The 54,836-nt window shown below is 68.8% G+C and carries 56 protein-coding genes (2 of these 56 cut by a window edge); 25 read left to right on the plus strand and 31 right to left on the minus strand.

Annotated elements, in window-relative coordinates; genetic code table 11:
* From SY91_RS28750 to SY91_RS28760, 3 genes are all read right to left on the minus strand, one after another.
* Positions 1-570, minus strand: partial view of a DSD1 family PLP-dependent enzyme gene (locus SY91_RS28750; protein ID WP_043887484.1) — the 5' portion only. The gene continues 561 nt to the left of window position 1, outside the view; only the first 570 of its 1,131 coding nucleotides appear in the window; it begins with the start codon at positions 568-570; the stop codon falls past the left edge of the window.
* Between the two features lie 101 nt (positions 571-671).
* Positions 672-1,631, minus strand: a complete 960-nt coding sequence (locus SY91_RS28755; RefSeq protein ID WP_043887483.1) for a LysR substrate-binding domain-containing protein — start codon at positions 1,629-1,631, stop codon at positions 672-674.
* A 124-nt stretch (positions 1,632-1,755) separates the two neighbouring features.
* Positions 1,756-2,670, minus strand: a complete 915-nt coding sequence (locus tag SY91_RS28760) for an NAD(P)/FAD-dependent oxidoreductase (protein ID WP_023476123.1) — start codon at positions 2,668-2,670, stop codon at positions 1,756-1,758.
* Positions 2,671-2,810: 140 nt separating this feature from the next.
* Between SY91_RS28760 and SY91_RS28765 the strand changes: the two genes are divergently transcribed.
* The 4 genes from SY91_RS28765 to SY91_RS28780 all read left to right on the plus strand — a co-directional run bounded on the left by SY91_RS28765 (position 2,811) and on the right by SY91_RS28780 (position 8,707).
* A complete protein-coding gene (locus SY91_RS28765) occupies positions 2,811-3,251 on the plus strand; it encodes an RrF2 family transcriptional regulator (RefSeq protein WP_006479723.1) in 441 nt (146 codons plus the stop codon).
* Positions 3,252-3,513: 262 nt separating this feature from the next.
* Complete coding sequence (locus SY91_RS28770; protein ID WP_023476122.1) at positions 3,514-4,110, plus strand: DUF2760 domain-containing protein; 597 nt, start codon at positions 3,514-3,516, stop codon at positions 4,108-4,110.
* Positions 4,107-5,948, plus strand: coding sequence for an Hsp70 family protein (locus tag SY91_RS28775; RefSeq protein WP_023476121.1), 1,842 nt, complete (start codon positions 4,107-4,109; stop codon positions 5,946-5,948). Before SY91_RS28770 ends, SY91_RS28775 begins: the two co-directional genes overlap by 4 nt.
* A gap of 5 nt (positions 5,949-5,953) precedes the next feature.
* Entirely contained in the window at positions 5,954-8,707 is a 2,754-nt protein-coding gene (locus SY91_RS28780) for an Hsp70 family protein (protein ID WP_023476120.1), read from the plus strand.
* A gap of 91 nt (positions 8,708-8,798) precedes the next feature.
* On the opposite strand, the gene ctlX is transcribed toward SY91_RS28780, so the two are convergent.
* From ctlX to SY91_RS28795, 3 genes are all read right to left on the minus strand, one after another.
* Complete coding sequence (ctlX, locus tag SY91_RS28785) at positions 8,799-9,809, minus strand: citrulline utilization hydrolase CtlX (RefSeq protein ID WP_023476119.1); 1,011 nt, start codon at positions 9,807-9,809, stop codon at positions 8,799-8,801.
* A 59-nt stretch (positions 9,810-9,868) separates the two neighbouring features.
* Entirely contained in the window at positions 9,869-10,948 is a 1,080-nt protein-coding gene (locus SY91_RS28790; protein ID WP_043887482.1) for an ornithine cyclodeaminase, read from the minus strand.
* 126 nt (positions 10,949-11,074) lie between these two features.
* On the minus strand, positions 11,075-11,242 hold the full coding sequence (locus SY91_RS28795) for a hypothetical protein (RefSeq protein WP_155123361.1): 168 nt from the start codon (positions 11,240-11,242) through the stop codon (positions 11,075-11,077).
* Here SY91_RS28795 and SY91_RS28800 point away from each other — a divergent pair.
* Positions 11,241-11,672: an Lrp/AsnC family transcriptional regulator gene (locus SY91_RS28800; protein WP_006479718.1), complete on the plus strand. Its 432-nt coding sequence runs from the start codon at positions 11,241-11,243 to the stop codon at positions 11,670-11,672. The two genes, SY91_RS28795 and SY91_RS28800, sit on opposite strands and share 2 nt — an antisense overlap.
* A 34-nt stretch (positions 11,673-11,706) precedes the next feature.
* Here the strand turns inward: SY91_RS28800 and SY91_RS28805 are convergent, their stop codons facing one another.
* The 4 genes from SY91_RS28805 to SY91_RS28820 are packed head-to-tail and all read right to left on the minus strand — an operon-like array spanning position 11,707 to position 15,294.
* Positions 11,707-12,300, minus strand: coding sequence for a peroxidase-related enzyme (locus tag SY91_RS28805; RefSeq protein WP_023476118.1), 594 nt, complete (start codon positions 12,298-12,300; stop codon positions 11,707-11,709).
* On the minus strand, positions 12,297-12,827 hold the full coding sequence (locus tag SY91_RS28810; protein ID WP_023476117.1) for a CMD domain-containing protein: 531 nt from the start codon (positions 12,825-12,827) through the stop codon (positions 12,297-12,299). Before SY91_RS28810 ends, SY91_RS28805 begins: the two co-directional genes overlap by 4 nt.
* Positions 12,824-14,284 carry an NAD(P)-binding domain-containing protein gene (locus tag SY91_RS28815; protein WP_023476116.1) on the minus strand — a complete coding sequence of 487 codons (1,461 nt, stop codon included), beginning with the start codon at positions 14,282-14,284 and terminating at the stop codon, positions 12,824-12,826. Before SY91_RS28815 ends, SY91_RS28810 begins: the two co-directional genes overlap by 4 nt.
* Positions 14,281-15,294 (minus strand): LysR family transcriptional regulator, encoded by a 1,014-nt coding sequence (locus SY91_RS28820; protein ID WP_023476115.1) that lies wholly within the window; start codon positions 15,292-15,294, stop codon positions 14,281-14,283. Before SY91_RS28820 ends, SY91_RS28815 begins: the two co-directional genes overlap by 4 nt.
* A 44-nt stretch (positions 15,295-15,338) precedes the next feature.
* Between SY91_RS28820 and SY91_RS28825 the strand changes: the two genes are divergently transcribed.
* The 5 genes from SY91_RS28825 to SY91_RS28845 are packed head-to-tail and all read left to right on the plus strand — an operon-like array spanning position 15,339 to position 20,323.
* Positions 15,339-15,635, plus strand: coding sequence for a hypothetical protein (locus SY91_RS28825; protein ID WP_175769398.1), 297 nt, complete (start codon positions 15,339-15,341; stop codon positions 15,633-15,635).
* A gap of 13 nt (positions 15,636-15,648) precedes the next feature.
* Positions 15,649-16,842, plus strand: a complete 1,194-nt coding sequence (locus SY91_RS28830) for an ABC transporter substrate-binding protein (protein WP_023476113.1) — start codon at positions 15,649-15,651, stop codon at positions 16,840-16,842.
* 39 nt (positions 16,843-16,881) lie between these two features.
* Positions 16,882-18,693 (plus strand): ABC transporter permease, encoded by a 1,812-nt coding sequence (locus SY91_RS28835; RefSeq protein ID WP_023476112.1) that lies wholly within the window; start codon positions 16,882-16,884, stop codon positions 18,691-18,693.
* An 11-nt stretch (positions 18,694-18,704) separates the two neighbouring features.
* Positions 18,705-19,562, plus strand: a complete 858-nt coding sequence (locus SY91_RS28840; RefSeq protein WP_023476111.1) for an ABC transporter ATP-binding protein — start codon at positions 18,705-18,707, stop codon at positions 19,560-19,562.
* On the plus strand, positions 19,559-20,323 hold the full coding sequence (locus SY91_RS28845) for an ABC transporter ATP-binding protein (protein WP_006479711.1): 765 nt from the start codon (positions 19,559-19,561) through the stop codon (positions 20,321-20,323). The genes SY91_RS28840 and SY91_RS28845 overlap by 4 nt, the downstream gene beginning before the upstream one ends.
* Positions 20,324-20,338: 15 nt before the next feature.
* Here the strand turns inward: SY91_RS28845 and SY91_RS28850 are convergent, their stop codons facing one another.
* Positions 20,339-20,902 (minus strand): DinB family protein, encoded by a 564-nt coding sequence (locus tag SY91_RS28850; RefSeq protein WP_023476110.1) that lies wholly within the window; start codon positions 20,900-20,902, stop codon positions 20,339-20,341.
* A gap of 67 nt (positions 20,903-20,969) precedes the next feature.
* Between SY91_RS28850 and SY91_RS28855 the strand changes: the two genes are divergently transcribed.
* Both SY91_RS28855 and SY91_RS28860 read left to right on the plus strand, forming a co-directional pair.
* Positions 20,970-21,614, plus strand: a complete 645-nt coding sequence (locus SY91_RS28855; protein ID WP_023476109.1) for a TetR/AcrR family transcriptional regulator — start codon at positions 20,970-20,972, stop codon at positions 21,612-21,614.
* 85 nt (positions 21,615-21,699) lie between these two features.
* Entirely contained in the window at positions 21,700-22,149 is a 450-nt protein-coding gene (locus SY91_RS28860) for a hypothetical protein (RefSeq protein ID WP_023476108.1), read from the plus strand.
* A 57-nt stretch (positions 22,150-22,206) separates the two neighbouring features.
* Here the strand turns inward: SY91_RS28860 and SY91_RS28865 are convergent, their stop codons facing one another.
* Both SY91_RS28865 and SY91_RS28870 read right to left on the minus strand, forming a co-directional pair.
* On the minus strand, positions 22,207-23,631 hold the full coding sequence (locus SY91_RS28865) for a sensor histidine kinase (RefSeq protein ID WP_023476107.1): 1,425 nt from the start codon (positions 23,629-23,631) through the stop codon (positions 22,207-22,209).
* Positions 23,618-24,283 carry a response regulator transcription factor gene (locus SY91_RS28870; RefSeq protein WP_006479706.1) on the minus strand — a complete coding sequence of 222 codons (666 nt, stop codon included), beginning with the start codon at positions 24,281-24,283 and terminating at the stop codon, positions 23,618-23,620. The genes SY91_RS28865 and SY91_RS28870 overlap by 14 nt, the downstream gene beginning before the upstream one ends.
* 237 nt (positions 24,284-24,520) lie before the next feature.
* Here SY91_RS28870 and SY91_RS28875 point away from each other — a divergent pair, with 237 nt between their 5' ends.
* The 4 genes from SY91_RS28875 to SY91_RS28890 all read left to right on the plus strand — a co-directional run bounded on the left by SY91_RS28875 (position 24,521) and on the right by SY91_RS28890 (position 27,673).
* Positions 24,521-25,555, plus strand: coding sequence for an ABC transporter substrate-binding protein (locus SY91_RS28875; protein ID WP_023476106.1), 1,035 nt, complete (start codon positions 24,521-24,523; stop codon positions 25,553-25,555).
* Between the two features lie 129 nt (positions 25,556-25,684).
* Positions 25,685-26,995 carry an MFS transporter gene (locus tag SY91_RS28880; RefSeq protein ID WP_043887479.1) on the plus strand — a complete coding sequence of 437 codons (1,311 nt, stop codon included), beginning with the start codon at positions 25,685-25,687 and terminating at the stop codon, positions 26,993-26,995.
* Between the two features lie 106 nt (positions 26,996-27,101).
* On the plus strand, positions 27,102-27,377 hold the full coding sequence (locus SY91_RS28885) for a YlcI/YnfO family protein (protein ID WP_006482105.1): 276 nt from the start codon (positions 27,102-27,104) through the stop codon (positions 27,375-27,377).
* Positions 27,374-27,673: a type II toxin-antitoxin system RelE/ParE family toxin gene (locus tag SY91_RS28890; protein ID WP_006479703.1), complete on the plus strand. Its 300-nt coding sequence runs from the start codon at positions 27,374-27,376 to the stop codon at positions 27,671-27,673. Before SY91_RS28885 ends, SY91_RS28890 begins: the two co-directional genes overlap by 4 nt.
* A gap of 36 nt (positions 27,674-27,709) precedes the next feature.
* Here the strand turns inward: SY91_RS28890 and SY91_RS28895 are convergent, their stop codons facing one another.
* Both SY91_RS28895 and SY91_RS28900 read right to left on the minus strand, forming a co-directional pair.
* Positions 27,710-29,506 carry a sensor histidine kinase gene (locus tag SY91_RS28895; RefSeq protein WP_023476103.1) on the minus strand — a complete coding sequence of 599 codons (1,797 nt, stop codon included), beginning with the start codon at positions 29,504-29,506 and terminating at the stop codon, positions 27,710-27,712.
* Entirely contained in the window at positions 29,503-30,150 is a 648-nt protein-coding gene (locus SY91_RS28900; RefSeq protein ID WP_043887476.1) for a response regulator transcription factor, read from the minus strand. Before SY91_RS28900 ends, SY91_RS28895 begins: the two co-directional genes overlap by 4 nt.
* Positions 30,151-30,481: 331 nt before the next feature.
* Between SY91_RS28900 and SY91_RS28905 the strand changes: the two genes are divergently transcribed.
* Positions 30,482-30,934, plus strand: a complete 453-nt coding sequence (locus SY91_RS28905; RefSeq protein WP_023476102.1) for a hypothetical protein — start codon at positions 30,482-30,484, stop codon at positions 30,932-30,934.
* A 115-nt stretch (positions 30,935-31,049) separates the two neighbouring features.
* A complete protein-coding gene (locus SY91_RS28910) occupies positions 31,050-33,068 on the plus strand; it encodes a VTT domain-containing protein (protein ID WP_023476101.1) in 2,019 nt (672 codons plus the stop codon).
* A 24-nt stretch (positions 33,069-33,092) separates the two neighbouring features.
* Here SY91_RS28910 and SY91_RS28915 read toward each other — a convergent pair whose 3' ends face one another.
* From SY91_RS28915 to SY91_RS28930, 4 genes are all read right to left on the minus strand, one after another.
* On the minus strand, positions 33,093-33,422 hold the full coding sequence (locus SY91_RS28915; RefSeq protein ID WP_006479699.1) for a DNA-binding protein: 330 nt from the start codon (positions 33,420-33,422) through the stop codon (positions 33,093-33,095).
* On the minus strand, positions 33,419-33,751 hold the full coding sequence (locus SY91_RS28920) for a type II toxin-antitoxin system RelE/ParE family toxin (RefSeq protein WP_023476100.1): 333 nt from the start codon (positions 33,749-33,751) through the stop codon (positions 33,419-33,421). Before SY91_RS28920 ends, SY91_RS28915 begins: the two co-directional genes overlap by 4 nt.
* A gap of 391 nt (positions 33,752-34,142) precedes the next feature.
* Positions 34,143-36,593 carry an alpha/beta hydrolase fold domain-containing protein gene (locus tag SY91_RS28925; RefSeq protein WP_023476098.1) on the minus strand — a complete coding sequence of 817 codons (2,451 nt, stop codon included), beginning with the start codon at positions 36,591-36,593 and terminating at the stop codon, positions 34,143-34,145.
* Positions 36,580-38,298, minus strand: a complete 1,719-nt coding sequence (locus SY91_RS28930; RefSeq protein ID WP_023476097.1) for a GMC family oxidoreductase — start codon at positions 38,296-38,298, stop codon at positions 36,580-36,582. Before SY91_RS28930 ends, SY91_RS28925 begins: the two co-directional genes overlap by 14 nt.
* Positions 38,299-38,569: 271 nt before the next feature.
* On the opposite strand from SY91_RS28930, the gene SY91_RS28935 reads away from it, so the two are divergent.
* A complete protein-coding gene (locus tag SY91_RS28935; protein WP_023476096.1) occupies positions 38,570-39,601 on the plus strand; it encodes an AraC family transcriptional regulator in 1,032 nt (343 codons plus the stop codon).
* Positions 39,602-39,665: 64 nt separating this feature from the next.
* Positions 39,666-40,175 carry a GNAT family N-acetyltransferase gene (locus SY91_RS28940; RefSeq protein ID WP_023476095.1) on the plus strand — a complete coding sequence of 170 codons (510 nt, stop codon included), beginning with the start codon at positions 39,666-39,668 and terminating at the stop codon, positions 40,173-40,175.
* A 17-nt stretch (positions 40,176-40,192) separates the two neighbouring features.
* Here the strand turns inward: SY91_RS28940 and SY91_RS28945 are convergent, their stop codons facing one another.
* The 3 genes from SY91_RS28945 to SY91_RS28950 form a co-directional block, all read right to left on the minus strand.
* Positions 40,193-41,146, minus strand: coding sequence for a Leucyl aminopeptidase (aminopeptidase T) (locus SY91_RS28945; RefSeq protein WP_006479693.1), 954 nt, complete (start codon positions 41,144-41,146; stop codon positions 40,193-40,195).
* Positions 41,147-41,204: 58 nt separating this feature from the next.
* Positions 41,205-41,327, minus strand: coding sequence for a hypothetical protein (locus tag SY91_RS35260; RefSeq protein ID WP_006479692.1), 123 nt, complete (start codon positions 41,325-41,327; stop codon positions 41,205-41,207).
* Between the two features lie 406 nt (positions 41,328-41,733).
* Positions 41,734-42,189 carry an Lrp/AsnC family transcriptional regulator gene (locus SY91_RS28950; RefSeq protein WP_023476094.1) on the minus strand — a complete coding sequence of 152 codons (456 nt, stop codon included), beginning with the start codon at positions 42,187-42,189 and terminating at the stop codon, positions 41,734-41,736.
* A gap of 115 nt (positions 42,190-42,304) precedes the next feature.
* Here SY91_RS28950 and SY91_RS28955 point away from each other — a divergent pair, with 115 nt between their 5' ends.
* Positions 42,305-42,850, plus strand: coding sequence for an RBBP9/YdeN family alpha/beta hydrolase (locus tag SY91_RS28955; RefSeq protein ID WP_023476093.1), 546 nt, complete (start codon positions 42,305-42,307; stop codon positions 42,848-42,850).
* Between the two features lie 182 nt (positions 42,851-43,032).
* Positions 43,033-44,283, plus strand: a complete 1,251-nt coding sequence (locus tag SY91_RS28960; RefSeq protein ID WP_023476092.1) for a YbfB/YjiJ family MFS transporter — start codon at positions 43,033-43,035, stop codon at positions 44,281-44,283.
* 42 nt (positions 44,284-44,325) lie between these two features.
* On the opposite strand, the gene hpaC is transcribed toward SY91_RS28960, so the two are convergent.
* A complete protein-coding gene (hpaC, locus tag SY91_RS28965; RefSeq protein WP_006479688.1) occupies positions 44,326-44,871 on the minus strand; it encodes a 4-hydroxyphenylacetate 3-monooxygenase, reductase component in 546 nt (181 codons plus the stop codon).
* A 353-nt stretch (positions 44,872-45,224) separates the two neighbouring features.
* Between hpaC and SY91_RS28970 the strand changes: the two genes are divergently transcribed.
* Complete coding sequence (locus tag SY91_RS28970; RefSeq protein WP_006479687.1) at positions 45,225-45,857, plus strand: response regulator transcription factor; 633 nt, start codon at positions 45,225-45,227, stop codon at positions 45,855-45,857.
* A 141-nt stretch (positions 45,858-45,998) separates the two neighbouring features.
* Here SY91_RS28970 and SY91_RS28975 read toward each other — a convergent pair whose 3' ends face one another.
* The 5 genes from SY91_RS28975 to SY91_RS28995 all read right to left on the minus strand — a co-directional run bounded on the left by SY91_RS28975 (position 45,999) and on the right by SY91_RS28995 (position 50,161).
* Positions 45,999-46,742: an SDR family NAD(P)-dependent oxidoreductase gene (locus SY91_RS28975; protein ID WP_034175308.1), complete on the minus strand. Its 744-nt coding sequence runs from the start codon at positions 46,740-46,742 to the stop codon at positions 45,999-46,001.
* 59 nt (positions 46,743-46,801) lie between these two features.
* Positions 46,802-47,926: an amidase gene (locus SY91_RS28980; RefSeq protein WP_023476089.1), complete on the minus strand. Its 1,125-nt coding sequence runs from the start codon at positions 47,924-47,926 to the stop codon at positions 46,802-46,804.
* Positions 47,927-47,957: 31 nt separating this feature from the next.
* The gene (locus SY91_RS28985; protein ID WP_023476088.1) at positions 47,958-48,479 is read right to left on the minus strand and encodes a nuclear transport factor 2 family protein; all 522 of its coding nucleotides are present in this window, start codon (positions 48,477-48,479) and stop codon (positions 47,958-47,960) included.
* 8 nt (positions 48,480-48,487) lie between these two features.
* On the minus strand, positions 48,488-48,865 hold the full coding sequence (locus SY91_RS28990) for a hypothetical protein (RefSeq protein WP_006490490.1): 378 nt from the start codon (positions 48,863-48,865) through the stop codon (positions 48,488-48,490).
* A 102-nt stretch (positions 48,866-48,967) separates the two neighbouring features.
* Complete coding sequence (locus tag SY91_RS28995; RefSeq protein WP_023476087.1) at positions 48,968-50,161, minus strand: acyl-CoA dehydrogenase family protein; 1,194 nt, start codon at positions 50,159-50,161, stop codon at positions 48,968-48,970.
* A gap of 432 nt (positions 50,162-50,593) precedes the next feature.
* Here SY91_RS28995 and SY91_RS29000 point away from each other — a divergent pair, with 432 nt between their 5' ends.
* On the plus strand, positions 50,594-52,141 hold the full coding sequence (locus SY91_RS29000; protein ID WP_043887473.1) for an ATP-binding protein: 1,548 nt from the start codon (positions 50,594-50,596) through the stop codon (positions 52,139-52,141).
* A 50-nt stretch (positions 52,142-52,191) separates the two neighbouring features.
* Here the strand turns inward: SY91_RS29000 and SY91_RS29005 are convergent, their stop codons facing one another.
* The 3 genes from SY91_RS29005 to SY91_RS29015 form a co-directional block, all read right to left on the minus strand.
* Positions 52,192-52,578, minus strand: coding sequence for a tautomerase family protein (locus SY91_RS29005; protein ID WP_023476085.1), 387 nt, complete (start codon positions 52,576-52,578; stop codon positions 52,192-52,194).
* A gap of 179 nt (positions 52,579-52,757) precedes the next feature.
* A complete protein-coding gene (locus SY91_RS29010) occupies positions 52,758-53,261 on the minus strand; it encodes an aromatic-ring-hydroxylating dioxygenase subunit beta (RefSeq protein WP_043887471.1) in 504 nt (167 codons plus the stop codon).
* Positions 53,258-54,541: an aromatic ring-hydroxylating oxygenase subunit alpha gene (locus SY91_RS29015; protein WP_023476083.1), complete on the minus strand. Its 1,284-nt coding sequence runs from the start codon at positions 54,539-54,541 to the stop codon at positions 53,258-53,260. The genes SY91_RS29010 and SY91_RS29015 overlap by 4 nt, the downstream gene beginning before the upstream one ends.
* A gap of 140 nt (positions 54,542-54,681) precedes the next feature.
* Here SY91_RS29015 and SY91_RS29020 point away from each other — a divergent pair, with 140 nt between their 5' ends.
* On the plus strand, positions 54,682-54,836 hold the 5' end (the start) of the coding sequence (locus SY91_RS29020; protein ID WP_043887487.1) for a LysR family transcriptional regulator. Its footprint extends 763 nt past the window's final position; 155 of the gene's 918 nt are visible here — the first part of the coding sequence; its start codon is at positions 54,682-54,684; its stop codon lies off the right edge, out of view.

A 54,836-nucleotide genomic window follows, 5' to 3' on the forward strand; every position in this document is an offset into this window, starting at 1 on the left:
GCGCTCCTGTTCGGCGATCGCGGCCAGCGCCTCGGGTGTGTCGTATTCGTAGCTGGAGCCCGCGTGAGCGAGCACGCCGCCGAGCAGCATGCCGCCGTCGGTCAGCGCGCGGCCGACGTCGATCAGCAGGTCGGCGTCGGGCGGGATGCCCGAGCGGTGGCCGTCCACGTCGACCTCGATCCACACGTCGAAACGTTCGCCGTGCTCGCGCCCGAACGCGGCGATCGCGTGCGCGGCCGGCAGGCTGTCGGCGACGATCTTCAGGTCGCAGCCTTGGCGGCGCAGCGCAAGCGCCTGGCCGAGCTTGGCGGGCACCATGCCGACCGCATAGACGATGTCGCGGATGCCGTGCGCGAAGAACTGCTCGGCTTCCTTGAGCGTCGACACCGTGATGCCCTGCGCGCCGGCCGCGATCTGCGCGTCGACCACTTGTCGGCATTTGGTGGTCTTCACGTGCGGCCGGAACCGCACGCCGAGCGCGTCCAGATGCGTTTGCATGCGGGCGATGTTGCGCTGCATGCGAGCGACGTCGATCAATGCGGCGGGGGTGTTGAGGGTGTGAAGGTCCACGATGCGTCCGATGGCGAAGTTGTCGATGCGGACACTGTAGGGCGGTTGGCGCGCGTCGTGTTTAATGCAGGGCTAATCTGCCATTAAATCGAATTTAAGGCTCACGCCTTGCCCCGCCACGGTGGCGGATCGAGAAACTGCCGCGCGGCGTCGAGAAACACCCGCTGCCGCGCGGAGCGGCCGGTACGCGAGGGCAGCAGCGCCGTCACCGGCGCGGGCGGCAGGCTCCAGCCGGGCAGCAACCGCACGAGCTTGCCGTTCGCGAGCAGTGGCGCGACGTCCCACTCGGAGCGTTCGACGATGCCGAGCCCGGCCAGCGCCCATTCGGTGATGACGGTGCCGTCGTTGGACGACAGCGCGCCCGTGACGCGGATGACGGTAGACCGCCGTGATTCGCCCTTGACGCCGCGGCCGGGCGAGAAGCGCCAGCGCGGGATGTCTTCGTCGTTCTCGCGCAGGCACAGGCAGTCGTAGCGGGTCAGGTCGGACGGATGATTCAGGTCCTTGAGGCGGCGCGCGTAGCCGGGGCTCGCACACAGGAAGCGCTCGTTGGGCGCGAGCGGATAGCCGATCCACGAAGACGACTTGAGGCTGCCGACATGCACGACCACGTCGGCCCCCGATGCGCTGGTCAATGGGCTCTCCGACAGGTGGAGCGAGATTTCGAGCTTCGGATGCGCGCGCTGCACGTCGCGCACGATCCGCGCGACGTACTTGCGGCCGAAACCGAGCGGGGCGACGACGCGCAGCGTGCCCTGCACGTCGCCGTGGTCGCCCGTGATGTTGATTGGCAGCGCCTCCACGCGCTCGAGAATGCCGACGGCTTCCTGGTACAGCCGCTGCCCTTCGTCGGTCAGCGCGATTCCTTTCGGCTGCCGTACGGCGAGCCTCGCGTTCAGCCGTGCCTCCATTCGTTGCAGGCGAATCGTGACCGCGGGCGGCGTGAGGTCGAGCAGCCGGGCGGCAGCGGCCAGGGAGCGCGACGTGCCGATCGCGCGGACGAGTCGAAGGTCGTCGAGGTCGAGCATTTCTTGGCTCTTAATGCAGAGGGTGTCGAGCATTAAACCGCAGATTGCGCGGGGAAGCCATCGACGTGGCGTGGAGCGGCTGCGATGAGGATGACGGGAATGCACCCGCTTCCTTCGCCGGATACATCGACGATCGTGACGCCGGCTGTACGCCCGCCTACGCATCCAATCCGAAAATCAGCGACCGGTGTACGCCCACCCCCGCCGCCACGCCGGATGCCGAGGCGAACGTCGCATTCGTCATCAGGCTCGACGCGTCGCCGGCCGCGTACACGCCGGCGACGCTCGTCTGCTTCCATGTATCGACGCGAATCGCGGTGCCGAGCGGACCTTCGTCGAACGCGCAGCCGAGCTGCTGCGCGAGGTCGCTCGCCATGTCGGTGCGCGCGCCGATGAACAGTGCGTCGATCGGCACGGCTTGACCGTCGGCGAGCCGCAGCGCGTCGATACGCGGCGCATCGCCGAGGATCTCGACGACTGGCGAGCGCTCGATGCGTACGCCGCGTGCTGCGAGCAACGCGGCTTCCTCGTCGTTCGCTTCGACCACGCCCTGCGTGAACCACGTCGTCGGGCCCCAGTCCGGAATCAGGATCGCCTGATGGACCGACAGCGGATGCGTGGCGAGCACGCCGAGCCGCTGGCCGCTCACTTCATATCCATGGCAGTACGGACAATGCAGCACGCTGATGCCCCAGCGTTCCGCGAGCCCCGGCAGCGCCGGCAGTTCGTCGCGGATGCCGGTCGCGAGAATCAGCCGGTCGGCGCTTGCGCGGCTGCCGTCGGCCAGCGTCACGTGAAAGCGTCCGTGCGCGTCGCGCTCGGCAGTGCGCGCCTCGCCTTCGATGCGCTGGACGGTCGGATACGCGGCGAGTTGCGTGCTCGCTTCGGCGACGATCCGCGCGGGCGGCTTGCCGTCCTGCCCGAAGAAGCCGTGCGCGTGTTCGGCAAAACGGTTGCGCGGCCGGCCGGCGTCGATCACGAGCACGCGGCGGCGTGCCCGCGCCAACTGCATCGCGGCCGACAGCCCCGCGAAGCTGCCGCCGATCACGATCACTTCATGACGGGAATGCATGCATCAACTCCTTTCTGAACCTGCGTGAATGACTCATGTGCTCCGGGGTCGGCCAACTCATGAAACACGAGAAGTTGCATGATAGGGCGATGGTATCATTCATGCAACTTCAGAAGTTTCGAGAGAAGGGAGCCCCGCTTGTGAGAACCGACAGCCGTTTGTCGCGCATGCTGCATGCGCTGATCCATATGGACCAGGCCGACGGCCCGCTGACGTCGGAGACGATCGCGACGATGCTGTGCACGAACCCGGTCGTCGTGCGGCGCCTGCTCGGCGGGTTGCGCGATTGCGGCTACGTGCAGTCGGAGAAGGGGCACGGCGGCGGCTGGGCGCTGAGCGTCGCGCTCGACGACATCACGCTGCTCGACGTCTATCGCGCGGTGGGCGAGCCGCCGCTGTTTTCCGATCTGGTGCCCGAGGACGAGCCCGAATGCCTGGTCGAACAGGCGGTCAACGCGCATCTGTCGGCGACGCTGAAGGAGGCCGAAGCGTCGCTCCTGGCACGCTTCGGCGAAGTCACGCTCGGCATGCTGTCGCGCGATTTCGAAGCGAAGGCGGCGCTGCGGGGGTACACGCGCTGACGTGGCGCAGCATCCCGATCGAGCGCGCCTGACATGCAATCCGACTCGCGATCCGGCGCGGCCGAAACCGCCGCGCCGCCATGTTCTGTCCCCAACTTCTGCCCGGTTCGCCCGCCACAGGGCAAAATACGGGTTTTCCGCACCCGCGAGGGCGCGTTCGAATCACGCGCCGGGCGGCGCCGGTGCGCATGCCGCACGCCGCCGCCGGGCGCCAAGGCAAGAAACGCTCGCCGTGCTGCGAGCCCACAGGAGTCCAGACCCCATGCCCGAATCCAACCTGTCCTTTTTCGGCCGGCTGTCGCTGGCCGTCGGCACGTTCTTCTCCGTGCTCGGCAATCGCGAGTTCGCGGCCGACGTACTGCGCGTGCGCGATGGCGCGCCGGCACCCGTTGCACCCGTCCCGGCCCCGACCCCGGCGCCCGCTGCCGCGCCCGTCGCACCCGCGCCGGTGAAGGCGCCGGCCCCCGAGTTGCGCGAAGCGAGCCCGCAGGCCGCCCTGCAACTGCTCGGCCTGCTGCAGCGCGATGCGCGCTTCATCGATTTCGTCGAGGAAGACATCGCCGGCTACGCGGACGCCGACATCGGCGCGGCCGCGCGCCTCGTGCACGACGGTTGCCGCGCCGCGCTGCGCGAACACTTCACGATCGTGCCGGTGCGCGATGAAGCCGAAGGCAGCCGCGTGACGCTGCCCGCCGGCTTCGACGCGACGGCCGTGCGCGTGACCGGCAACGTGGTCGGCTCCGCGCCGTTCACCGGCACCGTCAGCCATCGCGGCTGGCGCGTGTCCGACGTGCGCCTGCCGAAGCTGACGGGCAGCCACGACGCATCGGTGATCGCACCGGCGGAGGTGGAACTGTGAGCGATCCGCGCTATTCGATCGGTATCGATCTCGGGACGACCCATTGCGCGCTGTCGTACGTCGACAGCAGCACGAGCGACGGCGAAAAGATCGTGCAGCAGGTGCTGCCGATCGCGCAACTGACCGCGCCCGGCGCGCTGGAATCGCGCGACCTGCTGCCGTCGTTCCTCTACCTGCCGCATGAAAGCGAACTGACCCAGGGCGACCTGACACTGCCGTGGACGGCCTCGCGCGCGTTCGCGGTCGGCGAGATGGCGCGCACGCGCGGCGCCGGCACGCCGATCCGCCTCGTGTCGAGCGCGAAGAGCTGGCTGTGCCACCCGGGCGTCGACCGCCGCGCGGCGATCCTGCCGAGCGATGCGCCGCCGGAAGTGGCCCGCGTGTCGCCGCTGGAAAGCTCGATCCGTTATCTCACGCACCTGCGCGAAGCGTGGGACCACGCGCATCCCGACGCGCCGTTCGCCGACCAGGACGTGACGGTTACGATCCCCGCGTCGTTCGATCCGGCCGCGCGCGAGCTGACGGCGGAAGCCGCGCGGGCCGCCGGCTACTCGCGGATGACGCTGCTGGAAGAGCCGCAAGCGGCGCTCTACAGCTGGATCCAGAAGAGCGAAGGCGGCTGGCGCAAGCAGGTGCAGGTCGGCGACCTGATCCTGTGCGTCGACGTCGGCGGCGGCACGACCGACCTGTCGCTGATCGCGGTGGTCGAGCGCGACGGTAATCTCGAACTGCATCGCGTGGCCGTCGGCGAGCACATCCTGCTCGGCGGCGACAACATGGACCTCGCGCTCGCGCACGTGGTCGCACGCAAGCTCGCGCAGCAGGGCACGCAGGCCGATCCGTGGCAACTGCGCGCGCTGACCTACGCGTGCCGCTCGGCGAAGGAAACGCTGCTGTCCGACCCGACCACCGACGCGGTGCCGCTCGTCGTGCCGAGCCGCGGCTCGAAGCTGATCGGCGGCTCGATCCGCACCGAGCTGACGCGCGCGGAACTCACGCAGACGATCCTCGAAGGCTTCTTCCCGCAAGTCGATGCGGCCGCGCGCCCGGTGAGCCGCGCACGTGTCGGCCTGACGCAGCTCGGCCTGCCGTATGCGCAGGACGCCGGCATCACGCGCCATCTCGCGGCGTTCCTCGGCCGCCAGGTCGCGGCGCTCGACACGCTCGAAGGCGTGCAGCGCACGCTGCCGCAGGGCGCGACGTTCCTGCATCCGACCGCCGTGCTGTTCAACGGCGGCGTGTTCAAGTCGACGCTGCTCACGCAGCGCGTGCTCGATACGCTCAACAACTGGCTCGCCGCCGAAGGCTCGCCGCCCGCCCGCCTGCTCGAAGGCGCGGATCTTGATCTCGCGGTCGCGCGCGGCGCGGCGTACTACGGCTACGTGAAGCGCGGCCGTGGCGTGCGCATTCGCGGCGGCACGGCGCGTGCGTACTACGTCGCGATCGAATCGGCGATGCCCGCGGTGCCGGGGCTCGAGCCGCCGGTGCAGGCGCTGTGCGTCGCGCCGTTCGGGATGGAGGAAGGCTCGGACGCGGCGCTGCCGCCGCAGGAGTTCGGCCTCGTCGTCGGCGAACCGGTGCAGTTCCGCTTCTTCGGTTCGTCGGTGCGTCGTCAGGACCAGGTCGGTACGCTGCTCGACTACTGGTCGCCGGAAGAGCTGCAGGAGCTGGAGGAAATCCAGGCGACGCTGCCCGCCGAAGGGCGCACCGTCGGCGAAGTCGTGCCGGTGAAGCTGCATGCGCGCGTGACCGAAGCCGGCACGCTCGAACTCGAGGCGATCCCGAGCGGCACGAACGAGCGCTGGAAGGTCGAGTTCGACGTGCGCGGCGCCGCCTGAGCGCGATGAAGCGTTATACGGTCGGCATCGACCTCGGCACGAGCAATACGGTCGTCGCGTACGTCGAGGCCGGTTCCGACGCGATCCGCGTGTTCGACGTCGAGCAACTGGTCGGTCCCGGCGCGGTGGCCGCGCAGCCGCTGCTGCCGTCGGTGCGCTACCACCCGGCGGCGGGCGAGTTGCCGCCGGACGCGCTGCGGCTGCCGTGGGCGGCTGATCCGAAGGTAAACACGAAGGCGAACGCGGCCGATGCGCCGCCCGCCGTGATCGGCCGCTATGCGCGCACGCTCGGCGCACAGGTACCGGGCCGGCTCGTGTCGAGCGCGAAGAGCTGGCTGTCGCACGCCGCGGTCGACCGGCTCGCGGCGATCCTGCCGTGGGGCGCGGCCGATGGCGTCGACAAGGTGTCGCCGGTCGATGCGAGCGCGAGCTATCTCGCGCATGTGCGTGACGCGTGGGACGCGCATTTTCCCGATGCGCCGCTCGCGAAGCAGGACGTGATCCTGACGGTGCCCGCGTCGTTCGACGACGGCGCGCGCGCATTGACCGTCGAGGCCGCGCGGCGCGCGAAGCTGCCGGCGCTGCGGCTGCTGGAAGAGCCGCAAGCCGCGTTCTACGACTGGCTGTACGGCCAGCGCGACACGTTGCGCGAGACGTTCGCCGCGGCGCGGCGCGTGCTGATCTGCGACGTCGGCGGCGGCACGACCGACCTCACGCTCGTCGACGTCGCGCCGGGCGATGATGGCGAGCCGACCTTTACGCGCGTCGGCGTCGGCAACCATCTGATGCTCGGCGGCGACAACATGGACCTCGCGCTCGCGCGCCTGGTCGAGTCGCGGCTGACCGAGCCCGGTACGCGGCTGTCGGCCGCGAGCCTGTCGCAACTCGTCGAGCGCTGCCGCGCGGCGAAGGAGCGGCTGCTCGGCGACGACGCGCCGGCGTCCGTCACCGTCACGCTGCTCGGCGCGGGCAGCAAGCTCGTCGGCGGCGCGCGTTCGGCCGAGCTGACACGGCAGGAGGTCGAGCAGATCGTCGTCGACGGGTTCTTTCCGCGGGTCGAGGCCGGCGAATTGCCGCGCCGTACGCGCGCGGCGATCATCGAATTCGGCTTGCCGTATGCGAGCGACGCGGCCGTCACGCGCCACGTCGCCGCGTTCCTGAACCGTCATGCGGAAGGCCCGCTGCCGGACACGCTGCTGCTCAACGGCGGCGTATTCCGCGCGGGCGCGCTCGCCGGCCGTCTCGCGCAGACGCTCGGTACGTGGCGCGGCGCACCGCTCGACGTGCTGCACAACGCGCATCCGGACGTGGCCGTCGCGCGCGGCGCGGTGGCCTACGGGCTTGCGCGCGCCGGGCATGCGCCGCGCATCGGCGGCGGCTCCGCGCGCAGCTATTTCCTCGTGCTCGACGATGGCGACGGGGGGGTCGCGCGCGGCGTCTGCCTGCTGCCGCGCGGCGCGGAAGAAGGCCGCGAGATCCATCTCGACGATCGCACGTTCGCGCTGCAACTCGGGCAGCCGGTGCGGTTCCACCTCGTATCGACGGTGGCCGACACGAAGTACCAGCCCGGCGATCTCGTCGATCTCGACGGCGGCGATTTCGTGCGGCTGCCGCCGATCGCGACGGTCGTCGACGCGAAGGCGGGCAGCGACGCGCGCGAAACGCCGGTGAAGCTCACCGCGTCGCTGACCGAGGTCGGCACGCTCGAAATGCATTGCATCGCGACCGACGACGCGGCGCGCCGCTGGCGGCTCGAATTCCAGTTGCGCGGCGATGCACCGGTGCAAGGCGACGATGCGGCGCCCGCGCGGCATCCTCGGCTGGATCAGGCGCTCGAGTTGATCGAGCGTTCGTTCGGCAGCAAGGCCGCGGGCGTGACACCGAAGGACACGCGCCGGTTGCGCGCGCAACTGGAACAGGTGCTCGGCGCGCGCGAAGAGTGGGACGTTGCGCTCGCACGCGAACTGTTCGACGCATTGCTCGCGCGGGCGCGGAGGCGCCGTCGTTCGGCCGATCACGAGCGCGCGTGGCTGAATCTCGCCGGATATTGCCTGCGTCCGGGTTTCGGTCATCCGCTCGACGCGTGGCGCATCGAGCAGCTGTGGCCGTTGTTCGACGACGGCATTCAATACGTGACCGACGCGCAGGTGTGGTCCGAGTGGTGGACGCTGTGGCGGCGCGTGGCCGGCGGCCTCGACGACGACGCGCAGACGCAGGTGCGCGACGCGATCGCGTTCCTCGAACCGTCCGACGACAAGCGGCGCAAGCTGCCGTTCGATCCGGCCAAGGTCGGGCCGGCCGACATGACGCGGTTGTCCGCGTCACTCGAGCGGCTGCCCGTCGAGCGCAAGGTCGAGCTGGCCGAGCGCCTGATCGCGCAATTGCAGAAGCCGGCCGATCGCGCATTGTGTGCGTGGGCGCTCGGGCGGATTGGCGCAAGGCGGCCGTTCTATGGCAGCGCGCACAGCGTCGTTCCGGCGGATGTCGTCATCGGCTGGCTCGATGCGCTGTTCGCGCTCGACTGGAAACAGGTCGAGCCGGCTGCGTTCGCGGCTGCACAGATTGCGCGGATGACCGGCGACCGCTCGCGCGATTTGCCGGACGATACGCGCGAGGCCGTCATCAAGCGCCTGTCGGCCGCGAATGCATCGGCGGCGTGGATCGACATGGTTCGTGAAGCGATCGCGTTCGATGAAGCCGATACGGTGCGCGTGTTCGGCGAAACGCTGCCGGCCGGGTTGAAGCTGCTGGGCGATTGAGCGCAGTACGGGATGCTTCGATCTCGTTCGCAGGTCGAAGCATCCGGTCGACGTCGCACCAACCATGGCGCGACGTCGACGCTCGTTTCATTCAGGCGTGCGATACCGACACCGCTTCGCGCCGCTTTTCCTCTGATTCGATTTCCACGCCGTCATGCGCCGCCGCCGAACGCCGCGCAAGATGAATCCCCGCGAGCATGCAGCGCACCGACCCGCCGGCCAGTTCGATCGTCGGCACGTCGAGCGGCAGCAGTCGCGCGGAGCGTTCGATCGTCACGCGCTGCTCGCCGGTGAGACAGTCGAACGCGCGCCGCGACAACGCGAGCACGCGCCCATTCTTCCCCGACAATTCCAGCGTATTGCCCGCGAAATTCGCGATTTGCGACGGATCGAGCGCAATCACCGCGCGCCCCGTTTCGCTCAGGCGTTGCGCGATCTCGCCACGGCGGCGGCTGTCGGCGATCAGGTCGAGGCCGACCATCGCGAACTCGGTCGCGACGCTCATCATCACGTTCGTGTGATAGATCGGCCGCCCGTTCGCATCGGCCGTGTCGAAGCAGATCGGCTCGAAATTGAAGTGCGTGCAGAAGCGTTCGAGCGCGACCGGATCGGCTCGGCGCGAGCGCGCGGTGTACGCGATCCGTGCGACGTGGTCGAGCACCATCGCGCCGGTGCCTTCCAGGAACACGTCGTCGTATTCGAGGCCCGAGTAGTCGATCACGTCCTGCACGCGGTACTCGGCCTTCAGCATTTCAATGACGTCCGCGCGCCGCTCGCGGCGGCGGTTCGGGCTGTGCATCGGATACAGCGCGACATGGCCGCCCGGATGCGTCGAGAACCAGTTGTTCGGGAACACGGAGTCGGGCGTGTCGCGCTCGCCGTGGTCGTCGAACACATGCACGCGCACGCCCGCATCGGCGAGCGTCTGCGCGGCGGCCGTGACTTCGTCGCGCGCGGCGGCCGATACCGACGACGTGTCGTGCGAATCCTCAGCGGCCGTGCGCTGGAACGCGTTGTCGGCCGCGGTCTGCGGGTTCGGCAGGAAGCGGTGCGGCCGGATCATCACGACGGCGGACGGCGCCTGGATCGATACGAGATTCATGAGGGGCGGGAGCGAAGGGCAGGAAAACGGGCGGCGTACGGGCCGCCCGCGCATGACGGTCAACGCGCGAACGCGGCGACGGCTTCGGTCACGAACGCCGTGTGGCCGTGCGCGATCGCGGCCGGGTCGTCGATCAGCGCGAACAGGTTCTTCGGATCGACGGCCGGCGGAATCAACGCGATCTCGACACCCGCGTTGTGCTGCTGCGCGAGTGCGTACAGGTAGCGCAGCGCCGAGTAATCCTCGAGCGCGAAGCCGACCGAGTCGAATACCGTGACTTCGTCCGCACGTTCGCGGCCGGTCGTCTCACCCTGCAGCACGCGCCACAGTTCGGTCACCGGGAAATCGGCCGGCATCTGCTGGATCTCGCCCTCGATGCGCGACTGCGGCTCGAATTCGACGAACACGCGGCCCGCGCGCAGCACGCCCGCTTCGAGTTCGGTCTTGCCCGGGCAATCGCCGCCCACTGCATTCACATGCATGCCGGGCTCGATCATGTCGGCCGTGACGATCGTGGCAAACGCCTTGTCGGCGGTGACGGTCGTCACGATGTCGGCGCCGTGCACCGCGTCGGCGGTCGAGGCGGCGCGCACGATGCGCAAGCCGGGGTACGCGGCGAGGTTCCGCACGAGCTTGTCGGTCGCGTGCGAATCGACGTCGAACACGCGGATTTCGTCGATGCCGAGCAGCGTGTGGAACGCGATCGCCTGGAATTCGCTTTGCGCGCCGTTGCCGATCAGCGCCATCGAGCGCGCATCGGGCCGCGCGAGCACCTGCGCGGCGAGCACCGACGTGGCGGCCGTGCGCAGCGCGGTGGTCAGCGTGAGTTCGGCGAGCAGCAGCGGGTAGCCGGTATCGACTTCGGCGAGCGCGCCGAACGCCATCACCGTGTGCATGCCGCGCGCCGCATTGACGGGGTGGCCGTTCACGTACTTGAACGCGAACAACGACGCGTTCGCCACAGGCATCAGCTCGATCACGCCGTCGCGCGAGTGGCACGCGACGCGCGGCGACTTGTCGAAATCGGCCCAGTGCAGGTAGTCGGCGCGCAGCGTGTCGACCAGTTCGCGCAGGAACGTCGTGACGCCGGTTTGGGCGATCAGGCGGGCGGTGGCGGGAACATCGAGGAAGCGAGTCATCGGTCTGTCTCCATATTCGGTGCCGGTACGGGGGCCGGCGTTCTGGTCGACCGGGCGGGGCTTCGGCGCGAATCCGGGCTTCCTGGAAAGGCAGCGGCGCGGCGGGTCGGCCGGTCGATGGAGTCATTATTTCCGCGAGTCGAGCCAACAAAAAGACGGCAAAAGTGGCAGATTTATCGATAGACTTGGCAAATTGCCAGCCCGTTCCGGCAATTTGATCAATTCAAGCTGGCCGGCATGCGCCGCCTCCGGCACGCTGGCGGCCGGTTCACGTTCAACAGGAAAGCCGTTCATGATCACGCTCGACGACGTCGACCGTCAGCTCATCGCACTGCTGCGCGACAACGCGCGATTGCCTGTCGTCGCGTTGGCGAAAGAATTGCGCGTGGCGCGCGCAACCGTGCAAAACCGGCTCACGCGGCTCGAGAAGAACGGCGTGATCGTCGGCTATACGGTGCGGCTCAAGCCGGCTGCCGAACGGCACCGGATTCGCGCGCTGATGTCGATCGCGGTGCAGGGCAATCGCGGCGCGGAGGTGGTGAAGGTGCTGCGCGGGCATCCGAACGTCGCGTCGATCCACAGCACGAACGGGCGCTGGGATCTCGTCGCCGAACTGCATGCCGATTCGCTCGAGCACTTCGATCGTGTGCTCGGCGCGATTCGCTTGATCGACGGGATCGCCAATACCGAGACGAGCATCCTGTTGTCGACGCACAAGGCGTGACGCAGGCAGGGCCGCGCCACGTTCCTGCGCGCGGTCAGGCGCCGGCCGCCGATTCCGGAAACACCGGCTCGCCGAGCGTCAGCATCAACCGGTTCGCCCACGCGAAGATCGCGATCGCGTGCGACAGGTCGAGAATCTCCTCATGCGTGAGCCCTTCGGCTTCGAGCGCGGCGATGTCGCTTTCGCCGATCGCGTCGGGCCGTTCGGTCAACGCGATCGCATAGCGGACGATCGCGCGTTCGCGCGCCGTCGTGCCGGCCGTCGCCGGATCGTCGAACACCTGCTCGATCGCATCGGTGCGTTTCGCGAGTTGCGCGAAGCGCTGCGCATGCACCGACGCGCAGTACACGCAGCCGTTCACGCGCGACACCGCCGTGCTCGCCAGTTCACGCTCCGCGCGCGACAGCCCGCCGGGGCCGTACATGATCGCGTTGAACACGCCCGAGCGCTGCCGCAGGATTTCGGGCAGATGGACGAGCAGCAGGTAATAGTCGGACGTTTTCGCTTGCGGATGGCTCGCTTCGAGCACCGCGAGCTGTTCGGGCGTCGCGGCGTCGAGCGAGACCGTGTCGAGCCACGCGCGCCAGCCGAGCGTGTCGGACGTGAAGCCGTGAGTGGCCGTCGTCATGCGGCCTCCTTTGCGGCACGTGCCTGAAGTGCCCGCGCGGCAGCGGCGACACGCAACTGATACGCGACGAACGCGACGAGCTGCGACAGCGCGACGATCGCGGGTGTCGTGAGTCCGGCCGATTTCAGCGCGTCGAGATCGGATGCGCGCGCGTCGACCGGCGCGTGCGTCAGGCGCTTCGCGTGCAACAGGATCGCGCCGAGGCGGCGCGGCAGTGCGTCGAGCGCGTCGGCATCCGCCCGTTCGATGTCGTCGAGCGTGCCGCCCGCGTCGAGCAATCGGGCGCGATAGATGTCGGCCAGCGCGTGCGCATTCGACTGCCGCGCGACATACCGCGCCGCGTGCAGCCGCTCGATCAGCAAAAGATCGGGCAGCGCGGGATCGAACAGCGCGGCTTCGCTCAGTCGCGTCGGAAGCAGCACCTTGTCGCGGGCGCGGCGCAGCGCGGCGACGGCGTCGCCTTCCCGCAGGCCGGCTGCCGCGTCGATCGTATCCGGCACGGCGGCCGGCGTGATGGAGTCAGTCATCGGTTCGGTGTTCCTTCATCGTCAAAGTGATCGAGGGCGTCGGCGTCGCGCCATTCGTCGCCTTGCAGTTCGGCATTCGCGTAGGCGACGAGCGCGTCGTAGTGGCGGTCGCGATCGGCATCGAACAGCCGGCTCGCAATGCCGCGCGCGAGCCGCTTCGCACCCGCGCTGATGGCCGGGATATCGCCGGACAGCTTGCCGTGGCTCAGACTCGCCGCGTGGTTGAAGCAGTGGATGCGCGTGACGGCCGGGCACGCGCCGCGCTCGCGCTCCTGAAACGCGAACGCGGGGCCGAGATCGGGCGACTCGGCGAGCTCGTCGAGCCACAGCGCCGGTTCCGGCCGATAGCGATCCTTCCAGCGCCGCACGTGCGCGCCGAACGACGCGAATTCGTCGCGCGTCGTCCAGTCCGAATGAAAGCCCGTCGCGAAGATCAGGAAATCGACCGTGTAGCGGCCGCGCGGCGTCGTCACGTCCAGCCCGTCCGCATGGTCGGCGAGCGTCTCGATCGGGCTGCCCGCATGGAAATGCGCATGGTCGTGGCGCGAGACGCGCAGCACGCTGTCGCGCGGCGGCGGCGTCTGCGACGTCAGCGCGTAGTGCATGAAGCGCCACTTCGTCGCGTCGTCGAGATCGGCGTAGCCGTGTACGAGGCCCGGGCTGCCGATGCCGGTCAGCTTGTTGATGCGCGGAATGTCCGCACGGCGGAAAAACAGGTCGACGCGCGCGGCGCCGGCTTCGAGCGCGGTGCCCGCGTTGTCGAACGCGGATGCGCCCGCGCCGACCACACCGACACGCTTGCCCGCGAGCGCGGCGAAATCGATCGGCTCGGACGAATGGGCCCAGCGCGTGCGCGGCGCGCGCTGCGCGACGGGCGGCACGTACGGGCCGCCGAGACCGTCGCGGCCGGTTGCGAGCACGACGTGCCGCGCGAGCAGCGTGTCGCCTTCCCCGTTTGCGCGGATGTCGAGCGCGAGCAGGCCGTCCTCACGTGGACGCAGCGCGACGAGCGTCGTGTCGTTGCGCACCTGCAGGTCGAGCACGCGCCGATACCAACGCAGATACTCCATCCATTGCGGGCGCGGGATCTTGTACAGCGCGTCCCACGCGTCGCGGCCATATTGCGCTTCGAACCACGCGCGGAACGTCAGTGCGGGCAGCCCGAGCGCGGGGCCGGCAAGCTGCTTCGGCGAGCGCAGCGTCTCCATCCGCGCGAACGTGACCCACGGGCCTTCGTAGCCGGCCGGCGCGCGGTCGATCACGCACTGGTTGTCGATGCCGAGCAGGCGCAGCTCGGCGGACGCCGCGAGCCCCGCCATGCCGCCGCCGACGATCGCGACGTCGAGCACGCGCACGCCGTCCGCTTCGCGCGGCGGCACCCATGACGGCGCGGGCAGGTCGAGCCAGCGCAGGTCCTGCGCGAGCCGTGCTTCGAGTGCGTCGAGCTGGGCCGTCATGCGGCCTCCGGGCGCGCGCGGCGTGCACGGGTCGGGCGAGGCGGTCGCGCGGTGCGGTCGGTGCGCAACCGGTCGCCGCGCAGCAGCGCGTCGTGCGCGGCGGCGTCGTGAAAGATCACGTCGTCGAGCAGCGTGCGCGTCGTGCGATGCAGCGCGTCGAGCAGCGCATCGACGGCCGCCGTGCGCGCCTTGCCGGCCGGCGTCGCGACGCCGAACGCGAACGGAATGTCGACGTCGAGCGCGCGCGCGACGACACCCTCCACCGGCAGCGCGACCCCGGTCGCCGGATCGACGATGCCGATCCCGATGCCCGCGCGCGCGGCCATCACCGCATTCAGCGACGCATTGGTTTCGATGAACACGCGCGCATCGACCCGCGCGGCCGCGAACGCCGCATCGATCCGCTGGCGCAGCCGGTGCCGGTTCGCGACCGTCACGATGCGGCGTCGCGCGAGGTCGCGCAGCGCGATACGCGGCTTCGTCGCAAGCGGATCGTCAGCCGGCAATACGGCGACGCAGGGCGTCTGCGCGATCCAGTGCACGTCGAGCCCGGCATGCGCCATCGGCAGCGTGACGACGCCGACGTCGGCCGTGCCGGCCAGCACCTCGTGCACGACATGCTCGGCCGATTCGCTGCGCAACTGGTAGTGCGGCGCGTGCGCGTCGTCCGGCAACGCGGCGAGCGCGGCCGGCACGAGCGTGGCCGCGAGCGACGGCGTGGCCGCGATGCGCACGGGTTCGGCGGTGTCATCGCCGAGCGCGCGGGCCCGCGCCTCGATCGCGCGCAGCCCGACTAGTGAGCGCTCGACTTCCTCGTACAGCAGGAACGCGCGGCGCGTCGGCGTGACGCGCGGGCCGTGCCGGTCGAACAGCGCGTAGCCGAGATCGGCTTCGAGTTCCTGGATCTGCCGCGTGACGGCCGGCTGCGAGCGGCCGAGCAGTTCGCCCGCGCCGGTCACGCTGCCGGCCGACATGACCGCGGAAAAGGCTTCGAGTTGATGCAGCTCCATGACGCGTTCCAATGATGCGATTTGCGCATTGTAGAAGTGTGAGCATGCGCGATTCATATAATGATTTTTGCTATCGACAGCGGGAAAACTGCGAAGGGCGCGACCGTCGCGGCGGCCGGCCCTGCGCGCATGCGCGCCGGTTGCGCGGGGTGACGAGAACGAAACGCCAATCGAATCAACGCGATGCGATGCATGCCCGCATGTCGGTCGAGGCAGCGGGCATTCATGTCGATCGCGAACGTCATCCGCTTCGCGCCGCATGCGATATCGATATGCACAAAACTTCGTTGGAACGCTATGACCCGGATGGTTACATGCCCTCACTCTTTTCGATTGACTGAAGCTGGGGGACGCATGAACGTTTCGGGGAACGACGCACGCGGCGCATGGCGACGCGTGCTGGGCACGGTGGCGGCGCTCGCTGCCGCATGGGGCTTGTCGACGGGCGGCGCGCTCGCGGCCGGCGTGTCGGGCGAGCCGGTGGTGATCGGCGTGAGCGGGCCGCTCACGGGCCAGGACGCGCAATACGGCGAGCAGTGGAAGCGCGGTTTCGATCTCGCGCTCGACGAGATCAACGGCAGCGGCGGCATTCACGGCCGGCCGCTCGCGATCGACTTTCAGGACAGCCGTAGCGACCCGCGCCAGGCGGTGGCGATCGCGCAGAAGTTCGTCGCCGATCCGCGCATCGCGATCGAGCTCGGCGATTTCTCGAGCGCGACGTCGATGGCCGCGTCGCCGATCTACCAGCGCGGGCAACTGATCCAGTTCGGCTTCACGAACTCGCATCCGGATTTCACGAAGGGCGGCGACTATCTGTGGAGCACCGCGCTGAGCCAGGCCGAGGAGCAGCCGCTGCTCGCGCGCTACGCGGTGAAGGAACTCGGCTTCAAGCGGATCGCGGTGCTGTACCTGAATACCGACTGGGGCCGCACCAGCAAGGACATCTTCGCGAAGGCGGTGACGGGGCTCGGCGCGCAGGTCGTCGCGGCCGAAGGCTACCAGCCGGCGGAGAAGGATTTCCGTTCGACGCTCGTGCGCATCGGCGAATCGAAGCCCGATTCGATCGTGCTGATCTCCTATTACGCCGACGGCGCGCAGATCGTGCGTCAGGCGCGCACGTCGGGCGTTGCACTGCCGATCGCGGCGGTGGGCTCCGTGTATTCGCCGAAGTTCCTCGAACTGGGCGGCGCGGCCGTCGAAGGCGTCTATACCGAGTCGAACTTCTTCCCGGCCGAACCGCGCCCCGAGGTGCAGGCGTTCGTGCAGCGCTATCGCGCGAAATTCCACGCCGATCCCGATTCGTTCGTCGCGCGTGCTTACGACGCGCTGATCCTGTCGGCCGAGGTGCTGCGCCGCTACGGCACGACGCGCCAGGCCGCGCACGACGGCTTCGCGAAAGTGAGCGACGTGCCGAGCGTGATCTTCGGCAAGGTGCGTTTCGATCCGCAGACGCGCCGCGTCGCCGGCGCGCGCACGGTCTATCTGGTCGTGAAGCAGGGGCAGTGGGCGCTGTGGGACGGCGCGAAGCCGCAGCTCGCGGCGCGCTGAACCCGACATGAACCGCCTGCACCTGACGGACGCATCGTGATGGCTTCCTGGCTCGACTACACGCTCAACGGCCTCATCGTCGGCAACATCTACGCGCTGCTCGCAGTCGGGCTCGCGCTGATCTTCGGCGTGTCGCACCTGATCAACTTCGCGCACGGCTCGGTGTACATGGTCGGCGCGTTCATCGGCTGGCTGTGCCTGACGCGCTTCGGGCTGCCGCTGCCGGTCGCGCTCGCGGCGGTCGTGGTCGGCTGCGGCGCGCTCGGCATCGCAATCGAACGGATCGGGCTGCGGCCGCTGCGCCATGCCGCGCGCATCGCGCCGCTGCTCGCGACGATCGGCATCAGCTTCATCCTCGACCAGCTCGCGCAGCTCGCGTTCGGCGCGGACCCGCGCGCGGTGCCGACGCCGCTGCCCGACTGGCACGTGCGGATCGCCGGCGCGACGCTCGGCTCGCTCGACTTGCTGATCGCGGGCATCGGCATCGCGGCGGCCGCGCTGCTGTACGGCTTCCTGCGCTTCACGCGGCTCGGCTGGGCCGTACGCGCGACCGCGCAGGATCGCGACGCGGCGCTGCAGATGGGCGTCGACGTCGATCGCGTGAACCAGACCGTGTTCGCGATCGCGTGCGCGCTCGGCGGCGTGAGCGGGCTGCTGGTCGGCATGTACTACAACAGCATCGATCCGGCGATGGGTTTCCAGGCGACGCTGAAGGGCGTGGTCGCGCTGCTGATCGGCGGCCTCGGTAACGTGCCGGGCGCGATCGCGGGCAGCCTGCTGCTCGGTCTCGTCGAAAGCTACGGCGTCGCGCTGTTCGGCACCAGCTACCGCGACCTGTTCGCGTTCGGGCTGCTGATCGTATTCCTCGTGTGGCGGCCGAACGGCTTGTTCAGCGCGAATCGCGCGTTGCCGCCCGAGCCGATGACGGGCACCTTCCTCGCCGCCGCGAAAGCGGTGCGCGTGCCGCGCCCGGTGCTCGCCGCGCTGGTCGCGGCGGCGGCCGTGCTGCCGTGGCTCGGTGCATCGCCGTACGTGCTGCAGACGCTGACCAACGCGTGGCTGTACGGGCTGCTCGCGCTGAGCCTCACGCTCGTCGCGGGCACGGTCGGGCAGATCTCGCTCGGCCATGCGGCGCTGCTCGTGATCGGCGCGTATGCGTCGGCGCTGCTGTCGTCGGATCTCGGCTGGTCGCCGGCGGTGACGATCCCGTGCGCCGGTGCGATCACGGCCGTGCTCGGCACGCTGCTCGTCTATCCGGCGTTCCGGCTGCGCGGGCACTACGTGTCGATCGCGACGCTCGGCATCGGCGAGGTGGTGAGCCTCGTGATCCTGAACTGGGACGGCCTGACGCGCGGCCCGCTCGGCATCACCGGCATCGCGCCGCTGCCGTGGGCGACGACCGCGCGCGCCGCGTACTGGTTCACGTTCGCGGTGCTCGTCGTGTTCGCGCTCGTACAGATGCGGCTGCTGCGTTCGCATCTGGGCCGCACGCTGCGCGCGGTGCGCGAGGACGACGTCGCCTCGCGTGCCCACGGCATCGCGCCGAACCGCTACAAGGCGATCTCGTTCGCGGTCGGCGGCGTCGCGGCCGGGGTGAGCGGCGGCATCGCCGCGCATCTGTACAGCTACATCAATCACCAGACCTTCGATTCGCAGGTGTCGATCCTCGCGTTGACGATGGTGATCCTCGGCGGGCTCGGCAACGTGCTCGGCGGCATCGTCGGCGCGATCGCGCTGATCGGGCTGCCCGAACTGTTCCGCTGGGCGGCCGATTACCGGATGCTGATCTACGGCCTCGTGCTGCTGCTGCTCGTCCGGTTCCGGCCGCAGGGCCTGCTCGGCACGGTGTGAGGAGGAATGCGATGACCACCACTCGACCCCTGCTCGACGTGCAGGGTTTGACGCGCCGCTTCGACGGCGTGACCGCGCTCGACGGCGCGAGCCTGACGCTGGCCGACGGTGAACTGCTGAGCGTGATCGGCCCGAACGGCGCGGGCAAGTCGACGCTGTTCAACCTGATCGCGGGCGCCGACCGGCCCGACGCCGGCCGCGTGACGTTCGACGGCCGCGACATCACCGGCACCGCGTCCGAACGGCTCGCGGCGCTCGGCATCGCACGCACGTTCCAGCACGGCCGCGTATTCGGCAACCTGAGCGTGCTCGACAACGTGCTGATCGGCGCGCATGCGCGGTTGCGTGCGGCGCGGCCCGGCTGGCCGGCGCTCGGCGCGGCCGCCGAAGTGCTGCGCGCGCTCGTGCGGCCCGCGTCGGTGCGGCGCGAGGAAGCCGCACTGCGAGAAGAAGCGCGCGCGATCGTCGCCGGGTTCGGCGAACGGCTCACGCCGCGCATCGATCATCCGGCGCACAGCCTGTCGTATGCGAACCGGCGGCGCGTGGAGATAGGCCGCGCGCTCGCGCTGCATCCGCGCCTGCTGCTGCTCGACGAGCCGACGGCCGGGATGAACGAGACGGAGACGGCCGAGATGCTGCAGTTGATCCAGTCGCTGAAGGCGCGCGGGCTGACGATCCTGTTGATCGAGCACAAGCTCGAACTCGTGATGCGCGTGTCCGACCGCGTGATGGTGCTCGACAACGGCGTGAAGATCGCCGAAGGCGCGCCGCGCGACGTGCGGCACGATCCGCGCGTGATCGAAGCCTATCTCGGCCGCCGCCACGCGGGCGGCACGCCGGCCGAGCGCACCGCGCAGGCGGCCGCATGACCGTGCAATTCTCCGTGCCTGATACGACCATGACCGACCCGCTGCTGAAACTCGAACATCTCGACACGTTCTACGGACCGGTGCAGGTGCACTTCGACGTGAACTTCGAGGTCGGCCGCGGGCAGATCGTCAGCCTGCTCGGCGGCAACGCGAGCGGCAAATCGACGACGATGAAGCTGATTCTCGGGCTGATGCGGCCGAAGCGCGGCGTCGTGCGTTTTGACGGCGACGACGTGACGGCGCTTGCGACGCCGCAGCGCGTGCGGCGCGGGATCGCGGCCGTGCCTGAGGCGCGGCGGCTGTTCGGCGACATGAGCGTGCGCGAGAACCTGCTGATGGGCGCGTACACGCGCGGCGATCGTGTGGCGGTGAGCGAAGACTACGAACGCGTGCTCGACCTGTTTCCGCGTGTACGCGAACGGCTCGCGCAGCGCGCGGGCACGCTGTCGGGCGGCGAGCAGCAGATGCTTGCGATGGCGCGTGCGCTGATGGCGCGGCCGAAACTGATCTGCATGGACGAGCCGACGATGGGGCTGTCGCCGCTCTACGTCGACAAGGTGCTCGAACTGATCGACGCGATCAACCGGCAGGGCGTGACGGTGTTCATGGTCGAGCAGAACGCGAGCCTCGCGCTGGAGATCGCGCACTACGGGTACGTGCTGCAGACGGGGCGCGTCGTGCTCGAAGGGCCCGCGAAAACGCTGCTCGACGATGAGCGCGTGCGCGATGCGTATCTCGGTGGGGAGGCGGTGGCGGTGTAGCGGGCGCGGCGTGTTTCATCGCCCGGCATTCGCTGAGTTCGCGCCGTCGAGCTTGCCTTGAAGCCTGCGCTCGGGCTCTGTCCGATGCAAGTGAACCGCGTAGGTTTCCCAAGGGAGCTCGATATCCTGTGCCGAGACCGCAGCTGCCTGAATCATCAGTCTGCCCGCTTCGCCACGATGATAGCCGCCGTGCGTGACGACATGGGTCAGCATCTCTTCGCGCGTCATGTATCCGTTGTCGCCATCGGTAAACACAAAGGGAATCGATTCCGACAGCATGTCGGGTGTGGCGGTTGCCACATAGTCGAGATACCAGCGATCGAGCGTGGCGAATGCCGCGCGCAGCGCTTCCGGCTCCGGCGTGTCAGGCGTGTTGTCGGACACGAAGCCGTGACGCTCGCCGCTCAGATGCGCGGCGAATATCCGGTTCACCACGAGGCAATGGTTCATCAGCCGCAGCGCGAGATGACGGGCTTGCGCATGCCGCTCTGCGTCGAGCCCCGACATCGCCTTCAGCATTTCGTCATTGGCCCATGCCTGGTAGCGCAGCATGCGGGACAGGAGTGCGTTCGCGCTCATGGTCGTTTCCTCGTCGGGTTCACCTAATATGTGAGCATCGCCACCATTATTTTCAGTGGGAGCCCGCATGTCCACTCGCGTTTCCAATGCCGCTGCCGCGATGCGCAAAGCCCCGCGCCAGGCCCGTTCGCGTGCGACGGTGGACGTGATCGTCACGGCCGGGGCTCGCGTTCTCGACAAGCACGGGTGGGCCGGCTTCACGACCAACGAGGTCGCGCAGGTCGCCGGGGTGAGCATCGGCTCCGTGTATCAGTATTTCCCGAACAAGCTCGCGTTGGTCGATGCGATCCGGCGTCGCCATTTCGACGACGTGCTCGCCGTGCTGCAGCGCGCGCATGATCGTCGGGCGAGCGCCGGGCGTCGGCTCGAAGGCCTGATCGGCGACCTGATCGCCGCGCACCGCGATTACCCTGCGCTGCACCGGGCGCTGCTCGATCTCCCTGATCCGGGCGGTGCGAAAGATGCGTATGACGCGTTTCAGAAGGAATATCTGCGCCGGTATGCGCTGATCGTTGCCGCGTGTCGCGGGCGTGCGCCGGTCAAGGCCGATACGTTGACCGCGCAGGTGCTGTCGTCCGCGCTCGAAGGCGTCGTGCACAACGCGGCCCGGCGCGGGTTGCTGGGGGATCCGAAACTGAAGCGCGAGCTTGTCAGGCTGGCCGGCACTTACCTCGAAGATCACCGCGCGGCGACGGCGAATGTGCGTTCATGAGGCGACCGGAAAAATCGTAATGGATACCGAAATTCACGGTAGATTGACGCTCTCCTGATTTCGAACACCACGGGGTTGCCGCGCCATGTTGACCTATTCCATCCAGAAAGTCGGTTACGACTTCAATCAGCTCGATCAGCAGGGCGCGACCGACTATGCGTCGTTCGTTCATGCGTTCGATGCGTTCCCTTGGGGGGCGCAGCACGTCGAATGGAACGAGACGCAGGACGGCCCGCTGCCGGCGCTCGTACTGCAGCATGCCGACGATCAGCGTGAGCTGTGGGTGACTGCGTTGACGGATGCGCATTCGGACGGCTTCCAGTTGAATGCGGTGTCCATGCGGATCAAGAAGGGGCTCTTCGGCATCGGCAAGGGCAAGCTGGAGCAGCACGTCGACACGATCGACGTGAGGAAGCGCGTCGACGTCGATGCGTTGTTCCGGTTGTTCTGCGACCGCCAGTATGACGAACTGGATCAACGGGTGGCGCGGCATGCGCAGCGCAACGCCGACGACGATCGGGGCAGCGACGACTGAACGCGTGTCGCCGCGGTGGCGTTCGATCGAGCGTGCGTGCGCCGGATCTGAGGTTGCTTAAGCGTCGCGTGCAGCCTGCGTCGCCGCCGCACGCGGAAACGTCAACACCACCGCGAACCCGCCCGCATCGGGAAACGCAAACCCGACGCGCCCGCCGTGCGCCTTCATCACTTCCTGCACGATCGCGAGCCCGAGGCCGGACCCCGTGCGCCGTTCGCTGCCGTCCGGCGCGATCCGCACGAACGGTTGCAACGCCGCGTCCCAGTGCTCGCGCGGCATCCCGCGCCCGTTGTCCGTGACGGTCAGCGTCACCGCTCGATCCACGTTGCCTTGAGTCGCGACCGCCACGACGATGTCATCCGCATGCCCATGCAGCAGCGCGTTGTGCAGCACGTTCGACAGCGCTTCCTGAAGGCTGATCGCATCGCCGTCTATCCACGCATGCGGCGCGTCGCTCGCGAACGCAACGGCTACGTCGCGTTCGCCGGCGAGCGGAATCGTGCGGCCCAGGACCTCTTTCGCGAGCGCGACGAGTTCGACCGGTTGCAGCGGCACGGCCTCGGTGCGATGAATCACCATCGCGTGATTGAGCAACTGCCCGGTGAGCCGGCCGACGTCCGACGAGGTCGCACGCAGCGCATCGAGCCGCGCCGCGTGACGCGCGGGATCGGATTCGCCGTCGAGCAGCTCGATCTGCGCGTCGAGCCGCGCGAGCGGCGTGCGCATCTGGTGTGCGGCGTCGGCGATGAAGCGCTGCATCGCGTTGATCCGCTCGGCGAGGCGGTGCATCAAGCCATTGATCGACCCGATGATCGCGTCGATCTCGCTCGGCGTATCGACGGCCACGGGCCGCAGGTCGGCCGGGTCACGCGCGGCGATGATCGCGCCGATCTGCGCGAGCGGGCGCAGGCCGCGCCGGATCGCGAGGCCGCTCGCACCGATCGCGAGCACGCTCATCAGCAGGATCAGCGTCCACACCTTGAGGCTCATGTCGTTCGTCAGCTGCTGGCGCGCGTTGGTTGTCTGCGCAACCGTCACGAGCGCCCAGCCCGGCGTACTTTCCTCGGGCATGTAGCGCGCGATCGTCGCGGTGCGGACCCGATGCCCCTGATAGACGGCATTCGCGAACGCCGGCCCCTGTTTGGCGGCGGCGAGCGTCGCGGGGCTCGCGAGATCGTGGTAGCCGGCCACGACCACGCCGCGCGAATCGACCACCTTGTAGTAGACGAGGTCGTAGCGCGACAGCGTCGACAGCGCGGCCACCGGCGGGTTCAGCGCGAGCACGCCGCCTTGCACGTACAGGTTTTCCGCGACCTGGATCGACGCGCCGGCGAGTAACTGATCGTATGCGCGTTCGGCGGCGACGCCCGCGTAGTAGCGCGCGATCGCCGCGAGCGCGAGCGCGCCGGTCGCGACGACGAGTGCGATGAACAGCAGCGTGCGGCCGAACAGCGTCTTCGGGAACCAGTCAATGCGCGGCAATCTGATACCCCATTCCGCGTGCGGTGCGGATCTCGACCGAGCTGCCCTGCAGCTTCTTGCGCACGCGGGTCACGTATTGCTCGACCGCGTTCGCGGTCGGCTCGTTGCCGAAGCTGAACAACTGGTTCAGCAGTTCTTCCTTTGAGAAGATGCGCTGCGGGCGGCTCGCGAGGATTTCGAGCAGCGCGAATTCCTGGCGCGACAGCGACAGCGGCTGGCCGTCGAGCTCCGCGAGGCGGCTGCTGCGATCGATCACGAGCCCGCCGAGCGTCAGCACGTCGTTCGCGTGGCCGCTGTTGCGGCGCAGTAGCGCCTGCACGCGCGCGTCGAGTTCGCGGTAGTCGAACGGCTTCACGAGGTAGTCGTCGGCGCCGAGGCCGAGGCCGCTCACGCGGTCGTCGATCGCCGAGCGCGCGGTGACGAGCAGCACGGGCGTCGTGCTGCCCGACGCGCGCAGGTGGCGCAGTACCGTGAAGCCGTCCATGCCGGGCAGGTTCGCATCGAGCACGACGAGATCGAAGCGCTCGACGCGCAGCAGCCCGTTCGCGGTCGCGCCGTCGGTTTCGAGATCGACGGCGTGGCCGAGCCGGGCCAGCCGGCTGCGGATCGCCGCGCCGATTTCGGCATCGTCCTCCACGACGAGAATGCGCATGGTGCCGTTTGCAGGTAGGTGAATTAGGGGTTTTCCCGGGGCCGGGATGTCAGCATTTTCTCAGACTCGGCCGATAACCTGTGTCGAGCCGGAAGCAGGATGCAAGGACGGCATTAATACCAGAAATATTCAAGGAGACGGCAACATGCAGCATGTCACGGGCACGACGAACGCGCGCCACGGCGCCACGCCGGCTTGCGCGTGGCCGCTGGCCGTCGGCCGCACGGCGGCACGCGCATGACGACGTCGCCGCGCCGCCGCGCGTTGATCGCAGCCGGGCTCGGCGTGCTGGGCGTGCTGGGCGGGCTCGGGGCGCCGGCGCTGGTGCGCGCGAAGCCGCGCACGGTGCGGATCTCCAAAGGCTATGGCGTGCTGTACCTGCCGTTGCTCGTGATGGAGAAGCAGCGGCTGTTCGAGCGGCACGCGGCGCGTCACGGCGTGCGCGACGTCGCGGTCGAATGGGTACTGCTCGACGGCGGCAATTCCGTCAACGACGCGATGATGGCCGGCACGCTCGATTTCGCGGGCGCCGGCGCGCCGGGTTTCATCGAGCTGTGGGCGCGGGCGCGCGGCATTCCGAACGTCGAGGTGATCGGCATCAGCGGGCTGTCGACCACGTCGCTGTCGCTGAACGCGAACCGCGCGGGCCTCGCATCGCTGCGCGACTTCACGTCGTCCGACCGGATCGCGGTGCCGGGCATCCGCACGTCGCTGTCGGCGGTCGTGCTGCAGATGGTCGCGAGCCGGCAACTCGGCCCGACGCATTTCGCGCAGCTCGATTCGATCACCGTGAACCTGCCGCATCCGCAGGCGATGCAGGCGCTGATCCGCCGCGAGAACGGCGTGACCGCGCACTTCACGTCGCCGCCGTTCTCGACGCTCGAATTGCGGCAGCCGGGCATTCATCGCGTGGTGAGGTCGGTCGACGTGCTCGGCCCGATGACGCTCGACGTCGTGTTCGCGCCGAAGCGGCTCGTCGATGCGGAGCCGGCGCTCGCCGCCGCGTTTCTCGGCGCGCTCGACGAGGCGAACCGCCTGATCGCGCAGGACCCGCGCGCGGCGGCGGCGCTCTATGCGGCGTCGTCGGGCGTCGGCGTGTCGCACGACGACGTGATGCGGATGCTCGCCGCGCCCGACACGCGCTTCTCGGTGCTGCCGAACCAGCTGATGGACTACGTCGAATTCCTGTACCTGGCCGGCACGATCAAGGCGAAGCCGCGCGCGTGGCACGAGATGTTCGCGCCGATGCTCGACGACTACCGGTCGGGTTGAGCCACGCCCGTCGCGATCCGGTTCCATTCATCGAAACACCTCGCGCCGGCGCGTTCGTCACGCGCGGCGCCGATTCAACCGATTCACCGATTCAACCGATATGCAATCGATTCACCCAAGGAGCCTGAAGTGAACGCTACCGACACCCTGGACCCCGCGTCCGCCGAAGAACAGCGCATCATGTCGAAGATGGCGCGGCGCCTGCTGCCCATCCTCGTCGTGATGTTCCTGATCGCGTTCATCGACCGGCAGAACGTCGGTTTCGCGAAACTGCAGATGGTGCACAGCCTCGGCATGACGGAAGCCGCGTTCGGGCTCGCGTCGTCGCTGTTCTTCATCGGCTACCTGCTGTTCGAGGTGCCGAGCACGCTCGCGCTGCATCGCTACGGCGCGCGCGTGTGGCTCGCGCGGATCATGCTGACGTGGGGGCTCATCACGGTGCTGATGGGCTTCACGACGTCGATGCCGGCGTTCTGCTCGCTGCGCTTCGTGCTCGGCATCGCCGAGGCCGGCTTCTATCCGGGTGTGATCTATTACCTGACGCTGTGGTTTCCGCAGAGCTACCGCGCGAAGGTGCTCGGCATCTTCACGCTCGGCAGCGCGCTCGCGAACATGCTCGGCTCGCTGGTCGGCGGCGTGCTGCTGAGCCTGAACGGCGTGTGGGGGCTCGCGGGCTGGCAGTGGGTGTTCGTCGCGACGGGTATTCCGGCCGTGGTCGTCGCGATCGTCGTGTTCCGCGTGCTGCCCGCATCGTTTCGCGAAGCGCGGTTCCTCGACGAGCGCGAGAAGCAGATCGTCGCGGCCGCGCTGGAGCGCGAGAAGCCGGCGCAGGCCGAGCACGGTCAGCCGTGGAAGGCGCTGCTCGATCCGCGCGTGATGCTGTTCGCGGCGACCTACATGCTGATGTCGACGTCGTTGTACGGCGTCACGTACTGGCTGCCGACGATCGTGAAATCGTTCGGCGTGTCGAGCACGACGAACGGGTTCCTGAGCATGCTGCCGTGGGCGCTCGCGGTGGTGCTGCTGGTGTGGCTGCCGTCGAAGCTGCGCCGTGCGAAGAGCATCCTGCGCACGATCGCGATCGTCGCGGCGCTCGGCGCGCTCGGTTTTCTGCTGAGCCTCGTGCTGCCGTCGACGCCGCTGCGCTTCGTCGCGCTCGTGCTCGGCGGCGCGTGCATCCCGCTGCTGTATCCGTGCTTCTGGTCGATGCCGCCGCGCTATTTCACCGGCGCGCGGGCGGCCGCGAGCGTCGCGGCGATCAACTCGATCGGCAACCTCGGCGGCTTCTTCAGCCAGAACCTGATGCCGTTCGCGGGCAAGGTGACGGGCACCGCTTTCGGGCCCATGATCGTGCCGATCGTGTGCCTCGCGCTGCTCGGCGTCGGCGCGCTGGTCGCGTGGACGTGCTCGGAGCGGGGGATGGTGGCGGCGCGGGCGTGATGGGGCCGGCTTGGCCCGGGATACGTGGGTTAGGCCGAATGGCTGACTGCACGCGAAAAAGTGAGTGTGCTACCATGCATTACATATGTAATACATGGAGTGTGCGATGAAAACCGCGACCATGCCGGCGCTGCGTGTCGATCCGCAATTGCGGGAGGAGGCAGAGTCGGTCCTTGAGGAAAACGAGACGTTGTCTGCGTTCATGGAGTCGGCGCTGCGCGACGGGATCGCGCGTCGCCGTCTGCAACGCGAGTTTGTAACCCGTGGCCTCGCATCGCGCGACGAGGCGCGTCGTACCGGTGAATACGTCGATGCCGCCGACGTGCAGGCCGAACTCGAGGGCATGCTGAAGGCTGCGCGTGCAGCGAAGGCGGCTGATTGATCTATCGGGTCCGATATACACGTGCGGCCCGTGAGGATCTGGTACGGATGTATCGATACTTGCTCGAACGTGATGTGGATGCGGCGGCGCGGGCTGTGGACGCGATCGAACAAGGTGTCGCCATGCTCCGCATGTTTCCGTTCACATGCCGCAAGGTCGATCACGGAAATCCATTTTTGCGCGAGCTGATCGTGTCCTTCGGCACGTCGGGCTATGTCCTGCTGTTCGAGATTGAAGCAGTCGAGCAAGTTACGATTTTAGCCGTACGACACCAACGGGAAGATGATTACCACTGATACGTGACGATGCGGTGGTTGTCGTTGCCGCGTTGGTCAGCGATTGATCCGCGAATCCCCGTCCCCGCCATGCGCGACCGCGACGGGCGCCGGCACCCGCGGAATCTCGACCTCGACCGTCGTGCCCTCGCCGAGCGTCGTCGCGATCCGCAGCGTGCCGCCGACCAGATACGCACGCTCGCGCAACCCCACCAGCCCGAATGAACTCGACTTGCGCGGCACCGCGGGATCGAAGCCCGCGCCGTCGTCGCGTATCGTCAGCGCGATCGCTTCGCCGCCGCACACGAGTTCGACGTTCGCATGCGACGCGGCCGCGTGCCGGGCGACATTCGCGAGCGCTTCCTGCGCGATGCGGAACACGGCCGTCGCATACGGCTCGTCGAGTTGCAGCTCGGGCGGCTCGACGTGCAGCGCACACGCAATCCCGTGACGGTGCCGAAAATCCTCCACGAGCCATTGCATCGCCGCCGCGAAGCCGAGATCGTCGAGCATCAGCGGGCGCAGGTCCGACGCGATGCGGCGGGTCGCGGCCACCGCGCCGCGCGCGAGCGCATGCATCGCCGCGATCTTGCGTGCCAGCGATGCGTCGTCCTGCGGCACGTGGTCGATCAGCCATTCGAGATCGTTCTTCAGCGTCGCGAGTGTCTGCGCCAATTCGTCGTGCAGTTCGCGCGCGATGCGGCGCTGCTCGGCTTCGCGCGCGCTGGCGCTGATCGCGGCGATCTCGCGCAGCTCCTCGCGCGAGGCCTGTAGCGCCCGCTCCGCACGTACGCGCTCCTCGACTTCGCGCCGCAGGTCGCGGTTCGACGCGCTCAGTTGCGCGGTGCGCGCGGCGACGCGCTGTTCGAGCCGTTCGTTCGCATCGTTCAACTGCGCGCTTTTCTGCACGACGAGCAGATGCTGGTAGCGCGCGCCGGCCAGCGCGCGCACCGTCTGCGCATGCAGCCGGCCGTTCTCGAACAGCATCGCGAACAGCACGACGCCCGACGCGACGAGACCGTACGCTCGCCCCGCATAGAAGCCGAGATCGAAGCGCCCGTGATTGAGCATCGATGACAGCGCGATGTCGAACAGCCACGCGACGAGCACCGTCATCACCCACAGGTCGAGCACGGAATGGCGGCGCCGCTGCCGCCACATCAGCATCAGCGCGACGAGGTTCAAGCCCCAGACGACCGTGATCGCGTTCGTCATCGTCGAGGTCATCCGGTTGCCGCTCATGATGTGCGGCAGCAGGGCGTGGCCGGCGGTCGCGAGCAGCGCGAGCGCGGCCGTCGCGCCGCCGGCGGCCACGAGGCAGAGGACGACCGGAATCGCCGCACGCCGCTGCGGGGCCGGAGCCGGGCGCCCGCGCGACGTCGCGCGCAGCAGTGCGTACGCGGCGACCGACAGCGGAAAGCCGCCATGCCAGAACAGGTACAGCCATGCGGTGGTCTGTTCGCCGGCGCCGAGCAGGCCGGTCGGCGTGAACAGCCCGGGGAAGGTCAGCATGTGCGTGCCGGCCATGAACGCCGTGAACAGGTAGCCGCCCGCCAGCACGAGCAGCGATTTCTCGCGCAGGATCGCGTACTGGCCGAGCAGCAGGCCGGCCGTCACCATGTCGTTGACGACAATCGCCGACTGGTACACGGGAATGAACGCCCAGCCCGGCGCGAGCGGCATGGCCGCGAACGGCGCGAGCGCGGCGAAGATCACGGCCGATACGAGTACCGTCGCGAGCGCGAGCCGCCGCTCGCGCCGGCCCGGCGGCAGCGACGACATGAACAGACGCGACGTGTCCGGATCGTCGTCGTCCGGCGGTGACGTGGGCGGGAAGCGGAAGGCGGCCGTCATGCGTCGTCGTCCCCGAGGTCGAGATCGTGGCGCACCGTGTAGCGGACCAGTGCGGCTTCGTGCGGCAGCCCCATTTTCTCGAGGATGCGCGTCTTGTACGTGCTGACCGTCTTCGTGCTCAGCGCGAGTTCGGACGCGATCCGCGTGACGGTCTGACCCGCGACGATGCGGCGCATCACGTCGAACTCGCGCGCCGACAGCCGTTCGTGCGGCAGCGCCTGAGCCGGCGCGCGCAGCGTGTGGGCGAGGCTTTCCGCCGCGGACGAGCTCACGTAGACCCCGCCTGCCGCCACCTTGCCGACGGCTTCGACGAGTTCGGCCGTCGCACTGTCCTTCGTCAGGTAGCCGGTGGCGCCGGCCTTGAACGCGCGTGCCGCGTACTGCGCTTCCGCGTGCATCGTCAGCACCAGCGTGCGCAGCGACGGCGCCTGGCGCTTGACCAGCCGGATCAGCTCGATGCCGGTCGGCGCGGGCATCGACAGGTCGAGCAGCAGCACGTCGGCGGCCGCGCGCTTGGCCAGCGCGAGCGTGCCCGAGCCGTCGCTCGCCTCGCCGACGATCTCGAAACCGCCGGCCCGCTCCAGGATGTGACGCAGTCCGTCCCGCATGACTGCGTGATCGTCAGCCAGAATTACCCTGATCATCTTCCAGCGATCCTCTTCGGGATGACGCCGCGCGTTGCTGTCGTTGCTGTCCGGGTGTCGCCGCGGCCGTTCTTCTGATCAATATATGCGCCCGATCCCGAAAAAGGTACTCGTTCGCGAAATTTTCGGGAGTGTTGAGTGCGGAATGTGCGCTGAAACGAAATAATCGGCAGGAAAGGGTACGGTGTGGCGCGCAGGTGGAACAGGGTATTCCCGGGTACCTTTGCCGCCGCCGCGAGCCGATGCGGCCTCGCCGGAACCGCGCCGCGAGCCGTTGCGATTCGGGACTAAACTGGTGCCCGATGCCACCACTCGAACCAGGAGCCCTGCAATGATCGACCTTGCCGATATCCTGCCGTCCGCACTGCCCGCCGCGGTCGCCTGGGCCGAGGCGGAGGCCGCGCGCGGGCTCGCGCAGGGCGCGCCGCTGACGCCGGCGCAAGCCGACGACGCGCGCACGGTGGGCGTCGCGCAGCCGGACCGGATTCGCGTGATGGCGGTCGACCGCATGCCGTTTCCAGACACGCCGACGCTGGCCGCGATCGCCCGCGACTCCGGGCTGCTGGCGTCCGGGACGATCGGCCTCACGCTCGGTCATGCGGTGTACGTGCTGCGCGGGCACGACACGCGCCGCCTGCTGACCCACGAATTCAGGCATGTCCATCAATACGAGGCTGCCGGCTCGATCGGCGCGTTTCTTGCGCGCTATCTACGGGAGATCGCGACGGTCGGCTATCACGACGCGCCGCTCGAGGCCGACGCGCGGCAGCACGAGTTCGACTGACCCAGCCTGCTGACCTCCGACGCTGGCGCGAGCCTGCGCATGTCGCGATGAACGTATCCAATGCCCTTGCCGGCCCGGTAGTCGCGCACCGGGCCGCACCGTCCGGGAGGGTGCAATGAGCGACACGATCCATGCATGGATCGGCGCGATCGGCGCGCATCCGCTGCTCGTGCTGGCGATCGTGTTCGTGGCCGCCTGCGCCGAGGCGATCGCGCTGGTCGGCACGATCGTGCCGGCCGGCGCCGTGATGTTCGCGGCCGGCGCGCTGATCGGCGCGGGCGCGCTCGACGCATGGGCGACGATCGGCGTCGCGGCCGTCGGCGCGGTGATCGGTGACGGGATCAGTTACGAACTCGGCCGGCATTACCGCGGGATGATCCGCAACGCGTGGGCGCGCTTCGGTTATGCGACCGCCTACGCGCGCGGCGAGGAATTCGTGCTGCGTCACGGCATGAAGAGCATCGTGCTCGCGCGCTTTCTCGCGCCGGTGCGGGCGGTCGTGCCGGTCGTCGTCGGCTGCGCGACGCTGCCGCGCCGGTCGTTCTATCCGGTCAACGTGATCTCCGCACTCGTGTGGGCGCCCGTGCACGTCGCGCCCGGCATCCTGTTCGGCGCGTCGGCCGCGCTGGCCGCGGCGATCAGCGTGCGGGTCGCCGCGATCCTGCTGGTCGTGGCCGGGCTGGTCGCGCTCGTATGGATCGGCGTGCGCGTCGCGCTGCGGCGTGGCTGGCCGTTGCTGCGCCGCGCGCTCGTCGAAACCGTGCATGCATGCGCGCGCCGCTGGCCGCGATTCGGCGCGCGGCTGCACGACGGGATCGCGTACCTGCGCGGGCTGCCCGGCGCGGTGCCCGTGCTCGCGCTGCTTTTCATCGGCTGCGTGTGGCTGTTCGCGGGGATCGTGCAGGACGTCGTCGCGAACGATCCGCTGATGCACGCGGACATTGCGCTATATGCGTTTCTGCAGAACCTGCGCACGCCACCCGGCGACGCCGTGATGAGCGCGCTCGCCGTGCTGCATGGGCACGACACAGGGCTGATCGTCGCGGCCGCGTTTCTCGTGTGGCTGATGATCCATCGCTGCTGGCTCACGGCTGCCTGGTGGCTCGCGACGATCGGTGTCGCCGTTGCGCTCGTGCCGGTGTTCGGCGCGAGCGTGCCCGGCGCGACGCCCGCGAGCCTGCCGCCCGGCGCGCTGCACGTGGCGCTGCCCGACGCCGACGCCGCGTTCGCGATCCTCGCGAGCAGCGGCCTCGGCTGGGCGCTCACGCGCGACCGGCCCGCGCTGTGGCGCATACCGGTCGTGACGGCGGTCGTGCTGTGGATCGTGCTCGGCGGCTTCGCGCGACTGTACGTCGGCGATACCTGGTTGTCGGGTCTGCTGGGCGGATGGAGTCTCGGGCTCGCATGGTTCGCGTTGCTCGCCGGCGCCTATGCGTACTGGCGTGTGCGCGAGCACGTGCAGCCCAGAGGCGCGCTCGTCGCGGTCGTCGTCGTTCTGGCGACGGCCGGCGTATGGACGGTTCCCGCGCAATGGCAGCTCGATCGCGCGGCGCGTCCGCATGTCGGCGACGTGGTCGCGATGACCGTCGACCAGTGGCTGCGCGGCGGGTGGCAGCGCGTGCCGACGCGGCGCACCGAGATCGGCGGCGATCGCGAGGAATATCTGCCGCTGCAATGGAGCGCGACGTCGGACACGCTCGATCGCCATCTCGCGCAGGCCGGCTGGCAGCGCGCGACGCCGTGGACGCCGGCCACCGCGCTGCGCTGGCTGTTGCCGCAGGCGCCGGCCGACACGCTGCCCGTGCTGCCGCGCTATACGCATGGCGAAAGCACGCGGCGCGTGTTCGTCCGCGTCGATTCGGCGCACCCGGAAAGCCGCTTCGTGCTGCGGTTGTGGCGCTATCCGTACGTGTTGCAGGATGCGCTCGGCATGCGGCCGCTGTGGTACGGCGCGCTGTATCGCGAGACGCTGCGCCGGCCGGCGCGGCTGATGACGTTCGTGCGCTCGACGACGATCGACGATGCGGCGGCGATCGCGCACGGGCTGGCGGTGGAGCCGACGATCGCGCATCGGCCGGCGGGGATGGCGGCCGCGCCGGACGCGATGCTGCTCGTGTGGATGGTCCAGCCGTGAGGGAGCCCGCGCGCTGTGCGCCCGTTACGCGTGCGACGGCTGCGCGGGAACGACGGACAGGCGCAGGCCGACCGTCTTGAGCACCGCGAGCAGGGTTTTCAGCGTCGGGTTGCCGTTCGGGGACAGCGTGCGATACAGCGATTCGCGGCTGATGCCGGCTTCGGCCGCGACGGCGCCGAGCCCGCCATACGCTTCCGCGACCGTGCGCAGCGCGAGCAGGCCGGCCGCACGGTTGTCGGGATCGTCGAGCGATTCCATCGCGACGCGCAAATAGGCGACCGCGAGCTCGCGATCGGCGCCGAGTTCGGCGACTTCCGCATCGTGGTGCGATACCGCGCCTTTGAGCTTGTTCATGTTTGCCTCCGTTTCCAGTTCGACCAGTGTTCCCTGGCGCGCCTGATGTCGTCGGGTTGACTCGCCTTGTCGCCGCCGGACAGCAGCAGCACCAACGCGCTGCCGTGCCGGCCGAAGTACACGCGGTAGCCGGCGCCGACGTGGACGCGCGGTTCGATCACACCTTCGCCAACCGGCTCGCAATCGCCGAAGTTGCCGGTCTGCACGCGGCGCAGGCGCTCGCGAATCCGCGCCTGCGCGGGCTTGTCACGGACGGCCTTCAGCCATTCGGTGAAAGGCTCGCGACCGTCGTCGCGCTGATAGCGAAGGAGTTCGAACTTGGCGAGCATTGTAACTTATAAGCTACAAAAAAGGTAGTGGGAACGAAGCGGTTGGCATCGCAATGGTTTAGAGGCCGACACGCATACGGCGTCTTCATGGTCGGGATATCAGGGCGTGGTGCGGGCTTCCCGGACGACGATCATTCTTTCATCCGGGATGGCGCATGACGATTCGGCCAAATGGCCGGCTGTCGATGGCGTGAGGAGAGGAGACGCACCCCGAGACGTGGAGCGTGAGGGAATGAATGATGGGCGGAAAATCCGCCGGCAGACTGTGTGAATTACTGCTTCGCCGGCGCGGCCGTCGCGATCTTGGGTGGTTGTCGGCCCGGCGTCGCTTCGTTGCAAGCGGACACGACGATCGGACACGTGTCGATCGTCGTGCGTCCTCGTTTCATCGTCATGCCGTCGTGGCGACACGTTCCGACGCAAACCCCGCCAACGTCCGCAACGCGTCCCGCGCCGAGCGCAAGTAAAACGCCTGCAGATGGAACACATGCCAGCGCGCCGCATGGATCTCCAGCCGGCACGGCACGCCGCACGCGTGCGCATGCTCGGCCAGCCGCTGCGCATCGGACAGCAGTACTTCCTGGTCGCCGGCCTGGATCAGCATCGGCGGCAGGCCATGCAGACCGGTGTCGAGCGGCCCGCGCGCCGCGGCGGAGCCCGTGCCGTGACACCAGCGCAGCCCCTGTTCGAGCCAGCCGCGCCGGATCATCGGATCGTCGTGGCGACGCGAGGCCAATGTTGCGCCGCCGAGCGCGGGGTCGGTCACGGGCGAGATCAGCAGCAGTGCGGCGGCGGCCGGCTCGCCGCGCTCGCGCAGCGCGATGGCGAGCGCCAGCGCCAGCGCGCCGCCGGCCGAGTCGCCGGCAATCACGATCCGGTGCGGCGCGTAACCCTGCGTGCGCATCGCGTCGTAGGCGGCCAGTGCGTCGTCGAGCGCGGCCGGGCTCGGATGCTCGGGCGCGAGCCGGTAATCGGGCACCCACACCGGCAGGCCCGCGTCGTTCGCGAGGCGCGTCGTCACGCCGCGATGCGTATGCGGTCCGCCGAGACAAAACGCGCCGCCATGCAGATAGAGGATCGCGCCACCCGTATCGCCGCGTTTCGGCGCGACCACTTCGATCGGCACATGTTGCGCCGACGTGCGGTAGCGCAGTGTGCCACCCGCACCGGGCATCAGCGGCGACAGCAGCGCGACGACGCGGCGCTGCATGCGCGCGCCGAACGGCGGCCCGATCAGCGGCCGGAACGCGACGCGCAGGAAACCGCGCAACGAAGCGGCCGTGAAGGCTTCGAATCTGCCGGCGGGCGGCGCGACCACCGTGCCGTGCAGCGGCGCAGCCGCCCCGGACAGCGGCTGCGACAAGCGGTACGCGGACATGCCGGTGAAGCGCGTGATCCACCGGTAGGTCAGCGTGAAGCCCGGCCAGTTCGTGCTGTTGTGCCCCGATGCATCGACGTACCAGCTCTTGCAACTGCTCCACACCGACCCTGCGAGCCGCTGCTGCACGTGCACGTTGAAACGCCGGTAGCGGCGCGCGTCGACGTCGATCTCACGCGCGCCGTCGCGACGCATCGCCTGTATGCAGCGCATCACGTGCGCGATCTGGCTCTCGAGCATGTAGACGATCGAGTTGTGACCGAGGTTGGTGTTCGGGCCGTACAGCATGAAGAAGTTCGGAAAGCCGGGCACGGTGAGCCCGAGATACGCCTGCGCGCCGCGTCGCCACGCATCGTTCAGGTCGAGGCCGCCGCGGCCCGTGATGCGCATCGGCGACAGGAATTCCGTTGCCGCGAACCCCGTGCCGTAGACGATCGCGTCGACGGGATGATGCACGCCGTCGACGGTCTCGATCCCGTCCTCGGTCACGCGCCGGATCGGCTGCGTGACGAGTTCCACATGGTCGCGGCTCATCGCGGCGAGATAGTCGCTCGACAACAGGATGCGCTTGCAGCCGACCGGATAATCGGGCGTGAGCCGTGCGCGCAACGCGGGGTCCGGCACGTCGCGCGCGAGCAGCTTGCGAAACGGCCGGCCGGCCGCGACCTTCATCAACCCGTGCAGCCGCGTGAACGCGATCGCACGCGCTTCGTAGCGCAGGTAGATCGATGCGCGATGCAGTTTCATCGCCGCCGGCAGCTGGCGAAACAGCGCCTTTTCCCACGGGCGATACGCGCGGTCGGGGCGCGGCATCACATAGGCCGGCGAGCGCTGGAACACGGTCAGGCGCCGCACGTCGCCGGCGATCGCCGGAACGAACTGGATCGCCGATGCACCGGTGCCGACCACGGCCACCCGTTTGCCGGCGAGTGCGTAATCGTGATCCCAGTGCGCGGAGTGGAACGCACGGCCGCGAAACGTGTCGATGCCGGGCAGGTTCGGCATGACGGGGCGGCTCAACTGGCCGGTGCCGCTGACGAGCAGCGCGGCGCTCAGCGTCGTGCCGTCGCGCAGCGTGACGTGCCACAGCGCACCGGCTTCGTCGTAGCGTGCGTGTTCGACTTCGGCGCCGAAGCGCAGATAGCGGGCGAGACCGTACTTGCGCGCGCAGTGTTGCAGGTACGCATGAATCTCGGGCTGCGGCGCGAACACGCGCGACCACGCGGGATTGGGTTCGAACGAGAACGAGTACAAGTGCGAAGGCACGTCGCACGCGGCGCCCGGATAGCGGTTGTCGCGCCACACGCCGCCGACGTCGTGCGTGCGTTCGACGATCACGAAATCGTGAATGCCGGCGCGTTGCAGCGCAATCGCCATGCCGATGCCGGCGAAGCCGGCGCCGATGATGATCGCCGCAAGCGGCGTGGGGGAGCCGGCGGAACGGGAAGGATCAGGCGACAGCATGGCGGGTTTCCTCGGGCTGGTCGCCGGCGTGTGCGGCGCGGGTTGCAAGGGTAGCGTCACGATCCGTCGTCGTCCTGACGGTTGCGTCGGCATGCGGCTGCGCCGGCACGCGGCATACGCCGCGCATCAGGTCGACGGCCTTCTCGGCGATCATGATCGTCGGCGCGTTGGTGTTGCCGCCGATGAGCGTCGGCATCACCGATGCATCGACGATGCGCAGCCCTTGCAGGCCATGCACACGCAGTTGCGGATCGACGACGGCGAGCGCGTCGCGCCCCATCCGGCAGGTGCCGACCGGGTGATAGACGGTGTCGGCGCGCCGTCGCAGCACGTCGCGAATCTCGTCGTCGGTCGTCACGTTCGCGGTGAACAGGTCGCGCGTGGTCCAGTCGGCGAGCGCCGGCGCCTCCATCAGGCGACGCGTGATGCGGAAGCCCGCGACCATGTCGTCGAGATCGCGCGGATCGTCGAAGAACGCGGGATCGATGCGGGGCGCCGCGAGCGGGTCGGCGCCGTTCAGCGTGACCGAGCCGCGGCTGCGCGGCCGCAACAGGCACACGTGGCACGACAGCCCGTGACCGGCATGCGGCTTGCGCGCATGGTCGTCGACGAGCGCGACGACGAAATGCAGCTGGATGTCCGGTGCCGCCAGATCGGCACGCGTTTTCAGGAAACCGCCGCCTTCCGCGAAGTTCGACGTCAGCATCCCGCGCCGTTCGCGGCGAAAGCGGGCGAATTCGCGCAGCATGCGCAGCCCGCCGCGGACGGACACGCCCATCGTGTCGACGCTGCGCGTGCGGTAGCCGAAGATGAAATCCGGATGATCCTGCAGGTTGCGGCCGACGCCCGGCAGATCGGCCTGTACGGCGATGCCGAACTGCTGGAGTTCGCGGCCCGGGCCGACGCCCGACAGCATCAGCAACTGCGGCGTCTGCAGCGCGCCGGCCGCGAGCACGACTTCGCGCCGCGCGCGCAGCGTGCGGATTTGACCGTGCTGCCGCACCTCGACGCCGGTCGCGCGCGTGCCGTCGAACAGGATGCGCAGCACCTGCGCGTGCGCCTCGACCGTCAGGTTGTCGCGGCGGCCGACGTGCGGCAGCAGGTACGCGCGCGCCGCGCTCCATCGTTCGCCGTGCTTCTGCGTGACCTGGTAGATCCCGATGCCTTCCTGTTGCGCGCCGTTGAAATCGTCGGTGAGCGGCAGGCCGGCCTGTTGCGCGGCTTCCAGATAGCGCGCATGAAACGGGTTGCCGGTGCGCAGGTCGCTGACCCACAGCGGGCCGTCGCGGCCGTGCCAGGCATCGTCGAAGCGCTCGTTGTGCTCGCTCAGGCGGAAGTACGGCAGCACGTCGTCGTACGCCCAGCCTTCGGCGCCGAGCGTGGCCCAGCCGTCGTAGTCGACGCGATGACCGCGGATATAGACCATCGCGTTGATCGCCGACGAACCGCCAAGCGCCCTGCCGCGCGGCTGATAGCCGATGCGCCCGCCGAGCCCCGGCTGCGGCACCGTGTCGAATGCCCAGTTGTTCAGGCGGGTCGGCATCATCGCGACCGCGCCGGTCGGCACGTTGACGACCGCGCTGTCGCCGCGGCCGCCGGCCTCGAGCACGCAGACGGTCACGGCCGGGTCCTCGGTCAGCCGGCCCGCGACGACGCAACCGCCCGACCCGCCACCGACCACGATGTAGTCGAAAGTCTTGCTCATGGAATCGTCTCCTTGCTTCGGTGATCGGTGGGTCATGCGACGCGTGTCGGCATGCGGGCGCGGCCGGCGCGCCGGCGGGCGAAGTGGGTGAAGTGGGCGGCGGGATCGGTCGGGCGACTCGGTCGCATGGTGTCTCCTCCTGGGGGATGGCGTCGTTCGGACGACGACTGGATGACGCCGATGGTGCGGGCCGCATGGGAAAACACCAATGCTGGTTGGGGACAATTGTTTTAGTATTTGGGCCAAATCGGCGCTTCGAGGGTTTCTCCGCATGAGCTTCTGGGATTTCACCCGGAGTCCGGCCAGCGCCCGGTTGCTGGTCGATTTCGGCGACGAACGCGGTGTGCCGCATGCCACGCTGCTGGCCGGCACGGGCCTCGCGAGCGCGCAGCTCGACGACCCGAAAGTCGAGGTGACGGCCGCGCAGGAACTGCGGCTGACCGGCAACCTGCTGCGTGCGCTCGGCCGGGCACAGGGCCTCGGGTTCGAGGTCGGCCGGCGTTACCACTTCTCCGCGTACGGCGTGTGGGGCTACGGGCTGATCGCGAGCGCGACCGGGCGCGATGCGCTCGCGCTCGCGATGCGTTTTTTGCCGCTCACGTATGCGTACACCGTCATCACGTACCGCGAGTCGGCTGACACTGGCGTGCTCAGCTTCGGCGCGCCGGAACTCGACGCCGACCTGAGCCGGTTCCTCGTCGAGCGCGACATGACGGCCGCGGCCGTGCTGCTGCACGAAATCGCCAGCGGCGATTTCGCGTTGTCGCGCTTCACGCTGCAGGCCGCGCGTTCGCCGGCGCTCGCGGCGCCGCGTATCGCCGGCATCGAGCCGACGTTCTCGGCGCGGGCGAACAGCCTCGCGTTCGACCGTGCGTTCCTCGACCGGCCGTTGCCGCATGCGAATCCGCTGACGGTGTCGATGTGCGAGCAGATGTGCGGGCAACTCGTCGAAGCACGGCGTGCGCGCGTGGGCACGTCGGAGATGGTGCGCCAGTACCTGAACGCGACGCCCGGCAGCGCGCCGTTCTCGCTCGAGGACATGGCGCGCCTGATGAACACGAGCCCGCGCACGCTCAAGCGGCGGTTGCAGGAGGAGGGCACGACGTTTCGCGCGCTGCTCGCGCAGACGCGCGGGGCGATGGCCGAGACGCTGCTCGGCGATGCGCGGCTGTCGCTCGCGGACGTGGCCGAGCGGCTCGGCTTCAGCGATCTGTCCAGTTTCTCGCAAGCGTTCAAGCGCTGGTACGGCGTGCCGCCGGGCGCGTATCGCAGCGCGGCGCGGCGAGCAGGCGACCGTCGATGAATCGCGGTACGATCGCCCGCTTGCCCGTCCTGCCTGTCGACATCACACTCACGAGAGACCCCGCATGATCACGATTCGCCCGATGACCGACGACGATTTCGTACGCTTCTGGCCGACCTACCGCGCCATCGTCGCTGCTCAGGAAACCTATGCATTCGATCCCGAACCGACCCAGGAAGCGGCACGCGCACTGTGGCTCGACGCGCCGCTCTGTACGTGGATCGCCGAAGAAGACGGCGTGGTGCTCGGCTCGTACTTCCTGAAGGCGAACGCCGCCGGGCCCGGCAAGCATGTGAGCAACTGCGGCTACATGGTGAGCGAGGCCGCGCGCGGTCGCGGCGTCGCGCGCCTGATGTGCGAGCACTCGCAGCAGGTGGCGCGCGAGCGCGGTTTCCTCGCGATGCAGTTCAATTCGGTGGTCGCGACGAACGAGGTCGCGGTCGCGCTGTGGCAGAAGCTGGGATTCGAGATCGTCGGCCGGCTGCCGCGCGCATACCGTCACGCGCGGCTCGGCTTTGTCGACTGCTTCGTGATGTTCAAGTGGCTCGGCGACGCGGCGGCCGCCGAAGCCTGAGCAACCTGCTCGCTGCGTCAGACGGCGAACGCGCCGTCGAACACGATCCGCTCGTCGAGCGCGAGCGTGCCGCGCGCGAAGATCAGGTCGAGATGGTGGCTGCCGTTTTCGCCGCCGCCGAGGCCGAGGTGCAGGCCCGGATGGCGTTCCTCGAACCCTGCGTTGCGGCCGTACAGGCCGCGGATGCCGAGGTTCGTGCCGATGCCGAATTCCTCGATCCGCCGGTGATTCGCATGCCGGTCGAGATAGGTCGAGAAATCGCGCCGGAAGCCCGCATCGTCGGTGTCGAAATCGACGATCGTGCTGTGCTCGACATGCAGCGTCGCGAGCCGCTCGGCCACCTTGTACTTGATCGCGAACGGCACGGTGCCGAGAAAGGTGCCGCTGAACACGACCGAGCCGTTGAGGTCGGTCACGTGCGTCGCGATCTCGCCGGGCACGACGTCGAGGTTGCCCATGCCGTCCACGCTCGTCCATTTCTGGTCCGGCGCGAGCGAGCCCGTCAGCGTGTTGCCGGCTTCGTCGATGAAGCGGATCTGCGATGCGCGTGCGGCCGCGTCGATCAGCCGGCCATTGCGCGCGGCGATGTCGTCGAGCGATTCGGCGAACGCCTCGTCGAGGTGCGGGCCGTAATCCTTGAATAAAACCGATTTGCTCCAGTGCTCGACGATCGCGGGGCGGATCGCGGCGAGAAAGGGCGGCCCGCTCGGCGACGGCGTCGGCAGGCACGACGAGTCGTACAGCAGCACGAACAGGTCGGCGGCGTCGAGCGCGGCGGCGATGTCGGCGGGCGGGGTGCTTTCGAGGCAGAGGGTGGTCGCGTCGAGCGAATCGGGCAGGGCGGCAAAGGCGCGCAACGCGATGTCGCGGTTGCGGGTGTCATGGCCGACCAGCAGTTTTCCCGATTCGCCGCGGGCCAGCTTGTCGCGCAACGCGGGGTGAAAGCCGAGCGCGCGGTGCAGGTTCAGCATGCGTATCTCCGGAAGCGGCGGAAGGGCCGCGGCCCTTCCGCGAGAACGGGTGGCCCGCTCAGACCGGCCAGAGCGCGGTGCCGAACGGCACCACGGCGTCCTCGACCATCATGTCGACGGCCTCGGGGTGCGTGTCTTCCTGCATCCAGTCAAGCAATTCGATCTGCTGGGTTTCCTGCATGTCAATTCTCCTGTGGTGAACATGAGTGATTCAACATGAAAGCGCGGAAAAAACATGACCGCTCCTCGTTCGATATTTCGTGAATGCCGGACGAGTGGCGTCGATATTAGTCTGACGAATTTTCGAATGCAATGCGTTGCAGTGTTTTTAGCCGTGACGTGCTAAACACGAGGCATTTTCGATTCACATATTGGAAAGGCGGAATAAAACGAGCGACAGATCACGCATCATTTTTTTAGCGGAAGGAATCCGGATCGACGAAATGAATTCGGTTATTTTTAATTTGAATTCAATTGACCGGATTGCTGCGCTTTATGTCATTCGAGAGAGCCGCATGAGCGAACGCCCGGCGCTTGAACCGGTCCGCATGATTTCATGCGTCACGCAGTCGATCCGCATCCGCACGTCATCCAAGCAACGCCTTTCCGATCGCCTTGGTCGGTTCGGAGCGCAGCACCAGCGAAGTCGTGACCGCGCCGAAGCGCGCAATCGCGTCGACGAGCGTTTCGAGCTGGCCCGGTGTCGGCACCAGCACCTTCAGCAGAAAGCAGTCCTCGCCGGTCATGCGGTGGACTTCGATGACATGCGGCATCTCGGCGAACGCGCGCAGCGCCGGTTTGATGTGCTCGTGAGTCGTTTTCAGCCGGATGATGGCCATCATGCCCAACCCGAGCGCCGCCGGATCGATGCGTGCGCCGTAGCCGGCGATGATGCCGCGTTCTTCCAGCCGCTTGACGCGCTCCGAGGTGGCGGGCTGCGACAGCCCGATGCGCCTGCCGACTTCCGACAGCGGCGTCCGCGCGTTCTCCTGCAGCGCTTCGAGAATGGCAAGATCGAGGCGATCCAGCGCTTCGTCCGGCATGACGGTCCTCCGGTACCGTTGATTCATCGGCATTTTGTCTCAATAACCGATGACTTGCCATTCCATGCCGACTGGCGCGTGGTCACACTCCGGGTTTCAGTTGACGGAGGGCGTGATGGATCAGGCGATCGTGATCGTGCCGGGTATCGGCAATTCGGGACCGGATCATTGGCAGAGTCATTGGGAGACGGCGTTTCCCCGCGCCGCGCGCATCGCGCCGGCTTCGTGGGAGGCGCCCGACCTCGCCGACTGGACGGCGGCGCTGGACGCGGCCGTCGCGAACGCCGGGGCGCCCCCGCTCGTGATTTGTCATTCGCTGGGCTGCCTGTTGTTCGCGCATTGGCATGCGCGGTCGGCGCGCGCGGTGCGCGGCGCGTTTCTCGTGGCCGTGCCCGATCCGGCAGGGCCACGTTTTCCGGTTGCCGCCGCCGCGTTCGCGAACCTGCCGGGCGGTCGGTTCGGGCGCGTGCCGGTGCTGGCGATCGCGAGCGCGGACGATCCGTACGATCCGGCGGGGCGAGCGCTCGAATGGGCCACGGAACACGGCGCGACGCCGCTTCTGCTCGGCGCACGCGGCCATCTGAACGCGGCGTCCGGGTTGGGCGGATGGCCCGAAGGGCGCGCGCTGCTTGCGGCGTTTGCGGCCGGACTCGGGCGGTAGTGCGTGCCGGCCCGGCCGGCATTCCGCGTTTTCCGGCCGTCGCGCGCGTCGCGCCGGGGAGCGGAACCCGGGCGCGACGGCCGGCGGGTTTCTGCCGCCGGCGCGCACCGGTTTCACGGCTCCAGTATGATCGACCGACGGCGGCGAACGCCCCGGAATCGAACAACGAAGGAGACACCCCGATGCGTGCAGTGCCGCAACCGGAGCGTGCCGGCCGCTCGCGGCCGGACGCCGGCGCAACCGATCCCGGCCGCATGGCCGCGTGGCGGCTCGCGATCTGCCTGTCGCTGGGCAGCGCGATCGCGCTCGGCCTCGCGCGTTTTTCATATGCGCTGCTGCTGCCGCCGATGAAGGCCGACCTCGGCTGGACGTTCGCGCAGGCCGGCGCGCTGAACACGGCGAACGCGGCCGGTTACCTGATCGGTGCGCTGGCCTTTCCATTGCTGTCGCGGCGCTGGCGCGCGGGCACGCTGCTCGCGGTCGGCTGCGCGCTGACCGCCGTGCTGATGGCCGCGGGCGGGCTCACGTCGGACATGCACGCGCTGCTCGCGCAGCGGCTCGCAACGGGTGTCGGCAGCGCGCTGATCTTCATCAGCGGCGGCGTGCTGGCCGCGCGGCTCGCATCCGCGTCGCCGCGCGACGCAGGGCTGCTGCTCGGCCTCTATTACGGCGGCACCGGATGGGGCATCGTCGCGTCGTCGCTGCTCGTGCCGGCGACGCTCGTGCACCGTGTACACGGCTGGCAGCCGGCATGGTTCGCACTCGCGGTGGCGTGCGTGCTGTTCTCGGCGGTGGCCGTGTCGGCTGCGCGCCGCATCGAGCATGCACATGCGGCACCGCCCAAGCAGGCCGACGGCGCGAAACCGGCGGCGACCGCGAGCCCCGTTCGCTTCGCACTCGCGCTGGCCGGCTACGGCCTGTTCGGCGTCGGCTATATCGGCTACATGACGTTCATCGTCGCGCTGCTGCGCGGCGCGGGGATGAGCGGCACGGTGGTCGCCGCGTTCTACGTGATGCTCGGCGTTGCGACCGTCGTGTCGGCGCGGTTGTGGTCGGGGCTGCTCGACCGGATGCGCGGCGGCCAGGCGCTCGCCGTGCTCAACGCGCTGCTCGGCGTCGCGACGCTGATGCCTGCTCTGTTCGTGCATCCGGCTGCGGCGTTCGCGTCGGGCTTGCTGTTCGGCGCGACGTTCCTGTCGGCGGTGGCCTCCACGACCGCCTTCGTGCGGCACAACCTGCCGCCCGACGGCTGGGCGAAGGGCATCAGCGCATTCACGACGGTCTTCGCCTTCGGGCAGATCGCGGGGCCGGTCGCGATCGGCTGGGTGTCGGACAGCGCGGGGCTCGCGCGCGGGCTCGTGTATTCGGCGCTGACGCTGTTCGCGGGCGCTGCACTTGCGGCCGGGCAGCGCGCGTTGCGGGCATCCGCGTAGCCGGCACGGGCTCGCACCCGGCGTGGCGGCGCGCCGGCATCGTTACCGCACGCACGCGGTGCGCGACACGCGATGAAACGCGCGGCTGAAGTAGATCAGGCTGTCGCCGTCGTCGCGCACGCGAATCGACGTCGCCTCGATGAACATCACCGAATGCGAGCCGACTTCCTTCATCTCGGCGATCGTGCCCTGCAGGCTCGCGAGCGCATCGCGCAGCACCGGCACGTCCTGTTCGCCGCGATCCCACACGGGCAGCTCGAAGCGCTGTTCCATCGGCAGGTCGGTGAGTCCTGCGAAGTGTCGCGCGAGCAACTCGTGCTCGGCCGGCAGCACGTTGATGCAGACCTGGCGATTGCGCTCGAAGGTCGCATGCATCGCGCTCGACCGGTTCAGGCACACGAGCAGCGTCGGCGGCGCGTCGGTGACCGAGCACACGGCGCTCGCGGTGATCCCGCAGCGGCCGTGCGGCCCCGCGGTGGTGATCACGTTGACGGCCGCGCCGAGGTGGGCCATCGCCTGGCGGAAGGCCTTCTGCGCGTCGGTCGGCTCGACGCGCGCCGGTCGCTGGATATCGGTCGTGGAAGACATGGGCGCTCCTGATTGGACGAAAGCGGCGAACCGCGCAGCGCTGCAACGGCAGCGCCGGATCGCCGACGATGACCCGAGCGTACGTCGCGAAAATGCGGCCGACCATTCGCACGATTGGCGATCGGGATGGCGTTCCTGCCGACGCGTCTAAAGGTTCTACCTAGATGCGTGCCGCCGCGTGCGAAAAAAGCGCGATTGCGCGTTCGTACGGCACGTGCAGGGGTTTGCAGCGGATTTTCGGCTCGTTATGATGTGCCGCACATCCCCAGCGAACGACGCGCGCGACACACCGGCCACCGGCGTTGCGCGCGGCGCGTGCGACCCCGATACCGATATTCAGCGAGACACCCGCGATGACGTCACCCGCACCGATCGTATACATCGTCGACGACGACAGCGGCATGCGGACGTCGCTCGCGTGGCTGCTCGAATCGGTCGGCATCGCGTCCGAAGGGTTCGCGAACGCCGCCGACTTTCTCGCACGTTTCGACGTGAACCTGCCCGCGTGCCTCGTGCTCGACGTGCGGATGCCGGAGAAAAGCGGCTTCGACGTGCAGGCCGAACTGAATGCGCGCGGCGCGACGCTACCGGTGATCTTCGTCAGCGGGCACGGCGACATTCCGATGTCGGTGCGCGCGCTGCAGAACGGCGCGATCGATTTCGTCGAGAAGCCGTACAACTCGCAGCAGATGCTCGAGCGCGTGCAGCGTGCGCTGCGGCTCGCGCAGCAGCGGCACGCGGTGAGCCAGCGTCACCGCGAGCTGCGCCAGCGGCTCGATGCGCTGACCGCGCGCGAGAAGGAAGTGCTGCGCGGCGTCGTGGACGGCAAGGGCAGCAAGCAGATCGCGTCCGATCTGTCGATCAGCGTGAAGACCGTCGACGTGCATCGCGCGAGCATCAAGGAGAAGCTCGGCGCGACGTCGATCGCCGCGCTGGTGCGCGACGTGATGGTCGTGTGGGGCGACGACGGGGAGTCGTCGCGCTAGCGGTCGGGGCTGCTTGCGGACGGGCTTGCGCAGGCACGCCACGGCACACGAAGCACGTGAAGCAGGCGAGGCACGCGCCACGCGTGCCCTATACGCGACACGTATTGCGCACGGCACCACACGCCCGATGCGGGCCGCCGCTCAACGCATGTACAGCCCGCCATTGATGTCCCAGCACGCACCGTTCGCGAAATGCGCGTCGCCCGACGCGAGCAGCACGGCCGCATCGGCGACGAAGCCGGCCGATCCGAGCTTGCCGCCCGGCAGGCTCGCGAGCACCTGACGCAGTTTTTCGGGCGCGACGCTTTCGTACACGATCGGCAGATCGAGCGGGCCCGGCGAGATCGCGTTGACGGTCACGCCCTGCGCGGCGAGATCGCGCGCGAACACCTTGGTCAGCGTCAGCGTGCCGCCTTTCGCGGCCGCGTAGTGCGCGCCCGTGGCGGAACCGCCGTTCTGCCCGGCGAGCGACGCGATGTTGACGATGCGGCCCGCGCCGCGCTGCGCGAAGTACTGGCCGAACACCTGGCAGCCGAACAGCACGCTGCGCAGGTTCACGTCGATCACCTGGTCGAACTGCTCGGCCGTGATCTCCATCGCCGGCACGACCTTCGATGCGCCCGCGTTGTTGACGAGCGCGTCGATCGTGCCCCAGCGCGCGACGAGCGTATCGCGCGCCGCTTCGAAATCGCGTTTCGACGTGACGTCGAGCGGCAGCGCGAGCGCGCGTTCGCCGCTCGGGTCGAGGTCGCGCGCATGCGCGTGAATCGCGTCGGCGGCGATGTCGGCCAGCGCGACGCGATAGCCGGCCGCATGGAAGCGTTCGGCGATGACGGCGCCGAGCCCGCGCGCGGCGCCGGTGACGAGGACGACTCGATCTGACATGGTGTGGAATTCCGTGGTTCGCGGGCGCACGCCGGTGGCAGCGGCGCCCGCATCGTGGTTCATGCGGCGAGTGCCGCCTCGAAGTGTGCCGCGATCGCGCAGACCTGTTCGTCCGCGCCCTTGCGTCCGACGATCTGCAAGCCGGCCTTCAACGGCGAACCGGCGAGCGGCAGCGGCAGGCTGAGCGCCGGATGGCCGCTCAGGTTGAACGGCCGGATCAGCGACGACATCGCGATCACCGATACGCCGTCGCGTGCCTGCCGCAGCGTGATCGGCAACGCGGGCAGCGTCGGCAGCACCAGCACGTCCGCGTGTTCGAGCGCGGCGTCGACCTGCGCGGTGAAGCGTGCGCGCACGGCTTCGGCTTCCTTCAATGCCGCAGGCGCGGTCGTTGCGGCCGCACGCAATCGCGCATCGAGGTCGGCGCCGAGCTTGCCGGTCGCGACCAGATGACCGAACGCGCGCGACGTTTCCGCGTTGATCACGGTGAGCCCCGCCGCGAACGCGGCCGGCATTTCATCGAGCACGACCGTGTGCGAACGCAGGCCCGACGCGCAAACGGCCGCATCGAGCGCGGCGGCGATCGCCGGATCGGCTTCGACGGCGAGTTGCGCGACCGTGCAGCCGGCCGCGGAAGCCGTCGCCCGCGCGCGGTCGAAGCCCGGCGCGATCGCGGCCATCACCGCGACGAGCGTGCGGATTTCGCGCGCGAACGGTCCGACGCAGTCGAGCGTGGTATCGGCGGGCGCGACGCCGCGGCGCGACACGCGGCCGAACGTCGGCTTCAGCCCGGCCACGCCGCAGCAGGCGGCCGGCCCGCGAATCGAGCCGCCGGTATCGGTGCCGAGCGCCGCGTCGACCGCGCCGAGCCCGACGAGCGATGCGGAGCCGCTCGACGAGCCGCCGGGAATGCGCGCGGCGTCCTGCGGATTGACGGGCGTGCCCGTGTAGTCGTTGATGCCGGTCATGCCGAACGCGAGTTCGTGCATGTTCGCCTTGCCGGCGATCTGCCAGCCGGCGTCGAGCAGCAGGCGGACCACGTCCGCGTGGTGTTCGGCGGGCGGCGCATCGGCGAGCGCGCGACTCGCCGCGCGGGTCGGGTGACCCGCGATGTCGATCGTGTCCTTGATCGCGATCGTCGGGCCGGGGCCGCCGAGCGTGAAGGTGTCGATGAAGCCTGTCATGGTCGGTATCGTGCGAAAGCAGCGGGAAACGTCAGGACCGTGGCGCGGCGGCGAGCGGCCACGGGCCGTCGAGCACGCGTTCGGTGCGGAAATGGTGGATCAGCCACGCGGCGCCGTTGGCGGCCGGCGCGAAATCGATCGTGAGCCGCGCGGCGATCAGCTCGGCCGCGCCGTCCGCGTAGCGCGACGCCTGCAGCATGATCCAGCGGCCGCGCGCACTTGCGAGATCGGAGGCGACCTCGATCGACTCCGACGTCAGGAAGTGCAGGTTCGCCGAGAAATGCGGATCGGGCGGCAGATAGCGGCCGAGCATCGCGACGATCGCGGCGGTGCCTTCGAGACGGCCGAACTTCTTCGCGTACTGCGGGCCGATGCCTTCCCATACGGCGTCGGGCGTGAACAGTGCGGCCAGCGATGGGCCGTCGCCCGCATTTTCGGGCACGTCGCACAGCGCCATGTAGCGCGTGATCGTTGCGCGCACCGCGCGCTCGGCGTCGAGCGCCGCGATGCGCTGCGCGAGTGCGTCGATCGCGGCGGGTGACAGGTCGGTCATCGCGCGCCTCACGCCGCGGGCTTCGCGGCCGGCGGCACGGTCAGCGCGCGGCCGACGCGTGCCTCGATCTTGCCGTAGCGCCACAGGTTGTATTCGCCGACGGGTGTCGTGCGGTACAGGTTGCACACGGCGACCGTCGTGTCGAAATCGGCGACGTCGGCCATGATGTAGAAGGTCCACGGCGCGCCGTCGGCCTGGCCGACCACGAGGCGGTCGTCGTCCATCACGCCGAGCACGCGCACGCCGGGCATCGCCTCGACGGCCGCGAGCATCGCGCCGTACGCCTGCCACACTTCGCCGATCTGCTCGCGAGGCAGGTCGAAGAAATTTTGCGACACGCCGCAGCAGAACAGGACGCGCAGCGGCAGCGGATTCGAATCGGACATATCGGGTTCTCCAGGGGAATCGGTCGGGCGCATGAAGCGGCCGGCGATGCTCCGTCGGGTTCGGCTTCATGCGCGTTCGTCAAAAGCGTCGAGCGACGCGGGTTACAGATGGCCGGGAAACGGCGTGACGCCGGTGAACACCGCGCCCGCGCCGTCGAAGTTGCCCTCGGCGAGGAACGCGTGCTGCGTGACGACCATCGCATCGCGCAGCAGCCGCTGCAGCGGATGCGACCGGTAGATCGCCGCCGTGCCGCCGAGGCGGTACGCGCGTTCGACGACGCTCGCGCCTTCGCGGGCGATCTGCGTGGCCGCGAGCCGCAGCAGGCTGACCTGATCGGGCGTGACCGGATTGCCGGCGAGGATCGATTGCCAGACCGAATCGGTCGCGTCGTAGAAGAACGCGCGCGCCGAACGCAGTTGCGCCTCGGCCTTCGCGAGCTCGATGCGGAAATACGCGCGATCGGCGAGACGCGGCGCGCCGGTCGTCGTCTGGCGGCCGCCCGACATGCGGTTCACGACGTCGAGCGCCGCACGCGCGAGGCCGAGGTTGACGACGGCCAGCACCTGCGCCGCATACGCGACGGTCGGATAGCGGTACAGCGGCTCGTCGACGGTCGGTTCGCCGCCGCGCACGAAGGTCCACGCCTCGGGCACGAAACGGTCGTTCACGCGCAGGTCGTGGCTGCCGGTGCCCTGCATGCCGACCACGCTCCAGTTCTCGACGATCTCGACCTCGGCGGCGCGGAACACGGCCGTGCGCGGCTTGTTCGGCGCGGCGTCCTGCGCGCCCGGCACGGCGATGCCGACGCCGAGCCAGTCGGCGCCCTTGCAGCCGCTCGCGAATTTCCACGTGCCGTTCACCCGCCAGCCGCCCGGCGCGTCCTGCGCGGGCTGCACCGGGAACAGGCCGCCCGCGAACACCTGGTCAGGGCCGTTCGCGTACAGCTCGGCCTGCGTGTCGAGCGGCAGCGCGGCGAGGTAGACGTTCGCGGAGCCGAAGCTCGCGACCCACGCGGCCGAGCCGTCGGCGGTCGCGATCCGCTCGATCATGTCGAGGAATGCGGTCGGCGCGAGCGCATCGCCGCCGAAGCGGCGCGGCGTGCCCGCGCGATAGATGCCGGCCTGCTTGAACAGCGCGATCACGTCGCGCGGCACGTGCGACAGCCGGTCGAATTCCTCGCGGCGCGCGGCGACGGTTTCGATCACCGCGTCGAGCGGCGACAGCTGCCCGGCCGCGGGACGCGCCGCGGGCGGCGAGGTCGGCGCGGATTCGATGGCGAGAGCGGCTTGCGGCATGAAAGTCTCCTGGGGATGGGGGCGATTCCGGTGTCGGTTGCGGGGGGCAAGACGATGCAAGGGTCTGTTTGCATATGAAACGCGCATGTGTTGCCACGAGAACGGCCGCTCGCGAGGCGCGCGACGCCGCGAATATGACGTGTTCGCCAAGGAGCGCAACGCGGCGAGCGGCCGTTCTCGTGGCAACCCCAAAATTAAAAAAAGACTTTCCACGGGAATGCCCGAAATCGCCCGCCTGGCGGCGTCGCTCGTCGCTTGTTTGGCTCGCCAAACGGCGCTCCTCGCTTCTTGCCAGGCGGGCGATTTCGGACATTCGCATGTGCGTTTCATATGCAAACAGACCCTAGTCTAGAAACGCCGAAAACACGCAGCAATTGGTGCGTTGGGCCGCGCGACTGGTGACGCTCCGTGCCGGCCTAAAGAAATCTTCAGATGCGATCGGCGCGCGCCGGTGCTATGTTGGGTTTCCGGCCGCGCGATGCCGCGCGCCTTCCTCCGAATCCGATCATGAGTTTTCCCGACGAAGACGATTTCCACCGGCTGCTCGACGCGCTGACCACGTGCGTGCTGCTGCACGACGCGCACACCCGGGCGATCGTGTGGGCGAATCGCGCCGCGTGCATCGCGCTCGGCTTTTCCGTCGAGGAATTGCTGCCGCTGAAGGCGCCGGACATGACGCGCCCCGAGCCGAAGTACCGCCGCGAGATCGCGGTGAGCGCATGGGATCGTGCGCGCGCCGACGGGCCGCAGGTGTACGAATGGTGCTATCGATCGCGCACGGGCGTCGACATGCTGTCCGAGGCCACCGCGACCTACGTGCCGCTGCGCGGGCGCGACGTCGTGATGGTGCAGTTCCGCGACATCAGCGCGGAAGAGGCGGTCCGCCAGCAGTTGCGCCGCTACGAGGCGCGGCTGCGCGAGTTCATGCAGGATCTCGACGAAGGCATCGCGGTCGTGACGCCGCACGGCGGCGTGCAGTTCATCAGCGAGTCGGGCCGCCGCGTGCTCGGGCTCGCGCCCGACGAACCGCTCGGCGAGGTGCTCGACTACTGCTCCGCGGCCGATCGCGACCGGCTCATTGCGCAACTGCGCGACGCGCCGTCCGCGTGCCCGTCCGCACCGCAGCGCTACCGGATCGTGCGGCGCGACGGCTCGGCATGCTGGCTGCGCATCCTGTGCCGGCAGGTCGAGATAGAAGGCGATCTCGACGGGCTGCTCGTGCAGTTCCGCGACGTGAGCGACGAAGTCGCGATCGAGGAGGCCCGGCGCGCGGAGGCGCGGATGCTCGAATACGCGGGCCGCTACAACGCGATGGGCGAGATGGCGACCGTGATCGCGCACGAGCTGAGCCAGCCGCTCGCCGCGGTGCGCAATTTCATCGAAGGCGCGGTGCGGCGGCTGAACGGCAACGGCGCCGTCGACGACGCGATCTGGGGGCTGCGCAGCGCGGACCGGCAGGCCGAGCATGCGGCGCTGATCATCAAGAGCGTGCGCGAATTCATCGTGAAGCGCGAGCCGGTTGTCGCGCGCGCCGACCTGCGCGACATCCTCGCGGACGTCGCGTACTTCATCGAGCTGCGCGCGAAGGAGGCCGGCGTGACGGTCGCGATCGTGCAGGCCGACGCGCCGCTGCCGATCCGCTGCGAGCGCGTGCTGATCGGGCAGGTGATCCTGAATCTCGCGTTCAATGCGATCGAGGCATTCGCCGGCTGCGAGCGCCTGCCGCGCACGCTGACGCTCGGCACCGCGAACGTGGCCGGCCACGCGGAGTTGCGGGCGATCGACAATGGCCCGGGGATCGAGGCCGGCGCGCACGACCGGCTGTTCGACGGCTTCTCGTCGTCGAAGGCCGGCGGCAACGGGATCGGGTTGTCGCTGTGCAAGAGCATCGTCACGCGCCACGGCGGGCGGATCGCCGCGGCCCCGGTCGCGGGCGGCGGGCTCGACTGCCGCGTGACGCTGCCGCTCGCCGACGGTTGAGCGCAACCGCGTCGGCGCAGCATGGCGGGGCAGCGACGCGCGACGCATGGTCAGCGCCCCAGCGCCCGCGCGGTCTGGCCGCCGATGCCGAAGTCGGTGTTCGGAATGTCCTTGATGATCACGCGCGTGGCTTGCAGCGGCGCGTCGAGCACGTTCGCGCCCGCGTCGGACAGCGCGGCGATCAGCGCGCGTTTCTGTGCGTCGGTGCGGCCGGCGATCAGGATCGCGACGATCACCGGCAGCGACGGCGGCGCGCCGTCCGCGGCGCTGCGGCCGCCGAGGCCGATATGCGTCGCGGGCAGTTCGGTGAGCAGCACGCGCACCGAATCGATCGGTGCGCCGATCGCGTCGACGGTCGCGTGGCTGAGCCGGGCGATCAGCTCGGCCTTGCGCGCGTCGTCGTGGCCGGCCGGCAGGAAAACTTCGAGTGTGGGCATGGTCGTCCGGAAAGGTGAAGGTGACGGGCTCACCGTTGCGCGAATGACGGCGAAGCGGTCGCCGCTCAAAGGTGAAGGTGACCGGCTCACCTTTGCGCTGGCGATCGCGAACCGGCAGCCGCTCACAGGTGAAGGTGCCCGGTTCACCATTGCATTGGCGACGGTGAACCGGTCACGGCTTACAGCAGGAAGCCGATCGCGCTGAGCGCTTCGGTCGAGTCGATCAGGCGCACGACTTTCTCGGCAATGCGCATCTCGCCTTCGGCATCGACGTGCAGCTTGTGCGTGACGTCGGCCGCGAACAGTGTCGCGACGCCGCGCTTGTACGCGACCACGACCTGCGCCGATTTCAGCTCGACGGTATCGGCGCTGCCGCTCTCCAGCGTGAAACGCGACACGGTGCGCACCGTGCGCGCCGCGTCGGTGGCCGACGCCGAATAGCCGGACACCATCCGCTGCACGCGCTTCTCGCGCATGTCCTGGTCGTCGAACACGTAGTTCAGCGTCGCCGCGAAATCGGTCGTGTCCGGATCGATCGGCACCACGTAGTGGCCGGCCCGGTCCCACAGGTCGAGCCACGCACGATAGTCGCGGCGGTCGAGCACCTCGGCTTCGCGCCACACGAATTCGACCGCGCGGGCGAAGGTCTGCTCGGAAAAGAGGGCGTTGCGGTCGTCCATCACTGTTGCTCCATCATCTTGCGCCATTGCTGGTAGGCCTCGCGCATGCCGGTTTCGTCGGTCGCATGCGCGGTCTTTTCGCCGTTCGCGGCGGTCGTCTCGCGATTCAGCCCGCGATTCACGAGGATCGGTACGTCGGGGCCCGCATGCGCACCGCGCTGCACGCGCTCCCAGGCTTCCGCGTCGTCGGGGCTGCCGAAGCCGAACGGGCCCTGGAAGTGCTCGTGGATGCGCAGCCGCTCGCGGTTCGCTTCGTCGGGGCCGCCGTCCATTGCGAGCGCGACGTGGCGGATCTCGGTTTCGTTCGCGGAGATCGGCCGCAGCACGCGGAAGAACGCCATCGACAGCGCGAGGTTCGGGAACAGGTTCAGGTTGAAGCCGACGCCCATCAGCGAGCGCACGATGCGGCGCACTTCGTCCGGCGCATGGCGCTCGGCGAGCTTCGCCGCGAGCGGCGCGAAGCGTTCGGGCAGCGGTGCGCCGTCGTCCTCGTCGAGATCGATCAGTTCGGGCATCAGCACCGCGAGGCTGTGGCCGTTGCCGAGCCCGCGGCAGAACGCGTCCTCGCTCGTCATGAAGCTCGTGATCGCGGCGGCCGTCTCGTCGTCGATCGACTTCATCCACGACTTGTGCACGACCGGGAAGTGGTAAAGGTCGGTGGTGTTCTCGAGCTGGATCTTCCAGTTGCCCTTGAACTTGAACTTGTGTTCGCCGTTCGCCTTGATCGGGTAGCCGGCGCCCTGTTTCATGAACAGGTCGATCCACGGCTTCGCGCCGCCGAGGAAATCTTCCAGCGACTCGATCGCGTCGTTGAAGCTCGCGAAGATCAGTCCCTGATACACGCCGACGCGCAGCTTCACGAGCGGCAGGTCGCCTTTGTCGCACACGCCTTCGTAGCCGTCGCCGTACGGCAGCGCGCGCAGCGTGCCGTCGAGCGCATACGACCAGCTGTGATACGGGCACGTGAAGCCCTTCGCGTTGCCCTTGTGCGCTTCGCACACGGTTGCGCCGCGATGGCGGCAGCGGTTCTGCAGCACGTTGATCTCGCCGGTCTTGTCGCGCACGACGATCACCGGCTGGCGGCCGATCGTCGTCGTGACGAAGTCGCCCGGGTTCGGCAGTTCGCTGTCGTGCGCGACCCAGATCCAGGTGCGGTAGAAAATGCGGTCGAGCTCGGCTTCGAACAGCGCGGGGTCGTGATACATCGCGGGCGCGATGCGGTCGGGCTGCGCGAGGCCATGCAACGCGCGGGTGTCGATCGTCTGGTAGGCAATGTCGCTCATCGTCGTCGTGGGGAAAGAGTCGCGAAAATCGGGCCGCGCCGTGCGCAGCGTCCGGGGACCAGTCTCGTCTTCTGCTACATATCGGTCAAATTGATCTAAAATCGATGATCAAATAAATGCGGCAAATGACGGAGGTCACGATGACATCGGTCGATCATCTCGATCTGAACCTGTTGCGCGTATTCCAGGCGATCGTCGAGGAACGCAGCCTGACGAAGGCCGGCGAGCGGCTCGCGCTGTCGCAGCCGGCCGTCAGCTATTCGCTCGGCCGGCTGCGCACGCTGTTCGACGATCC

Origin of the sequence: Burkholderia cenocepacia, from assembly GCF_014211915.1 — a bacterium.
Taxonomy (GTDB): Bacteria; Pseudomonadota; Gammaproteobacteria; order Burkholderiales; family Burkholderiaceae; genus Burkholderia; species Burkholderia orbicola.

Excerpts from the sequence above, each read along its gene's own strand:
- SY91_RS28795 (WP_155123361.1), bottom strand. The coding sequence starts at position 11,242 with ATGAACGGCTTTCCTGTTGAACGTGAACCGGCCGCCAGCGTGCCGGAG.
- SY91_RS28780 (WP_023476120.1), top strand. The coding sequence starts at position 5,954 with ATGAAGCGTTATACGGTCGGCATCGACCTCGGCACGAGCAATACGGTC.
- SY91_RS28925 (WP_023476098.1), bottom strand. The coding sequence starts at position 36,593 with ATGCTGTCGCCTGATCCTTCCCGTTCCGCCGGCTCCCCCACGCCGCTT.
- SY91_RS28945 (WP_006479693.1), bottom strand. The coding sequence starts at position 41,146 with ATGCTGAACCTGCACCGCGCGCTCGGCTTTCACCCCGCGTTGCGCGAC.
- SY91_RS28950 (WP_023476094.1), bottom strand. The coding sequence starts at position 42,189 with ATGCCGGACGAAGCGCTGGATCGCCTCGATCTTGCCATTCTCGAAGCG.
- SY91_RS28760 (WP_023476123.1), bottom strand. The coding sequence starts at position 2,670 with ATGCATTCCCGTCATGAAGTGATCGTGATCGGCGGCAGCTTCGCGGGG.
- SY91_RS28815 (WP_023476116.1), bottom strand. The coding sequence starts at position 14,284 with ATGACGGCCCAGCTCGACGCACTCGAAGCACGGCTCGCGCAGGACCTG.
- SY91_RS35260 (WP_006479692.1), bottom strand. The coding sequence starts at position 41,327 with ATGCAGGAAACCCAGCAGATCGAATTGCTTGACTGGATGCAGGAAGAC.
- SY91_RS28985 (WP_023476088.1), bottom strand. The coding sequence starts at position 48,479 with ATGACCGACCTGTCACCCGCCGCGATCGACGCACTCGCGCAGCGCATC.
- SY91_RS28960 (WP_023476092.1), top strand. The coding sequence starts at position 43,033 with ATGCGTGCAGTGCCGCAACCGGAGCGTGCCGGCCGCTCGCGGCCGGAC.
- SY91_RS28930 (WP_023476097.1), bottom strand. The coding sequence starts at position 38,298 with ATGAGCAAGACTTTCGACTACATCGTGGTCGGTGGCGGGTCGGGCGGT.
- SY91_RS28825 (WP_175769398.1), top strand. The coding sequence starts at position 15,339 with ATGCGCGATTCATATAATGATTTTTGCTATCGACAGCGGGAAAACTGC.
- SY91_RS28920 (WP_023476100.1), bottom strand. The coding sequence starts at position 33,751 with ATGCTCGCCAAGTTCGAACTCCTTCGCTATCAGCGCGACGACGGTCGC.
- SY91_RS28935 (WP_023476096.1), top strand. The coding sequence starts at position 38,570 with ATGAGCTTCTGGGATTTCACCCGGAGTCCGGCCAGCGCCCGGTTGCTG.
- SY91_RS28870 (WP_006479706.1), bottom strand. The coding sequence starts at position 24,283 with ATGCGCATTCTCGTCGTGGAGGACGATGCCGAAATCGGCGCGGCGATC.
- SY91_RS28840 (WP_023476111.1), top strand. The coding sequence starts at position 18,705 with ATGACCACCACTCGACCCCTGCTCGACGTGCAGGGTTTGACGCGCCGC.
- SY91_RS28850 (WP_023476110.1), bottom strand. The coding sequence starts at position 20,902 with ATGAGCGCGAACGCACTCCTGTCCCGCATGCTGCGCTACCAGGCATGG.
- SY91_RS28790 (WP_043887482.1), bottom strand. The coding sequence starts at position 10,948 with ATGACTCGCTTCCTCGATGTTCCCGCCACCGCCCGCCTGATCGCCCAA.
- SY91_RS28895 (WP_023476103.1), bottom strand. The coding sequence starts at position 29,506 with ATGACGGCCGCCTTCCGCTTCCCGCCCACGTCACCGCCGGACGACGAC.
- SY91_RS28975 (WP_034175308.1), bottom strand. The coding sequence starts at position 46,742 with ATGTCAGATCGAGTCGTCCTCGTCACCGGCGCCGCGCGCGGGCTCGGC.
- SY91_RS28995 (WP_023476087.1), bottom strand. The coding sequence starts at position 50,161 with ATGCCGCAAGCCGCTCTCGCCATCGAATCCGCGCCGACCTCGCCGCCC.
- SY91_RS28875 (WP_023476106.1), top strand. The coding sequence starts at position 24,521 with ATGACGACGTCGCCGCGCCGCCGCGCGTTGATCGCAGCCGGGCTCGGC.
- SY91_RS28910 (WP_023476101.1), top strand. The coding sequence starts at position 31,050 with ATGAGCGACACGATCCATGCATGGATCGGCGCGATCGGCGCGCATCCG.
- SY91_RS28970 (WP_006479687.1), top strand. The coding sequence starts at position 45,225 with ATGACGTCACCCGCACCGATCGTATACATCGTCGACGACGACAGCGGC.
- SY91_RS28905 (WP_023476102.1), top strand. The coding sequence starts at position 30,482 with ATGATCGACCTTGCCGATATCCTGCCGTCCGCACTGCCCGCCGCGGTC.
- SY91_RS28755 (WP_043887483.1), bottom strand. The coding sequence starts at position 1,631 with ATGCTCGACACCCTCTGCATTAAGAGCCAAGAAATGCTCGACCTCGAC.
- SY91_RS28845 (WP_006479711.1), top strand. The coding sequence starts at position 19,559 with ATGACCGTGCAATTCTCCGTGCCTGATACGACCATGACCGACCCGCTG.
- SY91_RS28820 (WP_023476115.1), bottom strand. The coding sequence starts at position 15,294 with ATGGAGCTGCATCAACTCGAAGCCTTTTCCGCGGTCATGTCGGCCGGC.
- SY91_RS28835 (WP_023476112.1), top strand. The coding sequence starts at position 16,882 with ATGGCTTCCTGGCTCGACTACACGCTCAACGGCCTCATCGTCGGCAAC.
- SY91_RS28810 (WP_023476117.1), bottom strand. The coding sequence starts at position 12,827 with ATGACTGACTCCATCACGCCGGCCGCCGTGCCGGATACGATCGACGCG.
- ctlX (WP_023476119.1), bottom strand. The coding sequence starts at position 9,809 with ATGAATCTCGTATCGATCCAGGCGCCGTCCGCCGTCGTGATGATCCGG.
- SY91_RS28885 (WP_006482105.1), top strand. The coding sequence starts at position 27,102 with ATGAAAACCGCGACCATGCCGGCGCTGCGTGTCGATCCGCAATTGCGG.
- SY91_RS28990 (WP_006490490.1), bottom strand. The coding sequence starts at position 48,865 with ATGTCCGATTCGAATCCGCTGCCGCTGCGCGTCCTGTTCTGCTGCGGC.
- SY91_RS28980 (WP_023476089.1), bottom strand. The coding sequence starts at position 47,926 with ATGACAGGCTTCATCGACACCTTCACGCTCGGCGGCCCCGGCCCGACG.
- SY91_RS28940 (WP_023476095.1), top strand. The coding sequence starts at position 39,666 with ATGATCACGATTCGCCCGATGACCGACGACGATTTCGTACGCTTCTGG.
- SY91_RS28805 (WP_023476118.1), bottom strand. The coding sequence starts at position 12,300 with ATGACGACGGCCACTCACGGCTTCACGTCCGACACGCTCGGCTGGCGC.
- SY91_RS29015 (WP_023476083.1), bottom strand. The coding sequence starts at position 54,541 with ATGAGCGACATTGCCTACCAGACGATCGACACCCGCGCGTTGCATGGC.
- SY91_RS28955 (WP_023476093.1), top strand. The coding sequence starts at position 42,305 with ATGGATCAGGCGATCGTGATCGTGCCGGGTATCGGCAATTCGGGACCG.
- SY91_RS28800 (WP_006479718.1), top strand. The coding sequence starts at position 11,241 with ATGATCACGCTCGACGACGTCGACCGTCAGCTCATCGCACTGCTGCGC.
- SY91_RS28855 (WP_023476109.1), top strand. The coding sequence starts at position 20,970 with ATGTCCACTCGCGTTTCCAATGCCGCTGCCGCGATGCGCAAAGCCCCG.
- SY91_RS28770 (WP_023476122.1), top strand. The coding sequence starts at position 3,514 with ATGCCCGAATCCAACCTGTCCTTTTTCGGCCGGCTGTCGCTGGCCGTC.
- hpaC (WP_006479688.1), bottom strand. The coding sequence starts at position 44,871 with ATGTCTTCCACGACCGATATCCAGCGACCGGCGCGCGTCGAGCCGACC.
- SY91_RS28830 (WP_023476113.1), top strand. The coding sequence starts at position 15,649 with ATGAACGTTTCGGGGAACGACGCACGCGGCGCATGGCGACGCGTGCTG.
- SY91_RS29005 (WP_023476085.1), bottom strand. The coding sequence starts at position 52,578 with ATGCCCACACTCGAAGTTTTCCTGCCGGCCGGCCACGACGACGCGCGC.
- SY91_RS28900 (WP_043887476.1), bottom strand. The coding sequence starts at position 30,150 with ATGATCAGGGTAATTCTGGCTGACGATCACGCAGTCATGCGGGACGGA.
- SY91_RS28860 (WP_023476108.1), top strand. The coding sequence starts at position 21,700 with ATGTTGACCTATTCCATCCAGAAAGTCGGTTACGACTTCAATCAGCTC.
- SY91_RS29000 (WP_043887473.1), top strand. The coding sequence starts at position 50,594 with ATGCGATCGGCGCGCGCCGGTGCTATGTTGGGTTTCCGGCCGCGCGAT.
- SY91_RS28915 (WP_006479699.1), bottom strand. The coding sequence starts at position 33,422 with ATGAACAAGCTCAAAGGCGCGGTATCGCACCACGATGCGGAAGTCGCC.